This is a genomic window from Pseudomaricurvus alcaniphilus, from assembly GCF_011440395.1.
In the GTDB taxonomy this organism is placed as follows: domain Bacteria; phylum Pseudomonadota; class Gammaproteobacteria; order Pseudomonadales; family Cellvibrionaceae; genus Pseudomaricurvus; species Pseudomaricurvus alcaniphilus.
The window spans coordinates 1-56814 of record NZ_JAAOIX010000005.1 but is presented as its reverse complement, the minus strand read 5'-3'; the positions used below and the strand labels follow the sequence as shown (position 1 = coordinate 56814).

The following is a 56814-nucleotide window of genomic DNA, read 5'->3' as shown; positions in this document are numbered from 1 at the left end:
GCAGGCGCAACAGGAAAAGCCCTCCCAGGTGGCCATGGCCGACCGCCTGGCGAGCCGCTTTGTCGGCCTGGTGTTGCTGGTTGCCCTGCTGGTGGCGGTCAGCTGGTGGTTTATCGACCCGGCGCGGGCCTTCTGGATAACCCTTTCGGTGCTGGTGGTGACCTGTCCCTGTGCCCTGTCGCTGGCGTCCCCCACAGCCTTGACGGTGGCCATTGCCTGGTTGCGCCAGCAGGGCTTGCTGGTGACCCGGGGGCACGTGTTGGAGGGGCTGAACGCCATCGACCGGGTTGTGTTTGATAAAACCGGCACCCTGACCGAGGGCAGTCCGCAGGTGGAAGACGTGCTCGACGGCAATGGCCAACCGCTGCCCGCGGCTCACCGGGTAGCGGTGTTACAGATCTGTGCCGCTTTGGAGGCGGGTTCATCCCACCCCTTGGCGCGGGCCTTTAGCGGCTTTGAAGGCGCCCGGCAGGCGCTTAACCTGAAGCAGGTTACCGGCCAGGGGGTACAGGGGGAAATTGTTGCGCAGGGGGCTGGCGACGGCAGCCATGGCGGCGTCTACCGGTTGGGCAAGCCGGGTTTCGTGGGGCTGGCGGCGACGCCGCCGGTGGGCAGTGGCCAGTGGTTGCTGTTGGGCTGTGCCGGCTCTGCGGCAGAAGGTGAGGCTGCGAGTGGAGGCGAGAGCCGCGGAAAGAGTAGAATAGTGGCCTGGATTCGTCTCCGGGACAGCCTCCGGCCCAGCGCCCGGGCGCTGATCGCCGACCTCCAGGCCCGCGGCCTGCAGACGGAGTTGTTGAGTGGTGATGATGAACCGGAAGTGCAGCGAATCGCCCGGCTGCTGGGCTTTCAACGCTGGCAGTCCAACCGCAGTCCGCAGCAGAAACTGGCCTATGTGCAGGAAGTACAGCAGCGCGGCGAGCGGGTCCTGATGGTCGGCGATGGCATCAATGACGTGCCGGTGCTGAGTGCCGCCTTTGTCTCGGTGGCCATGGGTGGGGCTACCGATTTGGCCCAGACTCGCGCCGACAGCGTGTTGCTGCGCAGCGACCTGGGGGTATTGAGCCGGGCACTGGATTGCGCTCACCTGACGCGGCGTATAATTCGGCAAAACCTGGCCTGGGCGCTGACCTATAACCTGCTGGCAGTGCCGCTGGCGGCGGCCGGCTGGGTGCCGCCCTGGGCGGCGGCGATCGGCATGTCCAGCAGTTCGCTGGTGGTGGTGGCCAACGCCCTGCGCATCGGCCGCCGTTAGCGCACTGGCTGCTGTGCCCGACCCGGGGTTGCGGACCAGCGACAGAGAACAAACGGCGCAGTGAGCAAAGATAGCAGTGAATAAAAGTCACTGTGAACAACAGGCGGTGAACAACAGGCGTCGGCCGGGCCGGGATTAACCCGGGCTCGACCGGCGGCCGACAGAACAGGCGGCGGTGCGACAATGCCCGTTGCCGGGAGCGGTAACTTTGGAAAGTTTGTATTTGTTGGTGCCGGTGGCGCTGGTGTTTCTTGTCATCGCCGTGCGGGTGTTGTTCTGGGCGGTCAACAGCGGCCAGTACGACGATCTCGATACCGAGGGGCAGCGCATACTGTTTGATGATGGCCCCGGCGCCAGGCGGGGGCGCAAGCGCGCGCCTGCCTCGCGCGCCGGTGAGTCGGGGGAGCGGGAGTCGGCGCCGTCCCCCAGCCCGGATTTGCCTGATTCTGCATTGCCTTCAGCAGCGGCAGCCGCCAGTGGACCCACGGACAATCAAGCTGTGCCGAAAGACGATCAAGCCGCCGCCACTGCGCCCGCTGGGCTGAAGCCCGGGTCCACCACCTCTGCCCCTGCCGGGCCCTCTGCCGGACAGGCTCGTGACCAGTAGCCTGCAACAACCCCGCGGAGGTTTGCGCCTTGCTTGACAGCGCCGCCCTGGGATTCGAATACGGGCCCTTGCTGGCGGCGTTTGCCATCGGCCTGCTCGGTGGCGCCCACTGCATCGGCATGTGCGGCGGGCTGATGGCGGCGCTCAGCTTCTCGGTACCAGACCAACAGCCGCTGCGACGTCTGCAGATTATTGTGCTCTACAATCTCGGCCGGATCGCCAGTTACACCCTGATCGGTGCCCTGGCCGGCTGGCTGGGCTACCATCTCACCGGCGCCCAGGGGGTGAGTGTGCTGCGGGTGGTGGCGGCCTTGCTGTTGCTGGCCATGGGACTCTACATCGGCGGCTGGTGGCAGGGCCTGGTCTATCTCGAACGGCTCGGGGGCGTGTTCTGGAAACCGCTGCAGCCGTTGGCAAAGCGCCTGATGCCGGTGCGCAGTGGCAGCGGGGCGCTGCTGCTGGGGGCCCTGTGGGGCTGGCTGCCCTGTGGCCTGGTGTACACGGCGCTGGCCTATGGCCTGGCCCAGGCCAGCGCGCCGGCCGCGGCCGGGGTGATGTTGGCGTTTGGTCTCGGCACCCTGCCGGTTATGCTGGCGGCCGGGGTGCTGGCCGCCCGGCTGCAGGCAGTGATGCGGCAGCGGGGCTTTCGCAGTGCGATGGCGGTCTGCATTCTGGCCTTCGGCGGCTGGACCCTGTGGGCGGCCCTGCTGCATGGCAGCCACGACAGCCACGACAGCCACGGCAGTCATGGCAGCCACGAAATCCAGGAGGCCCGGGAGGTCCATGAAGGGCCGCAGGGACACGAGTTGCATAAAATGCCAGCGGCTCACGCCGGCCACGGCGGACAACAGGCCCAGGAGTCAGAAGAAGATACCCTGCAGCCTGACAGCGATGCGGTGCCGTCCGCCGCGCCAGCGGAGCACAGCCATCATCATTAACCCGGGCCAGCCAAAGCCTCGCCGGCGACTGGGGGCGAGGCGTTAAAAAATCTGCAAGTGACTGTTTTACAATCTGCAAATAAACACCTTATCAATCTGCAACTGACTGGAGCTAATTGTCATGCGAATACTACACACCATGCTGCGGGTAACCGACCTCGAGGCATCCATTAAATTCTATACCGAGGTGCTCGGCATGGGGCTGCTGCGGCGCAAGGATTTCCCGGAGGGGCGCTTTACCCTGGCGTTTGTCGGCTACGGGGAGGAGAGCTCCGAGGCGGTGCTGGAACTGACCCACAACTGGGATACTGATCGCTATGAGCTGGGTGATGCCTACGGTCATATTGCCATCGAGGTGGCGGATGTGTACGCCGCCTGTGAAAAAATCAAGGCCAGTGGTGGCAAGGTGGTGCGGGAGGCGGGGCCGATGAAGCACGGCTCAACCATTCTCGCGTTTGTCGAAGACCCCGATGGCTATAAAGTGGAACTGCTGGGCGCTCACTAGCGGGGGGCAGTGAGACCTGACTCAAGTGGCTGCAGCTGGCGCCCGTTGCACTGCGCGGGGCCGGCGCGGCAGTGGAATCGCTGGCGGCGGACTGTTTTTTTGCGCGCAAGTGGCGTGTAAAGATCTGTATTGTCGGGTATTCTTTATCCGGCGACACGCATTGGGACACTGCAGAGCATGACTGAACACATTCCGAGAGAACCCTTCCTCGACGTGGAAAAGGTTTTGCCCATCCTGGACAAAATCATCATCTTTGGCGGGCTGAGTGAAGCCCAGCTGTACCAGATATTCAAGCGCCTGAAGCTGGTTCACTACCAGGCGGGCGAGACCATTTTCAGTGTCGGTGACAGCGCATCCTATATCTATATCGTCGAAACCGGGCGCGTCGACCTGTTCTATGAGGTGGCGGGCAAGCCGGTGCTGAAAGCGGAGCTCCTGCCCGGCACCTGCTTTGGCGATATCTCCGTTATCGGCATCCAGCCGCACACGGCGTCCACGGTGGCGGTGGAAAAAACCGATTTGCTGGTGCTGTCCGGCGAGGCCCTGGATGATATTTTTCGCACCGACCTGGCCCTGTTCTCCATGCTGGTGCTGAATATTGCCCGGGAGGCTTGCCGGCGCCTGCACAAGACCAACCGGCAGCTGGTGAATTGCCTCGCCCAATACCCGGAAGCCATTATCGAGGACATCGAGAGTTACTAACTCAGTAGCCCTGGTCGCCTCTGCACCAAGCCTGTAATCCCGGTCGCCACTGGCAACTCCTGCTGGCTACTGTGCTGTTAGCCATTATTGGACCCGACGATGTTCAAGTTAATTACGTCTGAGCAAGCCAACGTCAAGAACGATGTGCTGTCCGGTTTTACCGTGGCACTGGCGCTGGTGCCGGAGGCGGTTGCCTTCGCCTTTGTGGCCGGGGTCGAGCCCATGGTGGGGCTGTACGCGGCCTTTATGATGGGCTTGCTGACCTCCATTTTTGGCGGTCGCCCGGGCATGATCTCGGGCGCTACCGGTGCCACGGCGGTGGTTATGGTGGCGCTGGTGGCGGGCCACGGCGTGCAGTACCTGTTTGCCACCGTGGTGCTGGCCGGGATTATCCAGATCCTGGCCGGGCTGTTGCGGCTCGGCAAGTTTATTCGCATGGTGCCTTACCCGGTGATGCTGGGCTTCGTCAACGGCCTGGCCATCGTCATCTTTCTGGCCCAACTGGGCCAATTCAAGGTGGAGCTCTACGACGGCATGATGGTGTGGATGCAGGGGGAGATGCTCTACACCATGATAATACTGATTCTGGTCACCATGCTGATTGTGCACCTGCTGCCCAAGTACAGCACCGCGGTACCCTCGGGGCTGGTGGCGCTGGTGGTGGTGACCCTGGCGGTTCTCGGCCTCGACCTGGAGGCGCGCACGGTCATTGATTTTGTTCGCGATATGCTGCCCGCCGAGCAGGCCGCCGAGGCGACGCTGAAGGGGGAATTGCCGAGCTTTGCCGTGCCCGACGTGCCCATGACCTACGCCACCCTGAAGATTATTTTGCCCTACGCGGTGATTATTGCCGCCATCGGCCTGATTGAATCGCTGCTGACCCTGACCCTGATCGACGAGCTGACCGATACGCGCGGCCGGGGCAATCGCGAGTGCATCGGCCAGGGTATCGCCAATACCACCAATGGCTTTTTCGGCGGCATGGGCGGCTGTGCCATGATTGGCCAGTCCATGATCAACATCAACTCCGGCGGTCGCGGTCGCCTGTCCGGTATCACCGCCGCCCTGGTGCTGCTGGGTTTTATCCTGTTCGGTGCCAACGTGATCGAGATGATTCCGCTGGCCGCCCTGGTGGGGATTATGTTTATGGTAGTGCTGGGGACCTTTGAGTGGTCGTCGCTGCGCATTATGGGCAAGGTGCCCGCCACCGATGCCTTTATTATCGTGCTGGTGTCGGCGGTGACGGTATTTTACGACCTCGCCATCGCGGTCACGGTCGGGGTGATGGTCTCGGCGCTGGTGTTTGCCTGGAAGCACGCCCAGCATATCCAGGCGGATACCAGTATCGATGCCAATGGCTACAAGGTCTACGCCCTGCGCGGCCCGCTTTTTTTTGGCTCGGTGGCCAACTTCCGCGAATTGTTTGACCTGGAGAATGATCCGGAACACGTGGTTATCGAGTTCAAGCGCTCCCGGGTTAGCGACCACTCCGGGATCGAGGCACTGGATGGGCTGGCGGAAAAATACAAGGCCCTGGGCAAGACCCTGCACCTGCGTCACTTGAGCCCGGAGTGCCGCCAGCTGCTAAAAAAAGCCGGAGACCTGTGCGAGGTCAATGTGCTGGAAGACCCCACCTACCACGTGGCCAGCGACGAGCTGGGATAGGGCGCTGAACCATTCAACGGAATACAATGGGGTCGCCACTGGCCCCACAGGACGGGACGACAACCATGACGACACTCTACTGGCACGACTACGAAACCTGGGGGGAAGTGCCGGCCCGGGATCGGCCCTCCCAGTTTGCGGGTGTTCGCACAGACCTGGATCTCAACCCCCTGGGCGAGCCGCTGGTCGCTTACTGCCGCCCGACTGCGGATATATTGCCCAAGCCGGAGGCCTGCCTGGTGACCGGTATCAGCCCGCAGAAGGCCCAGGCCGAAGGCCTGCCGGAGCCGGATTTTATCGCCGCGATTCACGCCGAACTGTCCCTGCCCGGCACCTGCGGGGTGGGCTATAACAGCCTGCGTTTTGACGACGAAGTCACGCGCTACACCCTCTACCGCAACTTTTACGACCCCTACGAACGCGAGTGGCGCAACGGCAACTCGCGCTGGGATATTATCGATATGGTGCGCCTGACTCGGGCCCTGCGCCCGGAGGGTATCGAGTGGCCCAACCACCCCGATGGCCGCGCCAGTTTCCGGCTCGAGGACCTGACCGCCGCCAACGGCATCAGCCATGTGGGCGCCCACGATGCGCTGGCGGATGTGCACGCCACCATTGCCCTGGCAAAACTGATCAAAACTCGCCAGCCGGCGCTGTATCAACACGTATTTGAACTGCGCCGCAAACAGAACGTGGCCGCCCTGATTGACCTCAAGCAGCGCAAGCCGCTGCTGCATGTCTCGTCGCGTTTTCCGGCGGACAATGGTTGTGTCGGCCTGGTGGCTCCATTGGCCATGCACCCGGTCAATAAAAATGCGGTGATCGTCTGCAACCTGGGGGTGGACCCGACCCCGCTGCTGAGCCTGTCGGCGGAGGCGATTCTGGCCAAACTCTACCAGCCCAGCGAGCAGCTGGCGGAGGGGGAGGAGCGGATTCCGCTGAAGCTGGTGCACCTCAACAAATGCCCGGTGCTGACCACGGTCAAATTGCTGGATGACGAGGCCGCGGCGCGCCTGCACATCGATAAGTCCGTGTGCGAGCGGCACTGGCAGCAGCTGCGCGGGGCCGACCTGAAGGACAAGCTGCAGGCGGTGTTCGCCAGCAACAGCTTTACCCTATCCCCGGATCCGGAGCAGCAGCTCTATGACGGTTTCCTGCAGGATGCGGACAAGCGCCTCTGTGAGCGGGTGCGGCGCGCCACGCCGGAGCAGCTGCAGGCCCAGGCCTTTGACTTTAAAGACGCGCGCCTGCAGCCGCTGCTGTTTCGCTACCGGGCCCGTCACTACCCGCACACCCTCAGCGCCGCCGAGCAGCAGCAGTGGCAGGCCTGGCGGCGCGAGCGCCTCACCAATCCCGCCGCCGGCGGCAGCCTCACGGTGACGGAGCTGGAGGAGCGCATTGCCAGCATCCGGGCCGAACGCGAATTGACCCCGCCGCAGTTGCAGTTGCTCGATGCCTTGCAGGAGTACGCGGCGCAACTGCTCGACTGACCCGGCGCCGGCCCCCGGCCCTCGGCGGCTGCGGCAGTGGCACTAATCCGCTTGCCGGGCAGCGTCGTATTAATAGCCTGCCGTGGCCCGAGCGCCGCCCCGTGGCCAAAACGGACAGCTCAGGGCAGCTGCCAGCGTGGAGCTTCTGTTGTCTTACGCTATTGAATGGATATAATTAATTAATTTTAATTATCGGTGTCGGTGCGTGATAATGCTCAGCACAAGCCCAGTGCAAGGCAGCGGCAAGGTTGGCAGCTTTGGTTGCCAGGAGGCAATTCAGCGCCGCTTAGCGCTGGTAAATATTCATGCAGAGACGAGGAGAACGACTATGACCACAATTGATATTGGTATTAAACAGGAGCATCGCCTGGCCATCGCCGAGGGCCTGAAGCGCCTGCTGGCGGATTCCTACACCCTGTACCTGCAGACCCATAACTTTCACTGGAATGTCACCGGGCCGCTGTTTCGCGAACTGCACCTGATGTTTGAGGAGCACTACACCGAGCTGGCGGTGGCGGTGGACGATATCGCCGAGCGTATCCGCACCCTGGATGTGGTGGCTCCCGGCACTTACAAGGCTTTTGCCGAGCTCAGCTCCATCCGCGAAGTGGACGATGTGCCCAGCGGCGAGCAGATGGTGGACTACCTGACCAAGGGGCACGAGCAGGTGGTCAAGACCGCGCGTGAAGTGTTGCGCCTGGCCCAGGAAGGTGGTGACGAGTCGACTGCGGCGCTGGTGTCGGACCGGATGCGAATCCACGAGAAAACCGCGTGGATGTTGCGGGCAACGCGCAAATAGCAGCGCCAGTAATTCCCGCAGTTAACCGACATTACTGTCGGCAATCTAGCCCACAACAGGCTGGCCCCAGGGTCAGCCTGTTGTCGTTTCAGGGCCGCGGCCGGAGTGGCCACGCTTACCTGGCCAGCTCTGGCGGCAACCGCCCGTTCAGGGTAAATCAGGGAAATCTGTAGCGCAGTTTATTTTTCGAGCCGGGGAGGTAAAGCGGAGGTTTGTTTCCGGGCAGACACTGGTTACAATGCGCGGGGCCTGGCAAGGTTAGCAGCGGGCGTAATGATCTGTGCTTAGAGGTGGGAACAATCCATGCAATTTACCGGTGCTCATATCCTGTCGATCGAGCAGTTTGAGCGGTCTGATATCGAACGGGTTTTTCAGGTGGCCGACTCCATGGAGCCCTATGCCCAGCGGCGCAAGGTGACCCGTGTGCTGGAGGGAGCAATCCTCGGCAATATGTTTTTCGAACCCAGTACCCGGACTCGGGTCAGTTTTGGCGCCGCGTTCAATCTGCTTGGCGGCGAAGTGCGGGAGACCACCGGTTTTCAAAGTACCGCCATCGCCAAGGGCGAGTCCCTCTATGATACTGCCCGGGTATTGTCCGGTTACAGCGATGTCATCTGTATGCGCCATCCCCAGTCCGGTTCGGTGGCGGAATTTGCCGCCGCCAGCCGGGTTCCGGTTATCAACGGTGGCGACGGTTCCAACGAGCACCCGAGCCAGGCACTGCTGGATTTGTACACCATCCGCAAGGAATTGATCGCCAGCGGTCGCGGTGTCGATGGCCTGCGCATCGCCATGATCGGCGATTTGAAGTTTGGTCGCACCGTGCACTCGCTGTGCAAGTTGCTGTGCCTGTACCGGGATATCCAGGTTACCCTGGTGTCGCCCACGGAGCTGGCAATGCCGGAACAGCTGGTGGAGGAACTGCGCGCTGCCGGTCACCAGGTGTTGGTCTCCGAAGACCTGGCGGGGGGAATTGGCCATGTGGATATTGCCTACTCCACCCGGATCCAGGAGGAGCGTTTCACCTCACGGGAAGAGGCCAACCTCTATCGCGGTCGTTTTCGCTTGAACCAGGCGATTTACACCCAGTACTGCGAGCCCAATACGGTGATTATGCACCCCCTGCCGCGCGATTCCCGCGAAGATGCCAACGAGCTGGACAATGACCTCAATCTCAACCCCAACCTGGCTATTTTCCGCCAGGCGGATAACGGGGTGCTGGTGCGGATGGCACTGTTCGCCCTGATCCTGGATGTGGTGGAGCAGGTCGATCGCTTCGCCCGCCCGGTAAATTGGTACAGTGGCCGCGAGTAGGGCCCGGTTCGAGGGCTGCCGTCCGTAGCTCTCGACAGCAGTGGTATTGCACACTTAAATTGGGTATTTTTTGCGGCTATTTTTGGCCTGCCCGCCAACGGTTACGTGACCGACACAGGTGCTTTGCAGCATGACAGAATTTGATGATATCCGCCCTTACAACGACGCCGAAGTGACGGAGGTGCTGGCGCGCCTGCTGCGCTCACCGGAGCTGGTGCGGGCAATCGTACGCTTGCGCTTTCCCCGCCTGGGTGAGCGCTGGATTCGCCTGCTGTGCCCGCTGGCCAGCTGGGTGCTGCGCTGGCGTTTGCGCGGGGTGCACACGGTCCGGCAGGTGCAAGAGGTGGTGGCGGAGCTGATGCAGAATATGATCAGCCAGCGGGTCAATGAGTTGACCGTGTCCGGCCTGGAAAAACTGGACCCTGGCAAGGCCTATCTGTTTATCAGTAACCACCGCGATATCGCCATGGATCCGGCCTTTGTCAATTACACCTTGAATGAGCATGGCTTCGACACGGTGCGCATTGCCATTGGCGACAACCTGTTGACCAAACCCTACGTGTCGGACCTGATGCGCCTCAACAAGAGTTTTATCGTCAATCGCTCGGCGGCCAGCCCGCGGGAAAAGTTCAAGGCGGCCAAACACCTGTCCAGCTACATTCGCCACTCCATAGTGGAGGATCGCAGCAATATCTGGATCGCCCAGCGCGAGGGGCGGGCCAAGGATGGCAGGGATTTCACCAACGCCGCGGTCATCAGTATGCTGGCCCTGTGCAAGAGCAAAGCCCAGTCCTACGCCGACTACATCAATGACCTGCATATTGTGCCGGTATCCATTTCCTACCAGTGGGATCCCTGCGATGCACTGAAAACCAACGAGCTTTTTTCCGTGCGCCAGCACGGCAAATACCAAAAGGCCGAGCACGAGGATGTGGGCAGCATCGCCCTGGGCATCGCCGGCACCAAAGGTTCGGTGCACCTGGCGTTTGGCGACGTATTGCACGGTGACTTCAAGGATGCCGAGGACGTCGCCGCGGCCATTGACCAGCAGGTCTGGGACAACTATGTGCTGCACCCCAGCAATCACCTGGCCTATGAAATGCTGCGCGGCGAGCCGGCCCCCTATCCGGTCGGCGCCCGGGCCGGTCAATTCGATGCCGCCGAGCACACGGGCTGCCAGCAGGAGTTGCAGCGCCGCTTGCAGGCAATTCCCGAAGCCCAGCGGGACATCTTGCTGGCCATGTACGCCAACCCGGTGTTTAGCAAGCAGCGAACGGCGGGCCAGGGCAGCAGCCTGAACAAATAGACTAGGAGCCTGTCGGACTTAGGTGCCCGTAGCGAGAGAAAGTCCGATTTGAGTCAGTTTTTAACCATTTTTGAGGCGAATAGTGGTTCTATTTAACGAGAAAATGGTTAAAAAATGGCCAAACTCGGCTTTTTCGCAGCAGGGCAACCCTAAGTCCGACAGGCTCCTAGCCTTCGATCAGTCTGTTGATATCGTCCAGCCAGTCATCTATTTCGGTCAGCGCATGTCGCAATTGCTTGTCGGACAGGGTGCTGTTGAGGCTGGCGAGCAGGTCGGCAAAAACCTGGCGGTTATGGGACTGCGCCGCCAGGTAGGTGGCACTCTTGAATGCATCCGGGTCTAACAGCAGGCGCTCTAGTTTATGGGTGAAGTCGGGGTCGTTGTGACGGGCAAGCAAGATTTTCCTGGCACTGGCCTGAAGCGCGCGGCGATAGCTGATCCACTCGTCAAAGGTTGACTGCAGGGCGTGCACCCTGTCGCTAACGATGTTGGTCTGGCGGGGCGACAGGCGCCCAATAAACTGTTTGATTTGTTTGCGGATGCTTTTCTCATAACCCTGCCAGCGTTCTTCCGGCGTTTTTTTATCCCGTTCGCGCACGGCCTTGTCGTTGTCCTCTGCCAGCTTGCGAAACAGGTCCGCGACCTGGTCATCGCGCAGATGCAGTGCCAGGGTTGCCAGTTCCGGGCTTATCTCGTCGCGCAGGCGTTGCCAGTGGCGCTGCGCGGTATCCAGCTCTCGCAGCCATTGCTGCTGGCTCAACGGGCCCTGTTGCAGAGTTGTCTTGAGGGCGAGCAACTGCTGCCGGTAGGCAATTAATTCCTGTTGTCGATGCCAGCGCTGCCATTTTTCAAGGTGCCCATTGAGAATGGCCTTCTGCTCTCTATCGAGCTCGATATAGTCGTCCAGGTGCCAGTGCAGGAACCAGTCAATATTGTTGTAGACAAACCTCGTCGAGCAGCCGCTCACGCAGAGGCAGGCCACAAGCGTACAGACCAGTAACAAGCGGCTGTTCATATACTTACCTGATTATTCCTAGGAATAAGTCAGCTCTCGGCGTTATTAGACGTATAACTCGTAGACCTTGGGATATCAGCTTTTCTCCCGGCCTGGCTCCAGGAGCCAGACCTACCATAGTACCAGCTGGCAGAGTGCGGTAGTGGTGATTCAGGCTACTTGCTTGCAGTATTTACCCGCTGTGTGTTCTTTGAAAATGGAGCAGCACCTTGGCGAACAGAAAGGCGTCGTGTTCATCGAACAGTTCTTCGTTGGGGAACAGCGGTGCGTCGCGATCGCTGCGGATAAAGTAATGGCGGGCATCGTTGGCCGGTGACATCTGTACTTCCAGGTAGCACAGGACGCGATAAATCACGGTTTGCCAGTCATCGTCCTCGAGCAGCTGCAGGGGGCAGTTGAACACCAGGTGTTCGATCATGGCGCCGGTAGGTTTGGCCAGGCGCGGATTGTGCTTGTGCAACTGGTCACGCAGTTGCACCAGCCGCTGACAGAGTTGGCTGTACTTGAGGTTGGCGGAATAGGTGGCAGCGCCCGCCTTGGCTCGCAACGGGGTGGGCTTATCGTGGTTCTGCAATGCTGGGCTTCTCCCTGGTGCTGTGCCCGCTGGAGCGATAGGTCGTTGTTTGGATTTTGCTCGCTCCTTATAACCGGGATAACCAGGTAAATGTTAACCAGGTAGATGTGCCCATGGAGTGACAGCTAAAAAAGGGGCTGTCGCTGCGCTGCTGCGGCCCGCTACGAGCCGCCACAAGTACGGTGCATATGGGCTCTTGGTATATTGGTATGCCGGTATGGTTTGGGGCCAGTTATTGAACAAGGCCCCAGGCGCCATACAGTGTGGTCTATATTCAATCCCAGCTCAAGGCACCGCCGGTCTGGTATTCGATCACACGGGTCTCGAAGAAGTTTTTCTCCTTGCGCAGGTCCATGATTTCACTCATCCAGGGGAACGGGTTCTGCACGCCGGGAAACTGCTCCGCCAGGCCCACTTGCGCCAGCCTGCGGTTGGCGATGAACTGCAGGTATTCAGCCATCATGGCGGCGTTCATACCCAGCACACCCCGGGGCATGGTGTCGCGAGCGTAGGCGATTTCCAGCTCGGTGCCCTCAAGAATCATCTGGGTGACTTCCTGCTTGAACTCGGGGGTCCACAGGTGAGGGTTTTCCAGCTTGATCTGGTTGATGACATCGATGCCGAAGTTCAGGTGCATGGACTCATCCCGCAGAATGTACTGGAACTGCTCGGCCACGCCGGTCATCTTGTTGCGTCGACCCATGGACAAAATCTGGGTAAAGCCGCAGTAGAAGAAGATGCCTTCGGTGACGCAGTAGAAACCGACCAGGTTGCGCAACAACTCCTGGTCCGCCTCCGGCGTGCCAGTCTTGAACGTCGGGTCGGAGATGCCCTGGGTGTGGTTGATGCTCCAGGCGGCTTTTTTGGCCACCGAGGGGATCTCCCGGTACATATTGAAGATCTGGCCCTCGTCCATGCCCAGGGACTCGACGCAGTACTGGTAGGCGTGGGTGTGGATGGCCTCTTCAAAGGCCTGGCGCAACAGGTACTGGCGCGCCTCCGGGTTGGTGATGTGGCGGTAGATGGCGAGAATCAGGTTGTTGGCCACCAGGCTGTCGGCGGTGGAGAAGTAACCCAGCGAGCGGGTCACGATGCGACGCTCGTCGTCACTCAGGCCCTCGGGGTTTTTCCACAGGGCGATGTCGGCGTTCATGTTCACTTCCTGGGGCATCCAGTGGTTAGCACAGCCGTCCAGGTATTTTTGCCAGGCCCAGTCGTACTTGAAGGGTACCAGCTGGTTGACGTCGGCGCGGCAGTTGATCATGCGCTTCTCATCCACCTGGATGCGGGCGGCGCCCATCTCCAGCTCTTCCAGTCCGGGGGTGGCATCCAGTGCGGCCACGGCCTGTTTGGCGCGGGCCACCGGGTCAGTGATCTGTTGTGCGGCAGCGGCAGGAGCGCTCGTGACAGTCTCCGGGGCCGCCGCTTTTGCCGCTGTTTCATTCGCTGCTGCCGTGTTTGCAGCGCCAGCGTTTGGATCTACAGCGGGAACGGCTGCTGGTGCAACTGGCTCTGGAGCGGCCGTGGCCGCCGGCTCAGCAGCGGGAGCCGCTGTGGCGCCGTCGCTGTCGGCACCGTTATCGCTGTCTGCCAAATCGTCGTAGGGCCGGTAAGCGGCCGGGCTTTCTGCCAGCGCCGGTGCAATCCGGGTTTTGGCGATGGGGGCTTCGTCCTGGTAATCATCCCAGCTAAGCATTGTGTCTATCCTTCTCTGTGCAGTCGAGCGTCAGCGAGCAGCTGCCAGTACGCTCGAAAATCTGTGTTTGGCGCCGCTGGCAGGCGGCGCTGTTAGAGGCCCGTTCATTGCCGGTCCGCGGCACTGGCTGCGGGTCGACCGGGCGCCTGTCTTACTGACAGGCCTCGCAATCCGGGTCGTCCAGTGAGCAGGCCAGCGGTACTGGCGCTGCGCTGGCGGCGGGGGCCGCCTCGGCGGACGAAGACACCTTGTTGAGGGTGCCGGACTCGATGGTCGACTTCTCGGTGCTGGTGGCCGCCAGTGCACGCAGGTAATACGTGGTCTTGAGACCGTAGTACCAGGCGGTGCGGTAGGTGGTATCGAGCTTTTTACCATTGGCGCCGGCGATGTAGAGGTTCAGGCTCTGGGCCTGGTCGATCCACTTCTGGCGGCGGCTGGCGGCGGCGATAATCCACTCCGGGTCCACTTCGAAGGCGGTGGCGTAGCGGGCTTTCAGGTCGGCCGGAATGCGGTCGATTTTCTGCACCGAACCCTCGTAGTACTTGAGGTCGTTGACCATCACCGAATCCCACAGGTCCAGTTCTTTCAGCTCGTGCACCAGGTAGGGGTTGACCACCGTGAATTCACCGGACAGGTTCGATTTCACGTACAGGTTCTGGTAGGTGGGCTCGATCGACTGAGACACACCGGTAATGTTGGCGATGGTGGCGGTGGGGGCGATGGCCATCACATTGGAGTTGCGCATGCCCTGGCTTTTCACCTTCTCGCGCAGGCTGTCCCAGTCCAGCACCTGGCTGCGGTCGATTTTCAGGTACTGCTCGCCGCGGCTCTCGGCCAGCAGTTCGATGGAGTCGATGGGCAGGATGCCCTTGCTCCAGAGCGAGCCCTCAAAGCTGGAGTAGCGGCCGCGCTCGCGGGCCAGTTCGCTGGAGGCGTCAATGGCAAAGTAGCTGATGGCCTCCATGGAGCGATCGGCAAATTCCACGGCATCGTCGGAAGCGTAGGCAAAGCCCATTTTGTAGAGCGCATCCTGGAAGCCCATCAGGCCCAGCCCCACCGGGCGGTGGCGCATATTCGACGTGCGCGCGGCTTCCACTGAGTAGTAGTTGATGTCGATGACGTTATCGAGCATGCGCACCGCGGTGCGCACGGTTTTCTGCAGCTTGCCGGCGTTCAGCTTGCCGTTGACCACGTGCTGTGCCAGGTTGACCGAGCCCAGGTTACAGACCGCGATTTCGTCGCCGGCGCTGGTGTTGAGGGTAATCTCGGTGCACAGGTTGGAGGAGTGCACCACGCCCACGTGCTGCTGTGGGCTGCGCAGGTTGCAGACGTCCTTGAAGGTGATCCAGGGGTGGCCGGTTTCAAACAGCATGCCCAGCATCTTGCGCCACAGGTCTATGGCCTTTACGGTCTTCGACAGGCGCAGCTCACCGGTGGCCGCCTTGCGCTCATATTCCTGGTACTTTTCCTCGAAGGCGAGGCCGCACAGGTCGTGCAATTCGGGCACATCGTTGGGGGAGAACAGGGTCCAGTTGGCGTTTTCGAAGACCCGCTTCATAAACAGGTCCGGCACCCAGTTGGCGGTGTTCATATCGTGGGTGCGGCGGCGGTCGTCGCCGGTGTTCTTGCGCAGCTCGAGGAACTCTTCGATGTCGAGGTGCCAGGTTTCCAGGTAGGCGCAGACCGCGCCCTTGCGCTTGCCGCCCTGGTTGACCGCCACGGCGGTGTCGTTGGCCACCTTGAGGAAGGGCACAACCCCCTGGGATTTGCCGTTGGTGCCCTTGATGTAGGCGCCCAGTGAGCGCACCGGGGTCCAGTCATTGCCGAGGCCGCCGGCCCACTTGGAGAGCATGGCGTTGTCCTGGATGGCACCGTAGATGCCGTGCAGGTGATCCGGCACCGTGGTCAGGTAACAGGAGGACAGCTGCGGGCGCAGGGTGCCGGCATTGAACAGGGTCGGGGTCGAACTCATGTAATCAAAGGAGCTGAGCAGCTTGTAAAACTCGATGGCCTGCTCTTCGCGGTTTTCTTCCCGGTGGGCCAGGCCCATGGCGACGCGCATAAAGAAGATTTGCGGCAGCTCGAAGCGCACGCCTTCCTGGGTGTGGATAAAATAGCGGTCGTAGAGGGTCTGCAGGCCCAGGTAGGAGAACTGCAGGTCGCGGGAGGCATCCAGTGCGGCCCCCAGTTTTACCATGTCATAGTCCAGCAGTTCCGGTGCCAGCAGCTCCAGTTCGACGCCGCGCTGGATGTAGGCGGGCAGGGCGCGGGCGTAATAGCTTTCCATATCGGTCTGGGTGGCCACCTCGGCGATACCCATAAAGCCCAGCGCTTCGCTGCGCAGCTTGTCCAGCAGCAGGCGGGCGGTGGCAAAGGAGTAGTTGGGCTCTTTTTCCACCAGGGTGCGGGCGGTGATCACCAGCGAGGTGTTGACGTCGTTGAACGAGACCCCGTCGTAGAGGTTGCGCATGGCCTCGTCGAGAATGGTCTTGGGATTGACTTCCTTGAGACCGGCGCAGGCCTCTTCCACCACGGTCCGGACCCGGGCGATATCCAGCGGCTGGGTTTCGCCGCTGGGCATGATCACCTGCACCGACTTGTATTCGCTGTCTTGCACCAGCTGCCGGGTTTGGGCCCGCACCCGGGCGCGCTCTTCGCGGTAGAGCACGTAGTCGCGGGCAATTTTTTGCTCGCCGGAACGCATCAGGGTCAGCTCAACCTGGTCCTGGATGTCTTCGATATGCACCGTGCCGCCGGACGGCATACGGCGCTTGAAAGTGGCTGTAATCTGCCCACTCAAGGCCTCTACCGATTCGTGCACACGTCGGGACGCAGCCGCGGTGCCGCCCTCTACCGCCAGAAAGGCCTTGGTCATGGCGACCGCTATTTTGCCTTCGTCGTAGGGTACCACCGTGCCGTTGCGCTTGATGACGCGCAGTTGGCCGGGGCTGGTTGCCGCTACCGTGGTGTTGCCGGTTGGTGGCTGGGGTTTGGGGGCTGAGGATGGGGTGAGTTCAGACTCAGTGTGCATGTAGGTCTCCGCGAAGTGGGCGTCGGTTTCTGTTGTTTGGGTCAGTTGTGTATATGTTTGGCTGTTAATAGGGTTGTTAAATAAACCTGGAGGTTGTTCTCGTCTCGTTTTTTATGCCGGTTTTCCGGTGTTGCTTTAGCGGGGCGCGATCCATGTGCGGTGCAACGAAACCTGTATTGGGCCAGTGCCAGCTCTGCCCTGGTGGTTCAGGGGCTGGCGTTATTCAGGCTCTGGTGTTTTCAGGCCCTGGCGTCATTCAGGTTTTGGCGTCGATCAGGTTCCGGTGTCGTTCAGTTTCTGGCGTTGCTCGGGCTCAGGCTGAAATGTGCTCAAGCCCTGTCAAATTCCCGGCTGGTCACCGCTGGTGCCAACCCGGTGAGATACCCTATATATGGGGTGTTCTTGCTGGGTGGCTACAAGATAATGCGGTATAGACGTTAATGCAAGGCCTGAAACAGGTTGATTAGCTGTGGATAAATTGTGGGTAATCGCACAGGTCAGTGGCTGCTAATCTGGCGCGTCCGATGAGCTCTTGGCTGGGCTGGTTAGTGGCGGGTAAAAACAGGGGATAGAATTTTTTTTTCTAATAGTGGATTTATTAATTGCTGGTTATATTGTGGCCAGTTGTGCGAGCGGCTACCATATCTTGTGTGGCAGAACCAGTGTGGCGTTCGCACCTTTGTGGGGCGGCCGCGCCCGCCGGCGGCGCCGATGGGGTGCTAAAATACAGGTGGGTGGCTGCCAGTTGCAGGCGCCTGCCATTATCGTGGCCAACCAGGATTCCGTGGCTAACCAGGGTTCCGCTTTGAGGGGTGAGGCAAGATGGGAGATGTGATCAAATTCAAGCGCCCGAGCGCGGCGCAAAAACACAAGGGTAAAAGCCTGTGCCGCTCCGGTTTTCACAAGTGGCAGGTGGTGCAGGAGAAGCAGTTCGATGTCAAGGCGGGCAAACTGGTTACCATCCACCAGTGCAGTCGCTGTGGTGAGCGCAAGGTGACCAGCCAGTAGGTGGTCAAGCGATGCTCACGCTGATCCGAGTCCCGTCGCTGCAGCGATCAGGCAGGACCCGCATATTCCTGTGATGGATTAACGCTGGGGGCCGGGCCCGGAGTGCGAGTTGTTGCTATACCTTTCCCCCGGGCTCTGTATTATGATTCAGGTAATTCACCGCTAACCCAGGCGCTTGCAGTTGCCGTTACTATCGAGACGACGGCTGTTCGAAACGGTTACAGCCGAAAATTCATTCGTGAAAAAACACTTTCGTTAACAGCACTGTCGGCAAAAATACTGCGGTTCAAGCGGCGGCAATGATTCCGGCAGAGGTGAACCAGGCTGCTTAAGCAAGTCACCGCTGAGTTCCAGGGCGCGCGGTGTTGGCCTGAAGCGGCGCGGGCAACCCGTGCGGCACCTGCTCAATACGGCGCTGGCCTGTTGCCGCTAGCGCCAGACACGGACAGTGCATTCACAGCCATTGCTTTTGTGGGCGGTGCCTTAACGGACAGTGCCTTCGAAGCCCAACAGTAAACCCGGACAAAAGACGCACCCACATGAATCAGGAAGATGCTTTAAATTCAGAACGCATTGCTGCACTTCGATCCACCAAGGCCGATATGCGCCTCGGTGGCGGTGAAAAGCGACTCGAGGCCCAGCGCGCCAAGGGCAAGCTGACCGTTTGGGAGCGCATCGACTATTTCTTCGACGCCGATACCTTCGAGGAGGTGGGCGGCTTTATCCAGCATCGCAGCACCAATTTTGGCCTCGAGAAAAACCGTCCCCCCGGCGATGGTGTGGTTACCGGGTTTGGGCTGGTCAACGGTCGCCTGGTCTATATCGCCGCCCAGGACTTTACCGTTTCGGGCGGATCCCTCGGCGAAATGCACGGCCGCAAAATTGCCAAGATCATGGATATGGCCATCGATAACGGCGCGCCGATGGTGACCCTCAATGACTCCGGCGGGGCGCGCATCCAGGAGGGCATCGGCTCGCTCTGCGGCTACGGCGAGATCTTCTTTCGCAACACCAAGGCCTCGGGGGTCATTCCCCAGATCAGTGTGATTATGGGGCCCTGTGCGGGCGGGGCGGTGTATTCCCCCGGTATCACGGATTTCGTGGCGATGGTGGCCGATACCTCGTACATGTTTATCACCGGGCCCGAGGTCATCAAGACCGTCACCGGCGAGGAGGTGACCAAGGACACCCTCGGCGGCGGCGATGTCCACCTCAAGCGCTCCGGGGTCGCCACCTATGTTGGCGAAGATGACGAAACCACGCTGGCCTGGGTGAAGTTGCTGCTGTCCTACCTGCCGTCCAACAACGAGGAGGCGCCGGACCGGTTTGGCGCCCGGGAGCCGCGGGTCGATAAAGCCGAACTGGACCATGTGGTGCCCTCCAACCCCAACAAGGGCTACGACGTTCACGAAGTGATCGAGCGGTTGGTGGATGCCGGCACCTACTTCGAACTGCAGGACAAGTTTGCCCCCAATATCACCATCGGCTTCGCGCGCCTGGACGGTATTTCCATCGGTGTGGTGGGCAACAACCCCCGGCACCTGGCGGGCTGCCTGGACGTGGATGCCTCCGCCAAAGCGGCGCGTTTTGTGCGCTTCTGCGACGCCTTCAATATTCCGCTACTGACCCTGGTGGACGTGCCCGGTTTTCTGCCCGGTACCGACCAGGAGTACAACGGCATTATCCGGCACGGTGCAAAACTGCTGTACGCCTACGCCGAGGCCACCGTGCCCAAGCTGACGGTGGTCATGCGCAAATCCTACGGTGGCGCCTACATCTGTATGTGCTCCAAACACCTGGGAGCCGATATGGTGGTGGCCTGGCCGGGTTCGGAGATCGCGGTGATGGGGCCCAAGGGCGCGGTCAATATCATTTTTCGCAAGGAGATTATGGCGGCGGAAGACCAGGACGGCAGGGCCAAAGAGCTCGAGTGCGAGTACACCGACAAATTTGCCAACCCGCAGCTGGCCGCGTCCATGGGCTATATCGACAATGTGATCGAGCCCAGTGAAACCCGGGCGGTGGTGATCAAATACCTGAAGTCCCATATCAACAAGCGGCAGATCACGCCGCGACGCAAGCACGGCAATATCCCGCTGTAAATACCAGTCAACCAATCCCAGGGCCAGCCATGTTTTCCAGAGTACTGATAGCCAATCGCGGCCTGATCCAGGCCAACTGTGTGCGGGCGGTAAAAGAATTGGGGTGCCGTGCCATTACGGTTTACGACCCCGGCGACCGGCAAAATACCGGGGTGCGCAATGCCGATGAGTCCCACGAGCTCAAGGTCGGCAACTCCCGAATCCCCTATGAAGATATCGATCAAATTGTCGCGCTGGCGGAACAGCTGCAGGTGGATGCGGTTCACCCTGGCTACGGCTTCCTGGCCCAGAACGCCGTGTTTCGCCAGCGGCTGCAAGCCAAGGGAATCCAGCTGATTGCCCCCGGGCACGCGGCCGATGTGCAGCTGGAAGACAAGCCGCAGCTGCGCCGCCTGGCCCGCAGCCTTGGGCTGCCCGTTTTGCCAGGCAGTGATACCCTCACCGAGGTCGCCGAGCTCAAGGCGGCGGCCGAGAAAATCGGCTACCCGCTGATGATGAAAGCCAGCCAGGGTTACGGCGGGATTGGGATTCGGGTTATCGAGCGGGAGGCGGACATCGAACCGAACTATCGCCAGATCAAGGGCCAGGCCGATCGCTATTTGTCCCGCGCCGAGGATGTCTACCTGGAAAAATACCTGCCCGGTGCGCGCCACATTGAGTTTCCACTGGCGCGCGACCAGTTTGGCAACCTGGTTATTTTTCCGGAGCGCGAGTGCACTATCCAGCGCCGCTTTCGCAAAGTAGTCACCGAAACTCCCAGCAGTTGTATCTCCAGCGTTATGCGCGGCCGGTTGAAAACCGCGGTAGAGATTCTTATGAATCGGCTCAAGATCAGCGGTTTTGTCTCGGTGGAGTTCCTCTACGACAGCGCCAGCGACCAGGCTTACTTCCTCGAGATCAATGACTATATCCAGCCATCCCACTCGGTATCGGCGCTTCATACCGGGGTCGATATTTTGCGCGAACAGGTCAGTATTGCAGCCAGGCAGCGGCTCACCATTACCCAGAAGGATGTGGAGCCCCGCGGTGTGGCCATGGGGGTGTTTATTGCTGCGGAAGATCCGGAGCATGGCTTTGTGCCCTCGCCGGGAGTGATCGAGCGCTTGCACCTGCCCTACGGCGATGGAGTCTACAGCCAGACCAATGTCTGCTCTGGCGACTCGGTGGGCACCTTCTACGACCCCATTATCGCGCTGGTCATGGCGGTCGAGAGCAGTCGCGAGCGGGCGCTGGCGAAAATGACCACCGCCCTGGACGGCATGCATATCGATGGTATCCGCTCCAATATCCCGCTGATGCGGGCATTGATGCGCTACCCGGATTTCGTTCGCAGCCAGTACGATGCCCGGCTGATCAGCGACGGGGAAAGTCGCGAGCGGATTTACGAAAACTTTCGCACCCGCGAGCAGTCGGAAATCGCCGCGCTGATCGCCGCACTTTCGATTCAGCGCGACGCCAATAACCAGAACCTGCTCGACCAGGCGCGGCGGGACTCGCGCTCGAAAATCTGGGATATGGCCAGCGATTTGTTCAGCCGCCAGAAATAGCCCCGGAATAGTCTGGAGATAGCAAACTGCAACGGATGTTAGCAACGCCATGAAATATCAAATCAAGCGCGCGGACATGCGCCACAATGTCGACATCGATGGCAAGTACGACTTTATCGACGAGTCGCCGGTGACTGTCGACAAGAATAGCTACCAGGTGCGGGTGCTCGAAACCGACGTCAACGGCGCACTGAAAGTGGTGATGATTAATCGCAAGATCTACCATGTCAGTGTGCGGGCCCGGGCCGACGGCTTTCCCGAGGAGGTGGTGCTGAAAGGCGTGCCCTACCGGCTGGAGGTGGAAAAGATTGAGTCCACCCGCTATCGCCCGCCACCACCGCCGAAATCCATTCCCGGCGATATGCTGGCAAGCATGCCCGGCCAGGTGGTGACCCTGTTGGCCCAGGAAGGCGAGCAGGTGGAGGAGGGCCAGTCGGTACTGGTGCTGGAGGCGATGAAAATGGAGAATGAAATTCTCGCCCCCAAGAGCGGCAAGCTGGTCCGGGTCGCGGTTAAGGAGGGCGAGCTGGTGATGAAAGGCGACCCGCTGTTTGAAGTTGAGTGAAGCTCAGTGAAGCCTCGCGCCAGAGTGCAGTAGAGTCTGCAACTGGGTCCGGGCGTGGGGCGGGGGGAGCGCCCGCGGCATGAGCTGCAGTGTGCCGTTATTGCACACCGCTTTTGCTCCCAATCATTACTCACAGCCATTGCTCACAGTTATTGCTTGTAATAATGGCCGCCAAAACGGCGTCGCTGATCAGCGCGCACCTTTGACGGTGGTGCCGTTGACCACCGCCGAGTCGAGGTTGATTTCGTAGTCCTGGCCGTCCTCTTCCACCTGTTGAATCCGCACCAGCAGGTAATCCCAGTCCCTGGCGAACCACAGTACGGTGCTGCGCTCGCTGTCCTCCCGCACCCGTTCCAGCACGATGGTATCGAGCGGGCCGGCGGCGGTGTCGAGTCGCTCCTCGCCAGTGACGGCGAAGGTGTAAGTCTTGAGGCGGCTGCCGTCCACCACCTGGTACTCGAAAGCGGACTTGCGGTTGATCAGGTCCTGGCGCAACTGCAGCTGGTAGCTGAGTTTATCAAACACGCTGTCGCTGAGCGGAATTTGCCGGGATTTGTCCTTGCTGACGCTGGTTGCGACCTTGTTTTGCCAGTCAAATGTCAACTCGAGGTCGCGGTTGCGGCCCAGCACCCGGCGTTGATAGGTGTACTGCCGGGGGATCAGCAGGCCGTCTGTGCCCCAGCGGAACAGGCTGCGCTCGTTGATCTCGGCCAGCCAGGATTTGGCGTCGAAGCGGTATTCCCAGCTGCCGTCGGCCCGTCGTTGCAGCGAACGCTCGGCGCTAACCCCCATACCTGAATAGGTGGCCTTGTACCTGGCCTTGAAGGGAACGGGCCTGGTGCTGGCGGCCTGTGCCGGATTGCTCGCCGTACTGGTGGCTGGCGCTGGCGCAGTGGGATCGATAGTAGCGGTAATTGCCGTCGCGGGTTCGATGGTCGCGGCAGCCGGGGCGCTGGCGCTGGCCGGGGCGATTAGCCACAGGGCCAGCGCCAGGCCGGTAAGCGCTGGGCGAAGAGTGATCATGGTCGTGTCCGATACACCTCGTTGCTAAGGGTTTATCAGCGCCGCGAGTCAATGATATAACCGCTGGCCGGCAGCGGCTGGCCGTCCAGCAGGCAGCGATTGTCATCCATCTGCAGCCGCCCCTCGGCAAACCAGCTCACCGCCAGCGGGTAGATAACGTGCTCCTGGGCCAGTACCCGCCGCGCCAGTGCCGCGGCGTCGTCGGCGGGCAGCACCGGTACAATCGCCTGCACCACATTGGGACCGCCATCCAGTTCCGGGGTGACGAAGTGCACGGTCACCCCGTGGCTCGCGTCGCCGGCATCCAGCGCCCGCTGGTGGGTGTTGAGTCCCGGGTACTTGGGCAGCAGCGACGGGTGAATGTTCAACATCCGGCCCAGATAGTGACGGGTAAACGCCGGGGTGAGGATACGCATAAAGCCGGCCAGCACCACCAGGTCGGGTTGGTAGTGATCGATTTGCTGCTGCAGTTGGCAGTCGAACTCCTCCCGCGAGCCATATTCGGTGTGGTCGATGCAGTGGGCGGCCACCCCGGCCTGGCGCGCCCGCTCCAGCCCAAAGGCGTTGGGCCGGTTACTGATGACAGCGGCGATGCGGGCGTCAATCGTGCCCGCCGCGCAGGCGTCGATCAGGGCCTGCAGGTTGCTGCCGCTGCCGGAAATCAATACGACAAGATTAATCATGGCGGAGTCTGTTTGTTGGGTCGGATTGCATTGTTTGGAATGGCGTGGTTTGGGATTGCGTACAGCTGAGGATATCGGGACGCGGCCCGGCCCTTAAAGGCCGAGCAGCTCCACCCGCTCTTCGTCGCCGCTGGCTTTGGCCACCGAGCCCACCACAAACGCGGTCTCGCCGGCCTCGGCCAGCAGGCGCAGGGCGCTGTCCCGTTCGCTGGCGGGCACCGCGATGATCATGCCGACACCACAGTTAAAGGTGCGATACATTTCATAGGGCTCGACGTTGCCCTGCTGCTGCAGCCACTGGAACACCGGTGGCAGGCTCCAGGCTGTGGTGTCGATCACCGCCTTGCAGTCCTCCGGCAGCACCCGGGGAATATTTTCCTGCAGGCCGCCGCCGGTGATGTGGGACATGGCGTGCACCCGGGACTCCTTGATCAGGCGCAGCAGGGATTTGACGTAGATGCGGGTGGGCTCCAGCAGCGCCTGGCCCAGGGGGCGGTCACCGACGGTTTGGTTAAGGTCGGCGCCGCTCACCTCGATGATTTTGCGAATCAGGGAGTAGCCATTGGAGTGCGGGCCGCTGGAGGCGACGCCCAGCAGGACATCGCCGGCGCTCACCTTGCTGCCGTCGATCAGCTCGGATTTCTCCGCGATGCCGACGCAGAAGCCGGCCAGGTCGTAGTCTTCGCCCTCGTACATGCCCGGCATTTCCGCGGTCTCGCCGCCCACCAGGGCGCAGCCGGCCTGCTCACAGCCGGCGCCGATACCGGTCACCACGGCGGTGGCGATATCCACATTGAGCTTGCCGGTGGCATAGTAGTCGAGGAAAAACAGCGGCTCGGCACCGGCCACCACCAGGTCGTTGACACACATGGCCACCAGGTCGATGCCGATGGTGTCGTGCAGGCCCAGGTCCATGGCCAGGCGCAGCTTGGTGCCGACGCCGTCGGTGCCGGAGACCAGCACCGGCTCGCGGTAGCCGCTGGGCAGTTCAAACAGGGCGCCAAAGCCGCCGAGGCCGGCCAGCACGCCCGGGCGCCGGGTGCGCTGGGCGACACTCTTGATGCGTTCGACAAGGGCATTGCCGGCGTCGATGTCGACCCCGGCGTCCTTGTAACTCAGGGATTGGGTCTGCTTGTCGCTGTGGGACTGGTTGTCGCTCATGGTTTGGTCATCATTCCTGGACTGCTCATCACTTATCGCTCCCCGGCCGGGTGGTCATCGCTGGCGGATCGGCGTATTGGGCGTTTGAAATAGCAGCGCTCGTCAGTTAGGGGTGAAGGAAACGGCGCGTATTCTAGCAGTTAATACCGGCCGCTGTTAGTGCCTTTGTCGGCCCAGGCTACGGCGTTGTGGCCGCGGTTGCCAATACTGCCGCTGGTGGTCAGCGCTGGCCACGGGCATAATACGCGGCCTGAGTATCGAGCTGTTGCAGTGCCGCAGTCGGCCTGTAAAAGGAGTAAGCACTTGAACACATTGCCGAAGCTGGCGAGTTTACTGCTGCTGTGGTGGTTGCCGCTGGCCAGCTTGTGGTCGCCCGGCGCCAGCGCCGAGCTGGTCGCAAATCTTTACCAGCAGGAAGAACTGGTGCTGGACCAGGGCAGCCGCGAGCGCCGTCGGGCGGTGGAACAGGCCCTCAACCAGGTACTGGTGCGGGTCACCGGTAACTCCCGGGCGCCGAACCTGCTGGCGCTGCGCAACGCCATTGCCGATCCGGCCCAGCTGGTGGACGCCTATCGCTACGAGTCGAGCGCTGAAACCCTGCTGCGCGACGGCGAGCAGTTGCCCGCCAGCCGCTTGATCATCAGTTTTTCAAGGTCGGGCATCGAGCGCCTGCTGAGCGCCGCCGGGCTGCCCTTGTGGTCGGCCAATCGGCCGTCGGTATTGGTCTGGCTGGTGCGCGATGATTTCGATCGCGGCCGCCAGCTGGTGTCGCTGCAGGACAGCAGCGAGGTCGCCGCCACGGTGCAGAATATCGCCCGTGAGCGCGGCTTGCCGCTGGTGACCCCGCTGCTGGATCTGGAAGACCGGCTGATGATCAATGCCGAGAAGATCTGGCAGCTGGACAGCGAGGCAATTCGCGAGGCCTCGAGTCGCTACCAGGCGGATGCCATTGTGGTGGGGCGCTATAGCCAGACTTCTTCAGGCCTGTGGCTGGCGGCCTGGTCGCTGATCCACCGGGATCGGCAAGATGTCTTTGACCTGGAAAACCAGCAGGAAACCGCGCTGGTGGCCGAAGGACTGGCCATCGTTGCCGAGCAGCTGGCGGCCATGTACGCCATAGTGCTCAGCAATGGCGGCGGTGCCGAGGTGACCCTGGAATTGCATGAGGTCAACAGTTTCCCCGCTTACGTGGCGGCCATAAACTATGTGGCGGGGCTGGATGTGGTGCGCCAGTTGCGATTGCTGGGGGTGGAAGACAACCGCCTGCAGCTGCGCTTGCAAATGCAGGGCGATGTCGACTCCCTGACCAACGCCCTGCAACTGGACCGCAAGTTAATACCACTGGATGCGATTACCCGCGGCCCGGGCCAGGGTGTCACACTGCCGCCCTATAACGGCGGCGGCAGTGCCCCGCAACCGCTGCGTTTCCGCTGGCCGGGTTAAGTGACTTGCGCGCCCGGCCGTCTATGCTTTGTAGTTACCAGACTCCCTGACAAGTTGCCTGCACATGGTTGATTCCACCCAATCGGGGCGCTCCCCTCGCCAGTTGTCGCTCGGCATTCAGCTGGATGACGATGCCACCTTTGAAAATTTCTTTATTGCACCGGACCGGGCCAATGCCCAGGTGATCGAGGTGCTGACCCGGCAACTGTCGGCCGCGGGTGAGCAGACGGTGTTCCTGTGGGGTGGCGTCGGGGTGGGCATCTCGCATCTGCTGCAGGCTGCCTGTCACCACGCCGAGGTGCAAGGGGGGAGCGCCCAGTATCTGCCCCTGGCGGAGTTACAGGCGGCAGAGCCGGCGGCATTGCTGGAGGGGCTGGAGAGCCTGGACCTGGTGTGTCTTGATGATCTGCAAGAAGTGTTGGGGCGGGCCGACTGGGAGCGGGCGCTGTTTCATTTTTTCAACCTGATGCGCGACAGCGGCCGGCGGGTGCTGATGGGTGCCCGCAATAGCCCGCGGCAGTTGCCGGTGGCGCTGGCGGATTTGCAATCGCGCCTCAACTGGGGGCTGGTGTATCAGGTACAGCCGCTGGATGATGACAGCAAGTGCGCAGCGCTGCAGGCTCGGGCCAGCGACCTGGGGTTGGAGCTGAGCCCCGAGGTGGCGCGTTTTATTCTGTCGCGCTCCGCCCGCGACAGCCAAAAGCTGTTTGCCGCCCTGCGCCTGCTGGACCGGGTTTCGCTGGAGGAGCAGCGGCGCTTGACCATTCCCTTTGTCAAGCGCGTGCTGGGGTTCTAGGAGCCTGTCGGACTTAGGTGCCCGTAGCGAGAGAAAGTCCGATTTGAGTCAGTTTTTAACCATTTTTGAGGCGAATAGTGGTTCTATTTAACGAAAAAATGGTTAAAAAATGGCCAAATTCGGCTTTTTCGCAGCAGGGCAACCCTAAGTCCGACAGGCTCCTAGGCTCGTTTTTCAGGCACAGGGGTTGACAGGTTCAGGGGGTGACGCAATCCAGGCAGTGGGCGTAAACACTGCGCGGGTCATTGCTGTTGAGCAGTTGCAGCAGCGGCTGCAACTGCTGGCTGGCCAGCCCCAGCAGCAACTCCAGTTGCGAGCCGGGTGCCGCCAGGTGAGTGCGCACCTGCAGCAGTTTACCGGACAGGCGCTTTATGATCTGCTCGGCCGGGGTCAGCGGCTTGTGCACTTCTACCACCTCGTAACTGTCCAGGCCGGCCCGGTCGGCCGCCGCGGCAATCACATCTTCCAGTTGCCCCAGCTCATCCACCAAGCCCAACTGTTTGGCGCTGCTGCCGGTCCAGACCCGGCCCTGGCCGATGCGGTCGATTTGTTCCGGGGTGCTGTCGCGCGCTTGCGCCACCAGGTTGAGAAAACGCTGGTAGATGCTGTCGACGCTCTGCTGCAGCAAATTGGCGACCAGCGGTGACAGGGGCCGATCAATGCGCAGGGCGCCGGCCAGTTCAGTGGTACCAACCCCGTCACTGTGGATGCCCAGTTTGTCGAGGCTGGTGTCGAGGGTCGGGAAGGCGCTGAAGACGCCAATGGAGCCGGTGATGGTGCTGGGGGTGGCCCAGACTTCGTCGGCGCCCATGGCAATCCAGTAGCCACCGGAAGCGGCGACACTGCCCATGGATACCAGGATCGGCTTGCCGCTGGCGCGGGTGGCCGCCAGCTCCTGGCGAATGACCTCGGAGGCAAAGGCGCTGCCACCGCCGCTGTCGATGCGCACTACCACGGCCTTGATGGCGTCGTCATCGCGGGCTTCGCGAATGAGCTGCGCCAGGGTTTCACTGCCGATGCTGCCCTGGGGCTGCTCGCCATCGAGGATCATGCCGCGGGCCACCAGCAGGCCGATCTGGTCCGGCACCGGGTTGAGCAGTTTGTCGCGCTGCACAAAGGCCAGGTAGTGGCGGTAATCCAGCGCCCGGTAGCCGTCGTGTTTTTTGTCCCGACCCAGGCGCGTGACCAGCAGTTGCTGCTGTTGCGGGTGGGTGGCCAGGGTGTCGACGATGCCGGCGGCCTGTGCCGCGGCAGCGCTGTCGCCCTGGTGTGCGGCCAGGTGAGTATCCATACGATTGATGTAGTCGTCGATGCTGCCGGCTTCCAGCGAGCGCTGTTGCTCGATATTGGCAGTGTAGGAACTCCACAGCTCGCCCAGCCAGCGACTGTTGTGCTCGCGCGAAGCCTCGGACATGGTGTTGCGCAGGTAGGGCTCTACCGCATCCTTGTATTCGCCGGCGCGAAACACGTGCATATTGAGGGCGAGTTTGTCCAGCGCCTGCTTGTAGTAGTGGCGATAGCTGCCGTAGCCGGTGAGGATCATGGCACCCATGGGATGCATAATGATTTCATCGGCAAAGCTGGCCAGGTAGTACTGGTCCTGGGTGTAGCTGTCGCTGAGCGCGTAGACCGGTTTGCCGCTGCGCTTGAAGGCGGCCAGCGCCGTGCCGACCTCCTGCAGTTTGCTCAGGCCACCGCCATACAGCTCGCCCAGCTCCAGTACCAGCGCGGTGATGCGCTGGTCACTGGCGGCGCTATTGATGGCCTCCACCAGGTCGCGCACCCGGGTCTCAACCTGTTGGTCTTCGGCCGGGCGCATAATCTGGGTGAGCGGGTCGATGTAGCTGTACTGGTCCACCAGGAAACCGCTGGGCGCTACGCGCAGGGCGATGCTGGTGGGCATCTGGCGCTCTTCCTCGGGGTACAGGGCGGCAATCACAATGATGATAAGCAGGATAAAAATAAGGTTCGCCAGGCCCACGCGAAGCCAGGTGATCAAGCGCCAGAACAGGGAAAATATACGGCGGATAAAGCTCATGCTGGAAACCTTTTAGTGAGTGAGGGCTAAGGGCTGGAGTGGTCGAGGCCGTGGGCGTGGGCTGCCTGCCAGCGCTTGAGCCAGCGGCTGGTCATCATGGCACCGACAAATACCAGCACGCTCAGCAGGGTTTGCACATAGTCGTGCCAGGCCGACGAGGGTGACATGGAGTTGGTCACGCCGACAGTAAAATGCAACAGGATCACAAAGCACAGCCAGTCAAAGTTGCGTGCCTGGTGGAGCAGGATGCCGGGCACGAAGATCAACAAGGTCAGGCAGGGTACCACCAGTGTGGTCCAGTTGACCGGTGCTGCCAGCAGGCCGGTGGCGGTGTAGAGCACCACCAGCGAGAGCAGTGAATAAAGGGTCAGCTTTTTACTGAAGCGCAGCCGTGCGGGCAATTTGGCGGAGTTGTTCATGGATTTTTTCCCAGGGCTTTGGCCAGGCTGGCAACGCGCTTGCCGAGCGCCTGGCAGAGTCTTTTTTCTTCGGCGCTAACGGGCAGCTTGTTGTCACTGCCCGCCAGGTGCGAGGCGCCGTAGGGAGTGCCGCCGCTGCGGGTTTGCATCAGGTCGGCTTCGCTGTAGGGAATGCCGGCGATGACCATGCCCTGGTGCAACAGCGGCAACAGCATGCTGATCAGGGTGGTTTCCTGGCCGCCGTGGAGGCTGCCGGTGGAGGTAAAGGCGGCGGCGGGTTTGTCAATCAGGCTGCCGTTGAGCCAGAGGTCACCGCTGTTGTCGATAAAGTGTTTCAGCGGCGCGGCCATATTGCCAAACCGGGTCGGGCTGCCAAGGATCAGGCCGCTGCAGTGTTTCAGGTCGGCCTGGCTGCAGTATACCGCGCCCTCGGCGGGGATAGCCGGTTGGGACGCTGCGGTGTCAACCGAGACCGGCGGCACGGTGCGCAAGCGCGCCTCGATGCCCGCCACCTGTTCGACGCCGCGGGCGATCTCCAGCGCCATGGCGGCGGTGGCGCCGTTGCGGGAGTAATAGAGAACCAGAACGTAGGGATTGCTCACACCAGCTCCAGCACGTTTTCTGGTGGTCGGCCCAGCACGGCTTTGTTGCCCTTGACCACAATCGGCCGCTCGATCAGCTTGGGGTTGGCGACCATCGCCGCAATCAGTTGCGCCTCGCTGAGCTCGGCATTGCCCAGCTCATTATCCTTGTAGGCCTGCTCGCCCTTGCGCAGCAACTGCCGGGCACTAATGCCGAGTTTGGCCAGTAAATCCTGCAGGGTTTTGGTGTCGGGCGGGGTTTCCAGGTAGAGCACGATGTTCGGTTCGATGCCATTCTCCTGCAGCAGGTTGAGAGTCTGCCGCGATTTGGAGCAGCGCGGGTTGTGATAAATGGTGACCATAACTGGATTATCCTTGCGATTGATCTGTCATAATGCGGCTATTGTAATAGCTCCCGGGCTGCAACTCTACGCGGCTGGCCGGGATAAGAACATTTATCCGCACAGCGGCGGTTGCGTCGGGGTAGCGGGCTAAAATCGCAGCTACAAGTGTCTACGCGCGGACCGCGCAGAGGGGTTCATTTGGCTATGATCGGCAAACTCAATGTCAACGCGGCAACGGTGGGCGAGTTTATGGTCTACCTGTGGCGCGAGTACACAGAAAAAGGCTGTCGCCAGCAAGCGGCAGCACTGACCTATGTGACCCTGTTCGGGGTGGTGCCCCTGCTGACACTGGTGTTCACCATGTTTTCCCTGTTTCCGGCGTTTGAGGGTATGTCGGACGTGGTGCAGGCATTCTTGTTCGAGCATTTGCTGCCGGACTCGGGGCTGGAGATCCAGCAGTACCTGGATGAATTTACCCAGCAGGCTCGGCGCCTCACCCTGGTGGGTTTGCTGATTTTGATGGTGACCGCCTTCCTGATGATCAAAAACATCGAAGTGACCTTCAATGCGATCTGGGGCACCGAGGGCAATCGCCGCGGTATTACCAGTTTCCTGATCTACTGGGCCATTCTCAGTATCGGCCCGCTGCTGCTGGGCATAGGCCTGGCGATGAGCACCTATGTGCTGAGCCTGAAACTGTTTGTGCGCGAGTACGACAGTCTCGGCCTGATACCGGCGCTGTTCAGTTTTTTCCCCTGGATCCTCACCTCAGTGGCCTTTACCCTGCTGTTCGCCGCGGTGCCCAATTGCAAGGTGCCGTTCCGCCACGCGCTGGCCGGTGGCGCCCTGACCGCGGTGTGTTTCGAGTTCTGCAAGGACCTGTTTGCCTGGATTGTGGCGCACACCAGTTTTACCGCCGTCTACGGCGCCTTTGCCATGGTGCCACTGCTGCTGATGTGGATTTACCTGTTGTGGATGATTGTGCTGGTGGGGGCGCTCTTTGTCAGGACCCTGTCGACCTTCAGAAAACAGGGGGTGCAGCCGCACTATCCGGATTTACTGGCGGCGCTGATTGCGCTCTGGGTATTGCGGCAAAATCACCAGAGCGGGCTGGCCCTGCAAGACGAGCAACTGCTGGCAGAAAATATCGAGGCGGAGCAGTGGCAGCACATTCGCGATGCCTTGCACGAGGAGCGGGTGATCACCTTGACCGCCGATGGCGACTATATATTATGTCGCGACCTCAACAGCTTTACCCTGCGGCAACTGGCGCGCGCGGTGGGGCTGGAATCGCCGCTGGCCGACGCCGGCGGCGAACTGCAAAACTACCCCTGGTTCGCCGCGGTCGGCACTCGCTTGCGGGCCCTGGAAGAGAGTATGGAGCATGAATTCAATGTGTCGATCGGAGCGATCTTTGCCCAGCAGAGCGGAGCGGAAAACGGTGCTGCAATGGCCCCGGAGACGGCATCAAAGCCGTCCCGGTGCGGTGCGGAGGCGGTCGGTGAATAGAGGTGTGGCGGGTTTTTTGCTGCTGCTGATGGCGCTTGTGCTGAGTGGCTGCGAGCGCCAACCCGGTCTCGCTATTCACAGTGTCGGCGAGAGTGAGTGGGACAGTTACCGCGGCAAATGGGTGTTTATCAATTACTGGGCCGAGTGGTGCTTGCCCTGTCGCAAGGAAATGCCGGAGCTGAATGAATTCGCCCGCCAGTACGCCGCCGAGGCAGTGGTGTTAGGGGTCAATTTTGACAACCCCGAGAGTGCCGAATTGGCTCGCCAGATTGCGGCGTTGGGGGTCGAGTTTCCGGTGTTGAGCGAGGATCCGGCGCCCATGCTGGCCTACCAGCGCCCCTCGGTGCTGCCCACGACCCTGGTTTACAATCCGCGCGGTGAATTGCAGAGCACACTGGTGGGGCCGCAGACACTGGAGTCCCTGCGCATGTGGCTCGACACCGGGCGCAGCGAATAAAGGTATGCTGTAGACGCTGGCCCGTGAGCCGTGCACTGCTCAGCGCCAGTTGTCCTGCCAGGCGTTCATCACCCGGCGCGGATACCAGTACTGGCCGTAGCTGCCGTTGTAGCGGGCGAGAGCGTCCATCAGGCGGCCGTTGGCCTTGTTGAGGTAATGTTTGAGAATGGCGCAGCCGTAGCGCAAGTTGGTGTCGATATCGGTGAGGTTGTCGTCCGGATGCCCGATTTCATTTTTCCAGAACGGCATCACTTGCATCATGCCCTGGGCGCCGGCACTGGACACAGCAAAACGATCAAAGCGACTCTCCACCTCGATCACCGCCAGCACCACCTCCGGTTGCAGGCCGGCACTGCTGGCGGCGCGGTGGATACGCCGCAACATATCCATGCGCTGCTGCGGGTCGTCGAAAAAGCGGCCCATGGGTTCCTGTTTCGACAGCAGCCAGACCTCGGCATCGAAGCGGTCAACAAAGCTGTCGCTGGTTTCGATGGCGGTCTTCAGGTAGTGCCGCAGTTCCTCATCCACCGGCGCCGCAGGTTGGTTGCCGAGGGCGCAAGCGGCCGCGAAAAACAGCAGCCCGGCAACCAGGCCGGCGAGGCGCTGTGTTGATTCGGTGCGGCGCGCTGGCGGCATGGCTATCACTCGTTTGGCCAGGTTAAATCATCCGGCCAGGGTCGAGGCCAGGAAGTCGAGCAAATTATCCAGCGCGATGTCCTGCTTGTCGGCGTCGCGCCGGCCCTTGTATTCGGCCACGCCCGCTTCCAGCCCGCGATCGCCGATGACGATGCGGTGGGGAATGCCCATCAGGTCGGTGTTGGCCAGCATTACTCCCAGGCGGGCCTTGTCTTCGTCCATAAACAATACGTCGACGCCGCGTTCGCGCAGGGTTTGGTAGAGCTGCTCGCAGTAGTTTTTCACCGCCTCGGACTTCTGCAGGTTGATGGGGATCAGGGCCAGCTGGAAGGGGGCGATCGCGTCTGGCCAGATAATGCCGTTGGCGTCGTAGTTTTGCTCGATGGCGGCGGCAACTACCCGGCTGACACCGATGCCGTAGCAGCCCATGGTCATCACCTGCTCCTTGCCGTTCTCGTCCAGTACCGTGGCGCGCATGGCTTCACTGTACTTGGTGCCGAGCTGGAAGATGTGGCCGACCTCGATGCCGCGCTTGATCTCCAGGGTGCCCTGGCCGCAGGGGCTGGGGTCACCGGCGACCACATTGCGCAGGTCGACGACGTTGCCCTCGGGCAGGTCACGACCCCAGTTGACACCGGTGAGGTGATAACCGTCGCGGTTGGCGCCACAGGCAAAATCGGCCTCGGCGGCGGCGCTGCGATCGACCAACAGTGGAATCTTCAGCCCTACCGGACCCAGTGAGCCGGGACTGCAGTTCAGGGTCTGTTTGATCAGCGCCTCCGGGGCAAAGGTCAGCGGCGCGGCTACGCCGGGCTGCTTTTCGGCCTTGACGGTGTTCAGTTCGTGATCGCCGCGCAACACCAGCGCCACCAGGCCCTGCTTGCCGTCGGCGTCGGCTTGCGCCATAACGATCAGGGTCTTCAAGACGTTGGCCGGGCTCAGCTGCAAGCATTTGGATACGTCTTCAATGGTGTGCTGACCGGGGGTGGCGACTTCGCTCAGCTCCTGGCTCGGCGCCGGCCGCGGCCTGGCCGGGGCGATGGCCTCCGCCAGTTCGATGTTGGCGGCGTAATCGCTGCCGCTGCTGAAGGCGATATCGTCCTCGCCGCTGTCGGCCAGCACGTGAAATTCATGGGAGCTGGAGCCGCCGATGGAGCCGGTGTCTGCCAATACGGGGCGGAAATCCAGGCCGATGCGATTGAAGATATTGCAGTAGGCCGTGTGCATGCGCTCGTAGGTTTGCTGCAGGCAGGGCTGCCCCAGATGGAAGGAGTAGGCGTCCTTCATGGTGAATTCCCGGGCGCGCATAATGCCAAAGCGCGGCCGCACTTCATCGCGGAATTTGGTCTGGATCTGGTAGAAGTTGGCCGGCAGCTGTTTGTAGCTGCGCAGCTCGTTGCGAATCAGGTCGGTGATGACCTCCTCGTGGGTCGGCCCCAGGCAGAAGCTGTTGTCATGGCGATCGCTGATGCGCAACAGCTCCGGGCCGTACTGCTCCCAGCGACCGGACTCCTGCCACAGTTCGGCCGGTTGCACCACCGGCATCAGTACTTCCTGGGCGCCGGCGGCGTCCATCTCCTCGCGCACGATGGCCTCGACCTTGCGAAATACCCGCAGGCCCATGGGCAGCCAGGTGTACAGGCCGGAGGCGAGCTGGCGAATCATGCCGGAGCGCAGCATCAATTGATGGCTGATGGCGACGGCGTCGGAGGGGTTTTGTTTGAGGGTGGCGATCAGAAAGCGGCTGGCACGCATGAAGTATTCGGTTCCCGACTAGGTTAATTTTTACAAGAGGGGTATTCTACGGTGGATGTTAAGCGGGGGAAAGGAGCAAACTTTAATGTCTGAACTCGATGTCGAGAAGAAATTCGAACTCAATCCTGTATTGGCCGAGGACAGCGTGGTGCTGGGGGAGTTTCCGTTGTCGCTGGTACTGCTCAGCCGGGATGCCAATTATCCCTGGTGCATCCTGGTACCGAAACGCAGTGGCAAGCGCGAGATTCACCACCTGGCCGAGGTCGACCGGCAGCAGTTGATGGCGGAGTCCTGCCACCTGGCCGAGGTGATGGCCGATTTGTTTGTGCCAGATAAAATGAATGTGGCGGCGCTGGGCAACCTGGTGCCGCAATTGCATTTACATCATGTGGCGCGCTTCAAGAGCGACAAGGCCTGGCCCGGCTCTATATGGGGCGTGCACCCGCCGGCCAAATATACCGATAAGGAATTGAAGACACTGGTGTCGCGGCTGTGCAGTGCGCTGGCAGGCGACGATTTCAAGCAGCTGGCTGGCACCGGGGGGAAACGCTGAAGCGTAGCTCAGGCATCGCACCGCGCGCTCGCGCGCGGTGACGCTGATCGCCTGGCCCTGTGAGGGTCAGTTGGCTGTTTAAACTGCCATATCTTTCAGTTTTTTCAGCGGTCGGATTTTAACTTGCACGCTGGCGGGCTTGGCCGCTACATCCATGGTTTCGCCGGGCTTGAACGGGTTGGGAACGTTCTTGCGGGCTTTGCGGGCCGGTTTTTTCACTGCGCTGACTTTTAACAGGCCGGGCAACACAAACTCACCCACGGCGCGTTTTTTGATGTGCCCTTCAATGATATCGCTCAGTTCATCCAGCACACTCTGTACCTGCTTTCTGCTGAGTTCGGTATTTTCAGCGATTTGGGTCAGGATTTGGGTTTTGGTGTAGCGTTCCTGCAGGGCTTTGACTTTTTTCGCAGTCGCTGCAGCTTTTTTGGCAGGTGCTTTTTTAGCGGGTGTTTTTTTGGCGGGAGCTTTGCGGGCAGCCATAGTATTTTTCCTTTTCGATGGAATTATTTTTTACTGTGAGTTGTTGTCTTGTGTTAACCAGGAGCACACAACTTCGGTTGTACAACCAGAGCCTTTTAATAAACCTTAAAAACGCCTGATTTTAAAGGCTCTAACACGAGATGCCTTGTGTTGGCCCTATGTATATAGCATATTTTCCTGACAGGCAATAAAAAAGCTGCGTCGAGGGTGCTTTGGGGCTGTATTTTCAGTGTTTTTTTTAATGTTTTTTGATTTGTGTCGTTTTTTGCAGGCGGTTATTGCCGTCCACAGGTTGGGCCGCGGAGCGGCTAGGGCATTTGCTGGCCGGTGGTGAACTGCTGCTTTATGACCTGGTTAAAAGCGGCCACCCAATACTCATCGAACTCGATGGCACAGAGTCGATTGACTTCGGAAATGGCGCGCAGCAGTGGGCGTTTTTGTTCGCTGCGGTAGGCCCGGCTGTAGCGGCAGGCATCGAAGGTATCGGTGATGGCGAGAATTTTTGCCCCGTCGCAGATCTGGTCGCCGCGCAAGCCCTCCGGGTAGCCGGAGCCATCACAGCGCTCGTGGTGTTGAATGATCATGGTGATCGCCTCATCCCAACCGTGCATATTGCTCAGCAAGTGACAGCTGTTGTAGACATGCTCCTCCATGGCGCGCCGCTCGTCGTAATTCAGGCGGCCGCTTTTGTGGAGTATTTCCAGCGGCAGGAAGGACATGCCGAGGTCGTGAAACAGCACCGCCATCAGCAACTGTTCCGGGGTGACCCGCCGGTTGCCGCAAGCGTTGATGCGCAGCGCCAGCAGGGCGGAGCGGTGGGTCTTGCCCTGCCAAAAGCCGGAGCGCAGTTCCAGCGCCGGCACCAGGTTATCGATAAAGCGAATGTCATCGCACACCTGTACGCCCATGCGGGCGACGGTTTCCAGGAAGCTGCCCGGCTGTTCCGGCGCCAGGGCCAGGTTATCCTGCGGGCTCAGCAGGCGCAGGGCCCGGTTCACAGCAGCCGGGCGCTGCTCGTCCGCCGTACTGGCAATACGCTGCAGCGCCTGGCAGAGCTGGGCGAAGTCGGTGGCGCTGCTGGCGGCCGCCAGCGGGTTGTCTCCGGCCAGGGCCTCATCGACCAGTTGCCGGGTTTTATCCATCGCCAGCAGGATGACATCGCTGAGGCTGTTATCGTAGTGAAAGCGCAGCTGGCGGATCTGCTCGAGGATGTCCTCGATGCCCTGCAACAGGGGTGACAGCTGGTGCAGGCCGATATAGAGCAGGTTGCCCTTGATGGTGTGGACTGAACGAAACAGGGCGTTGACCCTGGCACTGTCCTGTGGCTCTTGCTCCAGCTCGATCAGGGCTGTCTCGCAGTTCTGGTAGTGATCGTTGAAATCCTGGTAAAAATCTTCCAGCAGGTCAGGGGTTATGGTGTTGGGATCCAGGTTGTGCATGGCCGCAATCGTCGCTCTGGAGTGGCAGGTATTTACAAGCATAGTTCATAGTTACTTAACCGTCGGATTTTGCTGGGGTATAATGTCCCGCTTTTTTACGGGGGCCTCTGGACGATGTACTGACAAATGGATGATGTACTGACAAACCAGGAAGAAATCCATCAGAGGTCTGCCCGGTTTTGCAGTTGTTTTCCATAGTTTCAGTAGTTTTCGATAGTTTCAGTAGTTTTCGATAGAGAGGTACCCTATATGCCGATTTATGAGTATGCATGTCGCGAGTGTGGCCACGAGCTTGAGGCCCTGCAAAAAATGAGCGATCCGGCGTTGACGGATTGTCCGGAGTGTGGCAAGCCCGGCCTGAATAAGAAGGTATCTGCCGCGGGCTTTCGCCTGGCGGGCAGCGGTTGGTATGAAACGGATTTCAAAACCGGGGCCAAAAAGAAAAATCTCCACAGCAGCAGTGATACGGCCGGAACGGCCAAATCCAGCGACAGTGGCAGCCCTGCGGCCAAACCTGCCGCGGCGCCGGCCGCCAAACCCGCCGCCAAGGAATAGCGGCCTGGGGCTTATGGCCTCGGCCTTAAGGGCTGAGGCATAGTCTCAGGGGGAGAAACCGCGGGGCCAGGGCGACCGGCCAAGGCGGCGACCCAAACCAAGAACTCACCAGACCTAACAGGAAGAAATTTATGCGCACCCAGTATTGTGGCGCTCTCAATACCTCTTTTATCGATCAGCAAGTCACGCTCTGTGGCTGGGTTGATCGTCGCCGTGATCACGGTGGCGTTATTTTTATCGACTTGCGGGACCGTGATGGCGTGGTGCAGGTGGTGTTTGACCCGGACGCCGCCGAGAATTTTAAAATTGCCGACAAGGTGCGCAGCGAGTACGTGCTGCGGGTGCAGGGCCGGGTGCGGGCCCGCTCGGAAGCCACCATCAACCCCAATATGGCCACCGGTGAAGTGGAGGTCTACGGGCTTGAGGTAGAAATTCTCAACAGCGCCGAGACCCCGCCGTTTCCCCTGCACGACACTACCGTGGGCGAGGATGTGCGCCTCAGGTATCGCTATGTGGATCTGCGTCGCCAGGACATGCAGGAGCGCCTGCGCTTCCGCTCCAGGGTGACCACCGCGATTCGCAACTACCTGGACGACAACGGCTTCCTCGATATCGAAACCCCGATTCTCACCCGCGCTACCCCCGAGGGCGCACGCGACTACCTGGTGCCGTCGCGCACCCATGAGGGCAAGTTCTTCGCCCTGCCGCAGTCGCCGCAACTGTTCAAGCAGCTGCTGATGGTGTCGGGCTTTGATCGCTATTACCAGATCGCCAAATGTTTTCGCGATGAAGACCTGCGCGCCGACCGGCAGCCGGAATTTACCCAGATCGATATCGAAACCTCCTTTATGGATGAAGAGCAGATCATGGCGGTGACCGAGGGCATGATTCGCCAGTTGTTCAGCCGCCTGAAGGGCGTCGAGCTGGGAGAGTTTCCCCGTATGCCCTACGCCGAAGCCATGCAGACCTATGGTTCCGACAAGCCTGACTTGCGCATCCCGCTGCAGCTGACCGAAATCAAGGATCTGCTCAAGGACATCGACTTCAAGGTCTTTGCCGGCCCCGCCAATGACCCCAAGTGCCGGGTCACCGCACTCAAAGTCAGTGGCGGCGCCAGCATCTCGCGCAAACAGATCGATGAGTACACCAAGTTTGTCGGCATCTACGGCGCCAGGGGCCTGGCCTGGATCAAGGTCAATGAGCTGGAAAAGGGCGTCGAGGGCCTGCAGTCGCCCATCATCAAGTTTCTCGGTGACGAGGTGACCCTGCAGATCATGGAGCGCACCGGTGCCGCCAACGGCGATATCGTCTTCTTCGGGGCCGACAAGAGCAAGGTGGTCACCGAGGCGTTGGGGGCGTTGCGCTGCAAACTGGGCGAAGACCTGGATCTCTATACCTGCGACTGGGCGCCCCTGTGGGTGGTGGACTTCCCGATGTTCGAAGAGACCGACGACGGCAGCCTGACCTCCCTGCATCACCCGTTTACCGCGCCCTCCTGTGCGGCGGATGAGTTGCGGGCCAATCCGGCCGCGGCGTTGTCACGGGCCTACGACATGGTGCTGAACGGTTGTGAGTTGGGCGGTGGTTCGATTCGTATCCACCAGAAGCCCATGCAGCAGGCGGTGTTCGAGGTGCTGGGCATTGACACTGCCGAGCAGCGGGAGAAGTTCGGCTTTTTGCTGGACGCCCTGCAGTACGGTGCACCGCCCCACGGCGGCCTGGCGTTTGGCCTCGATCGCCTGATTATGTTGATGACCGGCGCCCACTCCATCCGTGATGTGATCGCCTTCCCGAAAACCCAGAGCGCCGCCTGTGTCATGACCGACGCCCCGGGGGCGGTGGCCACGGAGCAGTTGCGGGAGCTGAACATTCGGCTGAAGAAAAAGGAGCCGGTAGCCTGAGTCGATTGGGCTGGGCAAAAAAAGGCCGGGACGGGGATGCCTCCGTTCCGGCCTTTTTTTTAATCTTCAACTCCGGTCAAGGCCAATACCGAGTGCAGCAACACGTTGCACCCTTTCTCCACGTCGGGCCAGTGGGTCCACTCGTCCGGGGCGTGGCTGACACCGTTGACGCTGGGGATAAAGATCATCCCGGCCGGGGTGATGTCGGCAAAAAACTGGGCGTCGTGGCCGGCGCCGCTGGGCATCAACTGGTAGCTGTAACCCAGCTTTTTGGTCTGCTCCTCGACAACAGCCATAATCTCGTTGGACATGGCCTTCGGCGCCAGCCAGCTCATCTGTTCGTACTCGAACATCAGGCCGTGGGAGCGGGCGATGGCGGACAGGGCCTTGCGGCTGCTGTCGGCCAGGTCCTTCATCACCTCTTCACTCATGTCACGGCCGACGATGGTGAACTCCACTTCGCCGGGCACGGTGTGGGCGTAACCGGGCTTTAACTTGACGTAACCGATGGTCAGGCGGGTTTTGTCGGTGCCGTTTTCGGCGATCAGGCGTTTGATCTCGTGGGCAAAGTCGGCGAGACCCATAAAGGCATCGCTGCGCAGGTCCATGGGTGCGGTGCCGGCGTGGTCGGCCTTGCCTTTCAGTTTTACCAGCCACTTGTAGACTCCGGAGATGCCCTCCACCACACCGATGCATTTATCCACCGCTTCCAGTACCGGGCCCTGCTCGATGTGCAGCTCGATAAAGGCCTTGACCGAGTCCGGCGCGCGAAACACCGTCAGCGCGTCGTGGTAATTGAGGTCGCACTTGGCCATGGCCTCGGTCAGTCGCTCGCCCTTGGGGTCGCGGGCCTGCTCCAGCCAGTCGAGGGTCAGCTTGCCGGTCAGCGCCTGGGCGCCGAGCATGCCGCCAAAGCGGCCCTCTTCCTCACTGGTGGCGATCAGCTCGATGGGAGCGTTGAGCTTGAGGCCGGCCTCCTTGATGACGCGGATGCATTCGAGGCCGGCGACGATGCCGAGGGTGCCGTCGAAAATCCCCCCGGCGGGCACACTGTCGAGGTGCGAGGCAATAATCACCGCCGGCTGGTCGGCCGGGCCGTAGCGACCACAGACGTTGCCGGCGCCGTCGATGTGGGCGTCGAGACCGTGTTCCTTGAAATAGCCCAGCAACCACTGGCGCGCCTGCCAGTCAGCCTCGGTAAAGCCCTGGCGGTAGACACCGCGCTCACCTTCCACGGCGCCGAATTCGGCAATTTTGTAGATATCGCTCTCCACGCGTTTGACATCTATACCTGGTATATCGGGCATGGCGGTTACTCCTGTTATTGGTTTAATGAGAGAAGCCCTGTCTGCTGCGCGATTGCCGCAGACAGAGCTTTCAGGCCGGGCTGCTTTGCCGGACGGACTGCTTTCCCGAGCGGGGCTATTTCCCCAAGCTGGGCTATTTCCAAAGCCGGGTTGGGCAGGTCAGGCGTGCCAGCCCAGCTCCTCGGCTTTGCGTGCGGCCAGGGCCGGAATATCCTGGGCGACAAAGTGGTGGTGCAGCATTTGCACACCGAGGGTGTGATTGAGCACCGCGTCCAGCTGTACCTTTTCGCTCTGCTCCATCTTCGGGTCGTCGTGACTGTTAATCAAGTGCTGGATAGCGTCGTAGTCGAGCAGGCCGGCGGCTTCGACCTGGTCACGGAAGGCGAACTTGTTAAACAGCGCCAAAAACATTTCCCATTTCTTGCGGTCGGTGTAGGCCGGCGGTGCCATAAAGGCAAACTTCTGGCGCTTGTAGAGGGTCTCGGGCAACAGCCCTTTCATGGCCTCGCGCAGGACGTATTTCTCGGTCACACCCTTGATGCGCATTTGCGGTGGCACGGTGGTGGCAAACTTGGCCAGGTGGTGATCCAGGAACGCCGGTCGCGCTTCCATGGAATTGGCCATGTCCACCCGATCGCCACCCCAGGTCAGGATCTGGCCTTCGAGCATGGTCTTGATCCACACGTACTGGGCCTTGTCCAGCGGGTGGCGCCCCTCCAGCTGGCTGCGGTCGAAGGTGTTGGCGATGGCGGCGCCGGCGTCGTAGTCGGCCAGCTCGGAGCGCCACTGGGGCTGCAGCAGCGGCAGGGCGAAGTCGTGACAGTGGAGCCAGTTTTGCAGGCAGGTGGGGGTGAAGCCCACTGTGCTGTTCATGGCGGCGGAGGAGAATTCTTCCCGCGGCAGCATGGCGCCTTTAAACAGGCTGTTGTTGGCTTCCAGGCTGGCCTGCCACTCCTTGCGCAGGGTGGCCGGCAGGTCGTTCAAGCCGTACAGGAACATGTCGTTGCGAAAGGCGGGGTAGCCGGCAAACAGTTCGTCCGAGCCCTCGCCGGTGAGCACCACCTTGTAGCCATTGGCGTGCACGGTCTGGCTCATCAACAGTTTGGCCACCGCCAGGGTGTTATAGATGGTGCGCTCGGTGTGCCAGATGGTGCGGGAGAAGTTGTCGTACAGGTCTTCCGCGGTCAGGTTCAGCACCAGTTGGTCGGCGCCGGTCATGGTGGCCATCTCGGTGGCGATGGGGGTCTCGTCGTAGTCGCTGCTGTCAAAGCCGATGGTGAAGGCCTTGACCGGATCCTGGCGAATGGACGCCGACAGCCCGAGGATGGCGCAGGAGTCAATGCCGCCGGACAAATAGCAGCCCACCGGTACGTCCGCCTGCAAGCGGTGCTGGACCGCCTCGCGCAACTGTTCCCGCACACCGTCGATATAGTGCTGTTCGTTGTGATGGTTGACGTGCTCGCCGGCCACCGGGAAATTGATGTCCCAGTATTTGTGGTTGTTGACCAGCAGCTCGCCGCGGCGGCGCTGGATCTTGACCACGTGGCCGGGCAGGACCTGGTGAATACCCTCGAAAGCAGTGCTGCCCGGTACCATTACCTGGATCAGCTGGTGGTAGGTGCTCTGGGCCGACAGCTTGCGTTTGACCGCGGGATGGGCAAACAGCACTTTCAGCTCTGAGCCGTAGACTATGCCGTCCTCGGTCTCGGTCCAGTAGAGGGGTTTGACCCCAAAGCGGTCGCGCACCAGGAACAGGGCGTCCTCGGTTTTATCGTAGAGGGCGAAGGCAAATTCACCGCGCAGGAAGTCGAGGGTCTTTTCCAGGCCGTAGCGCGGGTACAGGTGGAGAATGATTTCCGAGTCGCTTTTGGTGGTAAAGCGCTCCCCGGTGGCGGTGAGGTCGGCGCGAATTTTTTGAAAGTCGTAGAACTCGCCATTGTGCACCAGGGCGTAGTCGCTATCCGCGGACACCAGCGGCTGGCGGCCGCGCTCTTCGTTGAGGTCGATAATAGAAAGACGTGCGTGGCACATGCCCATGCCCAGCCCGGGCGGGTTGTGGTAGCCGAAGTTATCGGGGCCGCGGTGATACTGAATCGCCGCCATATTGACCAGGGTCTGGCTGTCGATGGGATGTTGTTGGTTGCGGTGAAAAATACCGCCAATGCCGCACATAATGTACTCCAGTGTTAATGTGTGTGATTGAGTGGGGGGAGGGGCGCTGCCGATCAGACCACGTCCATCACCCGCTCGGCTCTCTGGGAGAGGCAGGTGAGCAGTGCCATGCGCATAAATACCGCGCCGCGGGCCTGGGAGAAGTACCAGTTGTGGAGCGTGCCGTCGAGCTCTGGGCTGAGCTCGTCGCCGCGGGCCAGGGGATGCAGGATGATGGCATCCTTTTTCAGTGGTGAGTCGGCGGTCAGCGCAAATTTCTGGCCGTAGGATTCATAGGTGTCACCGACCCAGGCTATGGCGTTGATATAAATGACGTCGAGCTCCGGCAGGCGCTCGTCCAGCGAGGTGCTGGTGCTGATCTTCAAACCCTGTTGTTCCAGCCGTTGGCGCTGGTCGGGGGAGAAGCAATCTTCTTCGGAGCTGTCGTGAATCACCACTACCTCGGCAAAGGCCTCGGGGAAGATCGCCAGGGTTTTCAACAGGCTGCGCACGGTGCGCATCTTGTTGGGGCGGCCGATAATCCCGATACGGATAGGGGCGTGCTCCCCGGTTATCAGCCCCGGGCACCATTTGAAAATCGCGTACAGGTCTGACAGGGCCTGGGTGGGGTGCTCATCGATACCGTTGCCGGCATTGATGATGGGGATGCGCAGGGACCTGATCATCTCGTGCACCGACTCCTGGCGCACGTCCCGCAGCACCACACAGTCACCGTAGTTGTTGAACATCTCGGCGACGTCCTGCAGGCGCTCGCCCTTGGCGATACCGGTGGTGGAGCGGTCGGTGATCGACATGATGTCGCCACCGAGGCGGTGCCAGGCGCTTTCAAATGACAGCCGGGTGCGGGTGCTGGGCTCGTAAAAGGCACTGATCAGGACCTTGCCCTGCAGCGGCGAGCTGAACCTCTCCGGGTTGCTCTCATATTTGGCCGCCAGCCGAAACAGCTGCAGTACCTTGTTGCGATCGAACTGGTCGCAGGAGACCACGTGCTGGGAGGCCAGTGGCTTCAGGTAGTCGCCATCTTCCTGGATGACTTTCAGTAACGCTTTCGGGTGGGCATCGCCGTAGGTGTCGGGCTTTTTCCGATCAAAAACCAGGGTTCCCCGAGTTTCTTCGTTCACCACAATTTTCCTTTTAGGTAGTCGTTGATTAACAGCCCCACGAGAACACAGGGCGAGGTACAGGTGATCAACACGGCGGCGTAAACCAGCCATTCAAATGCCTGCGGATTAATGTTCATTGCTCGGCTCCAAGTGGCCTGGCTGGGTATTGTCGCGTTCCATGTCGGTTAACAGGCGCCACTCGAAGCGGGCGTCGCTGCGCCACAGGCCGATGCCACACACCAGGAATGAGGTCAGGCAGGAGAACAGGGCGGCGACGTAAAAACCGATCTGGAAGTAGGCCAGCAGGCCGCACAGGGTGCCGAGGGCCATGGCCAGGGCGGCAGTGGTGCCATTGAGGCGGGTGTGAAAGAGGCCAAAGGTAATGGGCCAGATGGTGCTGGCGACAAAGGCGCCGGTAAAATTCAGCAGCGCCCCGAGCGTGGTCATGCGCGGCAGGCACAGCAACCAGGTGGCCACGCCCAGCAGCAGCACGGTGCGCCGGCTGATGATCAACAGTTTCTGTTTGCTGACCCCGGGGTTGATCAGGCCTTTATAGATGTCTTCGGTGAGCAGGTCGCTGCTGGCCGCGAGCAGCGAATCCAGGCTGGAGGCCAGGGCGGCAAAGACCACGATAAAGACCACTACCGCGCCGATATCACCGAGCAATTGCGCCGCCACCAGCGGCCCCACCATATCCGGGCTGGGGGGAAAGACACCCAGTGCCGGCGCCGCCAGGGCGATAAAACCGGTGACAATGGGAATGGGCAGCCACAGCAGACCGGCAATCAGGTAGGCGCGTTTGCCGATACCCGCGCGAAAGGCGAAGGCCCGGGACCACCAGACATTGGAGTGGAAAATTTCGCCGATGCCAAAAAAGATATTGTTGAACAGGAACATAATGGCAGCCGGGAACAGCAGGTTGAGCAGCTGCGGTTGCTGTACCGACACCGATTGGTAGATGGTGTCGAGGCCCACGTCGCGCAGGCAGACAAAGGCGATCACCAGCACGCCCACGAGGATAATCAGGGTCTGGATAAAATCGGTAGCGATTACCGCGCGCAGGCCGCCGAACAGGGTGTAAGCCACGCACACCGCGAGGATGGTGGTCATGCCGACGATGTAGTTGAGGCCACTGAGAGCCTGCAGCAGAATGCCGCCGGCCATGCCGAGGCTGACCAGCCAGCCGATGGCGTAGAAAAACGACACCACCAGGAATACATACCAGGCGGGGCGGCCGAAGCGGATGCGAATAAAATCCCCACAGGTATAGCCCTGCGGCATCAGCTGCTTGATACGCTGGGCCATGGGCGCAAACAGGATCAGGCCCAGCGCCGCCATGGAATAACCGATCATACCCCAGATGCCGAATTGATAGGTGAGCTGGGGAGCCACCAGGGTGGTGTTGCTGGTGATCCAGGTGGCCATGGCGGTGGCAGATGCCATCGCCAGGCCGACGTTGCGACCGGCCAGCATAAAGTCGTCGGCGGTGCGGTTGCTGCGCCCCAGCCACCAGCCAAAGCTGACCCAGAGGATTCCGAACAGGGCCAGAATCCCGAGGGCTACGGGGGTATCAATTTGGGTCACGTAACTTTCCGTTGTTATTCAAATATCCGTTTTGGCGAGCGCGTTTTTGCAGACTCACGAGGATGCCGAGCAAGAGACTGAACAGGGCTGCGCCCAGTGCAAACAGCAGCCAGGCGGCCCCCAGGTCACGGTGCTGGACGCGGAAGCTGGCGATGTTGGAGACGGGCGTTTGGGCGTGGTCGAGCAGGCGGGCGAAATAGTCGCCATCGGCCAGGCCGCTGAGGCTCACCTGTTGCTGCTGCACCAGGTTGTAGCTGGCAAAAACGCTTTTAAAATCCGGGGTGGTTGCGACTTGCAGAGAGATATGGCGGTCATCGGCGGCGCCGCTGGTGGGCTGCCAGGAGAGGCCCAAAAAGCCTTCTGTGGCCAGCTCGGTAGATGTTTGGAGCTCGAAGGGATAGGCGGTGAGGCCCCAGCTTGCCTCCGCTAAAAAAAACAGTGCCACCGATGTCAGCAACCAGGTTGCTCGGAGGGGCATGGACAGCCTCAAGCTCAAAAATTGAGGGGCCACTATACAAATTGTGCAGCCACATTTCAAATTGACTGCGGAGCGGAATGGGCACTGGTCGCTTAAAAAACCGGTGTTTTTCGCTCGAGTGTGGGTTGGCTGTGTTTTTTGGCGCCAGCGACAAGTCGTCGGGGCCACAGATTTTCTTCCGCGCCGGCTTGACCTGGTTCGGCTATACTGGGACACTTACTACTGGATAGAAAAACAGTATTGAGCTGGGCGCAGTAGATGCAGAGTGATGGCTAAGTGACGTTGATTTTGGGGGTGGACCCGGGGTCCTTGAAAACCGGCTTTGGTATCATCGATTGCCAGGGGTCAAGCAATAGCTACGTCGCCAGCGGTGTGATTCGCATTCCCGCGCTGGGTTTGCCGGAGCGGCTGAAAGTAATTTTTGATTCCATCAACGAAATCATCGCCGAGTACTCGCCTGAGGAAATGGCCATCGAGCAGGTGTTTATGGCGAAAAGTGCCGCCTCGGCGCTGAAACTCGGCCAGGCGCGGGGGGCGGCCATTGTCGCGGCGGTAAATCAGTCCCTGCCGGTGGCCGAGTACGAGGCGCGCAAGGTAAAACAATCGGTGGTGGGCAACGGCGCGGCGGACAAACATCAAATGCAGCACATGATCAAAACCCTGCTGCGCCTGCCGGCGCCACCCCAGGAAGACGCCGCCGATGCCCTCGGTGTGGCAATCTGCCACGCCAATACCCGGCAGCATATGATCCGCATTGCCTCGGCCTCCAGCTTTCGGCGCGGCCGCATGGTCTGACCCGGACGCCAGCCCACTCACTTGAACCCAAAGATTTACACAGGACGCAAAAGCCATGATCGGTCGATTGCAAGGCGTATTACTGGAAGTGCAGGCCCCGGAGATCCTGGTGGATGTGCAGGGGGTCGGCTACGAAGTGTTTGTGCCCATGACCACCCTCTATCAATTGCCGCAACCGGGCAGTTCGATCACCCTGTTGACTCATTTTGCGGTCAGCGAAAATGGCCAGAGCCTCTACGGCTTTTACGCCCGCAGGGATCGCGACCTGTTTCGGACCCTGATCAAGGTGAACGGCGTCGGGCCGAGACTGGCACTGGCTATACTCTCCGGCCTGGAAGCCACCCAGCTGGTCAGCTGCGTGCGGGAAAACAATCTGGCGGCACTGGTGAAAGTGCCGGGCGTGGGCAAGAAAACCGCCGAGCGGCTGGTAATCGAATTGCGCGACAAACTCAAGGATTGGGAGGGCAGTCCGAGCCCGCAGGCCGGCACGGCGAGCAACAGTACTGGCAGCAGCGTGGCGGCCAATGCCATAATTGCCGACGCAGAAAGCGCGCTGGTGGCTCTCGGTTACAAACCGGTGGAGGCCTCCAAGGTGATCGCCGCGGTGACCCGCGAGCACGACGTGGCGCGCAGTGAAGATTTGATCCGGCTGGCCCTGAAAAGCCTGGTGCCGGCCTAGGAGCCTGTCGGACTTAGGTGCCCGTAGCGAGAGAAAGTCCGATTTGAGTCAGTTTTTAACCATTTTTGAGGCGAATAGTGGTTCTATTTAACGAGAAAATGGTTGAAAAATGGCCAAACTCGGCTTTTTCGCAGCAGGGCAACCCTAAGTCCGACAGGCTCCTAGTACCTGGCCCTTTAGCCGTTCGCTGTATACGCCATCTATACAGGACACTACTATTCAGGGCACTGCACTGGTGTCCGCTGCCGCAACCGGGGCACAGCCTGTTGAGAATGTTCGATGATTGAAAAAGACCAGTTTGCCGCCAGCGAGCGCCTGCTTGACGCCGAGGTTCGGGTCACCGAGGACGTGCAGGATCGGGCCGTGCGACCGCGGGCGTTGGCCGATTACGTCGGCCAGCCGGCAGTCAGGGAGCAGATGGAAATCTTTATCCAGGCGGCCCGGGCCCGGGGCGAAGCGCTGGACCATACCCTGATATTCGGGCCCCCGGGCCTGGGCAAGACCACGCTGGCGAATATCGTCGCCTGGGAAATGGGGGTGTCGCTGAAAACGACCTCCGGACCGGTGCTGGAAAAAGCCGGTGACCTGGCGGCGCTGATGACCAACCTGGAGCCTGGGGATGTGCTGTTTATCGATGAAATTCATCGCCTCAGCCCCAACGTCGAAGAAATTCTCTACCCGGCCATGGAAGACTACCAGCTGGATATTATGATCGGCGAGGGGCCGGCGGCGCGCTCGATCAAGCTGGATTTACCGCCCTTTACCCTGGTGGGAGCCACCACCCGGGCCGGCCTGTTGACTTCCCCCCTGCGCGACCGCTTCGGCATAGTGCAGCGGCTGGAGTTCTACAACGTTGAGGATCTCACCCATATCGTCACCCGCTCGGCCCGCTTGATGGGTATTCCCATGGACCCGGAGGGCGCCTTTGAAGTGGCGCGGCGCTCCCGCGGGACACCGCGTATCGCCAACCGACTGCTGCGTCGGGTGCGGGATTTTGCCGAGGTAAAAGGTGACGGCAGGGTCAACCGGGATATGGCGGACCTGGCCCTGAATATGCTCAATGTCGACAAGGTGGGTTTTGACCATATGGACCGCCGTTTGCTGCTGGCGGTTATCGAACGTTTTGCCGGCGGGCCGGTGGGGGTCGAGAGCCTGGCTGCCGCCATCAGTGAAGAGCGGGATACCATCGAAGACGTGCTGGAGCCCTACCTGATCCAGCAGGGCTATATGGCCCGCACCCAGCGCGGCCGGGTGGTGACGGCGCTGGCCTACCGGCATCTGGGGCTGGACTTGCCCAAACAATTGCAACCTGACTCCTGAGGCTGGTGCAGCGTCATATATAAGGCACTGCACTAGCGATTGCCTGCCGTATCCCTGTAGTATATAAGCCGCGGTCCAGGCCGCGCTCGCAGTTGTTGCCCAATGCCTGGCGGCACCGGGTAACTTTCTTCCCCGCAGAGTGTACCCCGGCCGCTAACACAGAGTTCTCGAGGCTTGTGCATGTCCTGCTTTCAAATGCCCCTGCGGGTGTATATCGAAGACACCGACGCCGGCGGTATTGTCTACTACGTCAATTATCTCAAATTTATGGAGCGCGCCCGCACCGAATGCCTGCGCACCCTTGGCTTCGACAAGCCGGCCATGGTGGCGGACGACCGGCTGTTTGTGGTGCATTCGGCAGAAATAGCCTATTTGCGACCGGCTTTGCTCGATGACCAGTTGACGGTTACCGCAACTATCAGTAAGTTGGCGCGCAGTTACATGAGCTTCAGCCAATCTATTTTGCGCAACGGGGAACCCATTTGCCGGGCCGATATCAAAGTCGCCTGTGTGCAGCGGGAGACCATGAAGCCTGTGGCCATGCCGGAAGAGGTCTGGCGGGCGGTAAAGGCCTATCAGTGAATGCTTAAAACCCCAGGCTGTCTTCCCGGATTGGTGGGAAAAATTTTTCGAAGGAATTGTGGGCTATGGCCGAAGTTGAGTCACTCTCCATTGTCAGTTTGATTGTCAATGCCAGTCTGCTGGTGCAGCTGGTCATGCTGATTCTATTTGTTGCGTCCATCATTTCCTGGGTCATGATCATCCAGCGCGGTCGCTACCAGTACCAGGCCCGGAATTTGTTTGCCGAGTTTGAGGATACTTTCTGGTCCGGGATAGACCTCAACCAACTCTACCGCCAGGGCAACCAGGCGGGCAAGGTGGTCGACGGTGTGGAAAATATTTTTCGCGCCGGTTTTAAGGAGTTCAGTCGCCTGCGCCAGCAGGGTGGGCTCGATCCGGACACGATCATGGAGGGCACCCAGCGAGCGATGCGTGTGGCCCTGTCCCGGGAGGAGGGCAAGTTGGAGGCAAACCTGTCGTTTCTGGCCAGCGTCGCCTCGGTTAGCCCCTATATTGGTTTGTTCGGTACCGTGTGGGGCATCATGAATTCTTTTCGCGGGCTGGCCAATGTGCACCAGGCAACCCTGGCCACGGTGGCGCCCGGCATCTCGGAAGCCCTGGTGGCCACGGCCATGGGGCTGTTTGCTGCGATTCCCGCGGTGCTTGCCTACAACCGTTTTTCGGCTACCGCTGAAACCCTGATCAACAACTACGATACCTTTGCGGAAGAGTTCAGCGCGATTCTGCACCGCCAGGCGCACAGTAAATAAGCAGCAACCCCTAACCCAGTCAGTTTCGAGCCGATATGTTTCGTCGCAAGATCAGAAAAAAGCCCATGGCGGAAATCAATGTAGTGCCCTACATCGATGTCATGCTGGTGTTGTTGGTGGTGTTTATGGTGACCGCGCCACTGCTGATGCAAGGGGTGAAGGTGGAGTTGCCGGCGGCGGCATCGGCGCCGCTGGATGACAAGCAGGATGAGCCGCTGATCGTGTCAGTGGATGCAGCGGGGCAGTACTATTTGAATTTGGGCAAAGACGAAAAGGTGGCCAAGCCGTTGGCACAGATAACCGATACCGTGGGCAAAGTACTGCGGCAAAAGCCCAATACCGCAGTGCTGGTCTGGGGTGATACCGCCGTCGATTACGGCCTGGTGGTGGCGCTGATGACGGCTCTGCAGGGCGCCGGGGCGGAATCCGTGGGCCTGGTCACTGAGCCTCCCAGGTAGCTATGGCGCCCACACACCAGGTAAAAGCGAACGACTACCTGCTGCCGACGGTGGTGAGTGTGGGGTTGCACGGACTGTTGGTGCTGGCAGTGGTCTGGGGCTGGGAAGCGGCCTCGGAGCCGAAGCAGAAGGTGGCACCGCGCTATGTGGAGGCGCGGCTGGTAGCGCTGAAACCCGAGTCGGAAAAGCCGAAACAGACTGCCGCGCCGAAACCCAAGGTCGTGGATGTCAGCGCCCAGCAGCGCCAGCGGGAAGTCGAGGCAGCAGAAAAAAAACGCCTGGCCACGGAGAAGGCCGAGCGCGAACGCTTGCGCAAATTGGCAGAAGAGAAGAAAAAGCAGCAGGCGGAGCAGGAAAAATTACGCCAGCAAAAGCTGGAGCGGGAACGACAGGAAAAAGAGCGGCTGGAAAAAGAACGCCTGGAACAGCAACGACGCCAGCGCGAGCTGGAGCGCCAGCGCTCCCAGGAGGCGGCCTTCGCCGATGCCCTGGCGGAAGAGAAAGAGATGTTGATGGCGCAGGAAAGCGAGGCAACGGCGCAGAGTTACGTGGCAGCCATGGCCGACAAGATTGAGCGCAGCTGGAGTCGCCCGCCGTCGGCGCGGCGGGGCATGAAATGCGAGCTGCGCATTCAGCTGGTGCCCACTGGTGACGTTATCCACGTCGCCGTGATCAAGAGCAGTGGCAACAGTGCCTTCGACCGCTCCGCGGAGCAGGCCGTCAACAAGGTGGGGCGGTTTGAAGTTTTAAAAGACATGCCACCGGATATGTTCGAACGTTATTTTCGCCAGTTAACCCTGGTCTTTGATCCGCAGGATTTGCGCCAGTAGCCGGTCCTGCAGCAGTTTGGAGTGATACAGCTTGGTTTCGATAAGTAGGCAGGTTAAAAGTGTGTTGGCGGGGGTGTTGGTGTTGCTGGTATGGAGCAGCGCCCGGGCCGAGTTGACCATCGAGATTACCCAGGGGCTCGACAATCCCACGCCCATCGCCATTGTCCCCTTTGGTTGGGGCGGCGCGCCGCTGGCGGAAGATGTCAGCGCCATAGTGGAGGCCGACTTGCGCCGCAGCGGCCAGTTCCGGCCGCTGCCAACCAGCGATATGCTGTCCCTGCCGCGCTCCTCTGGTGAGGTGTTTTATCGCGACTGGAGCATTCTCGGCACCGAGTATTTGCTGATTGGCAATATGACCGCCGCTCCGGCGGGAGCCTTGAAGCTGGAGTTCGAGCTGTACGATATTCCCTCGCGCAAACCGGTGTTCAAGCGCGAGGTCACCGGCAACGCCAGCCAATTGCGGGACATGGCGCACCTGGTCAGCGACGCCGTGTATGAAGCGATCACCAATATTCGCGGTGCGTTTTCCACCAAGATCATCTATGTCGAGGCCTTTGGCACCGAGCGCTTTCGCCTGATGCTGGCGGATGCAGACGGGGCGCGGGAGAGGGTGTTGTTGACCTCCAAGCAACCGATTATGTCGCCGGCCTGGTCGCCGGACGGCAAGGAAGTTGCCTATGTCTCCTTTGAAACCACCCGGCCGGCGATTTTTCGGCAGGTGATTGCCACCGCGGAGCGGCAGCAACTGACCAATTTCCAGGGCTTGAACGGCGCGCCCGCCTGGTCGCCGGACGGCAAGAAGCTGGCCATGGTGCTGTCCAAGGATGGCAACCCGGAAATCTACGTGCTGGAGATTGCCACCGGCGTCTTCACCCGCATCACCCGCCACTTCGCCATTGATACCGAGCCCAACTGGACCAGCGACGGCAAGAGCCTGGTGTTTACCTCGGACCGGGGCGGCAAGCCGCAGATCTATCAGGTTGCACTCGCCAGTGGCCGGGTCGAGCGCCTCACCTTCGAGGGCGACTACAACGCCAGGGCGCGCTTGTCGCCGGACGGCAAAACCCTGGTGATGGTGCACCGCCATCGAGGTGTGTTTCATATCGCCACCCAGGACCTGGTGCGGGGCGATATTCGGGTCTTGACCCAGACTACCCTGGATGAATCACCCAGCATCGCGCCGAACGGTGCCATGCTGCTGTACGCTACCAAGTACGGCGATAAAGGTATCCTGGCGGCGGTGTCACTGGATGCCGGCGTCAAGTTCAGGTTGCCCTCCCGCCAGGGCGATGTGCGCGAACCCAGTTGGTCGCCGTATTTTTAGTGGCGGAGCGACCACAAGCGTATTACAGTAGCGGTTTTAAGCGCGGCCTTGACGCCGCTTGACGAGCCTGCGTTGTGCGGCCGGCGGCGGCGATCGACGGGCTCGGCTGAAACAGAAAATATTATCAGTGAATGCCCTTGTATTGGGTTGTGTCCGGCACAATATCGGCCGCCGATAGGCAACCCCCACACACGATTATTAACGTTTTTAACCATCTCACCCAGGAGTGAAAATATGCTCTCATCAGCATTAAAGCAAAGTATGGCCCTGGCCGTCGTTATGGCGGTTTTGGCAGGTTGTTCCAGCACATCCACCACGGATAGTGGCGGCATGGCCGATACCGGTCCGGTCAGCACCGGCACGGCGTCCGGGGTGGATCTGTCCTCTACCCAGGTAGTGGAAGAGCCGATGCCAGAGTTGAACACAGTTTTTTACTTCGACTTTGACAAGTCGGTACTGAAAGCCGAGACGCGGGCCGAGTTGACCGCTCACGCTGGCTATCTGCGCACCGACCCGCGGCCGATTCGTCTCGAAGGCCATGGCGACGAGCGCGGCACCAGGGAGTACAATATGGCCCTGGGCGAGCGCCGGGCCAAGTCGGTGCGTGATTTCCTGGTACTGCAGGGAGTCGATGCCTCTTTAATCGAGGTAGTGAGCTATGGTGAAGAGTACCCGGCGGTTATGGGTACCACCGAAGCTGCCTACAGCATGAACCGTCGTGTTGAATTGAAGTAATTATCGAGCTGATGAAAATCACAAGGTCAATGACCGCAGCCTTGCTGGCTGCGGCTTGTGTCGCTGCCAGCGGCACCTCGCAGGCCCAGGTGCCAGTGGTCGAGTCGAATAATCGGCTGGCCGCTGCGCCGCCGCGGGCGTCGTCTTCGCAGTCCATGGACAGCCGGTCGGAGATGTTCTACCAGATGCAGCTGTTGCAGCAGGAAGTCCTCGAGCTGCGTGGCCTGCTGGAGGAGCAATCCTACGAGCTGAAACGCCTGAAGCAGCAGCGCCTCGACGATTACGTCAATCTTGATCGCCGTATCAGTGCCCTGGCCGGTGGCGGGGCAGCCGCGCCCAGTAGTGACAGCACTGCAGATGCAGCAGCTCCACCGGCCGCCAGCCCGCGCCAGCCTGAACAGTCAGTGCAGACCGCAGAGGACATCGTCGGCGAGCAGGCGGATGAGGTGCAGCGCTATCGCACCGCCATCGACCTGGTGCTGCGCAAAAAGGACTACGCCGCTGCTATTGTCAGTTTCAAACAGTACCTGAGCGAGTATCCCAAGGGGCGGTACGCACCTAACAGCCAGTACTGGCTGGGGGAGATCTACCTGTTACAGGGAGACCTGGAGCAGGCGCGGCAGTGGTTTGCCCGCTTGCTGAGTGAGCATGCGGGCCACGCCAAGGCGCCGGATGCAACTTACAAGCTGGGCACGGTCTATCACAAGCTGGGTGACAACGCCAAGGCACGGCAGTTGCTGCAGGAAGTGGCGCAGGGTAGCACCAACGCCGCCAGGTTGGCCGCCTCCTACCTGGCCGATATGAATCGCTGACTGGTTGCATAACGCCCAGTTGGTGCGCTGTTTGAACATCCGGCTCGCTTGTGGGGCCGGCTTTCGGTAGAATCCCGCCTTTTTGCTTTACAGGCACCAGGGCATGCTCGACGCAACACTGCGAATTTCAGAAATCTTCTTCTCTCTCCAGGGGGAGGGCCGTTTTACGGGCCTGCCGACGGTGTTCGTGCGCCTGACCGGCTGCCCCCTGCGCTGCACTTACTGCGATTCTGAATACGCTTTCTTTGGCGGCAAGCGCCAGTCGCTGCAAGAAATCCTCGCGACTGTGGCTGAATTCAAGCCGGCCTATGTCTGTGTGACCGGCGGCGAGCCGCTGGCCCAGCCCGATTGCCTGCCGCTGTTGACGGCGCTGTGTGAGCGCGGCTACCAGGTGTCGCTGGAAACCAGTGGCGCCCTGCCAGTGGCCGAGGTGGATACGCGGGTGTGCAAGGTACTGGACCTGAAGACCCCGGCGTCCGGCGAGGTGGCAAAAAATTTGTACGCCAATATCGACCACTTGACCCGTCTCGACCAGGTCAAGTTCGTCATCTGCGATCGCCAGGATTACGAGTGGGCGCGGATGCAACTGGACCAGTACCAGCTGGCCAGCCGTGCCGGTGACGTGCTGTTTTCACCCAGCTACGGCCAGGTGGATGAAAAACAACTGGCGGAATGGATTCTGGCGGATAACCTGCCGGTGCGCTTCCAGCTGCAGATGCACAAGCTGCTCTGGAACGATGCCCCGGGTCACTGACAAGCCACTGAAATTCAGGTTAAAAGTCAGAGTGCCCGGTTAGGGAGGGGCGACTATTTTTTTGTGGCTCGATTCCGATTCGCTACCTTCCATTGGCTAATGTCCAGCAACCATTTTCTAGTAACTAATTAAGTAGATACAGCGAGCAATAATGTCCTCAGCAGCCAAGACACCAGCTACCGATGCAGTCGCCGCCACGGCGAAGACAGATGCCTCCGGACCGCAACCCCAGCCCGGCGTTGGCAAGGCAGTAGTGCTGGTGTCCGGTGGATTGGATTCCACCACTGTACTGGCCATGGCCCGACAGCAGGGCTATGAATGCTATACCCTGAGTTTCGATTACGGCCAGCGCCACCGCGCCGAACTGGCCGCAGCGGAACGTACCTCGCTGGCCATGGGGGCCGCTGCGCACAAAGTGGTGGCGCTGGACCTGGCCAGTATAGGCGGCTCCGCCCTGACCGATATGTCGATCGCCGTGCCGGAGGAGGAGACTAGCGGGATACCCGTCACCTATGTGCCGGCGCGCAACACCGTGTTTTTATCCATCGCCCTCGGCTGGGCGGAAGTGCTGCAGGCGCAAAAGATCTTCGTCGGGGTCAATGCAGTGGATTACTCCGGCTACCCGGACTGCCGGCCGGAGTACATCGCTGCCTTTGAGACCATGGCCAACCTCGCCACCAAGGCCGGGGTAGAAGGGCAGCGACTGACCATCGAGGCCCCGCTGATCCATATGACCAAGGCCGAGATAGTGCAGGCCGGGGTGGCGCTGGGAGTGGATTACGCTCTCACCGTATCCTGCTACCAGGCTGACGCCGAGGGCCGTGCCTGTGGCAAGTGTGACAGCTGTCGCTTGAGGCGCCAGGGCTTCCAGCAGGCGGGCTTGACAGACCCGACCCTTTATGTCTGCCAGGCCGCTATTTAAGTAAGTTAAGCCATTGTTTTTATAGAAGATAATTAAAAATAAAAAGTTTAAAAAAGGCTTGTCTTTTAATCTGAAATCATTATTATATGCGCCTCTTCGGGTCGTTAGCTCAGTTGGTAGAGCAGTTGGCTTTTAACCAATTGGTCGCTGGTTCGAATCCAGCACGACCCACCAAACAAACAAAAAAGGCTCACCCATCGGGTGGGCCTTTTTTGTTTGTCCGGTGGGTCGGGCCGGGTTGTTGCTTCGAAGCGCCCTGGTTCGACCAATTCCGCCCCGGGCGGAATTGGGACGAGGAGCGCAGCGACGAAGCCCGCG

The 56814-nt window shown here is 60.6% G+C and carries 54 protein-coding genes and 1 tRNA gene (1 of these 55 only partly in view); 34 read left to right on the top strand and 21 right to left on the bottom strand.

The window, feature by feature from the left end; all coding sequences use genetic code 11:
- The 10 genes from G8764_RS11700 to G8764_RS11655 all read left to right on the top strand — a co-directional run.
- On the top strand, positions 1 to 1252 hold the 3' portion of the coding sequence (locus G8764_RS11700; RefSeq protein WP_166164830.1) for a heavy metal translocating P-type ATPase. Its footprint begins 1220 nt before the window's first position; 1252 of the gene's 2472 nt are visible here — the last part of the coding sequence; its start codon lies off the left edge, out of view; it ends in the stop codon at positions 1250 to 1252.
- Between the two features lie 208 nt (positions 1253 to 1460).
- A complete protein-coding gene (gene ccoS / locus G8764_RS22950; RefSeq protein WP_166164829.1) occupies positions 1461 to 1859 on the top strand; it encodes a cbb3-type cytochrome oxidase assembly protein CcoS in 399 nt (132 codons plus the stop codon).
- Between the two features lie 29 nt (positions 1860 to 1888).
- Positions 1889 to 2797, top strand: coding sequence for an urease accessory protein UreH domain-containing protein (locus G8764_RS11690; RefSeq protein ID WP_243748759.1), 909 nt, complete (start codon positions 1889 to 1891; stop codon positions 2795 to 2797).
- Positions 2798 to 2918: 121 nt separating this feature from the next.
- Complete coding sequence (gloA, locus tag G8764_RS11685) at positions 2919 to 3302, top strand: lactoylglutathione lyase (protein WP_166164828.1); 384 nt, start codon at positions 2919 to 2921, stop codon at positions 3300 to 3302.
- Positions 3303 to 3479: 177 nt separating this feature from the next.
- Positions 3480 to 4004 carry a Crp/Fnr family transcriptional regulator gene (locus G8764_RS11680; protein ID WP_166164827.1) on the top strand — a complete coding sequence of 175 codons (525 nt, stop codon included), beginning with the start codon at positions 3480 to 3482 and terminating at the stop codon, positions 4002 to 4004.
- A gap of 99 nt (positions 4005 to 4103) precedes the next feature.
- Entirely contained in the window at positions 4104 to 5669 is a 1566-nt protein-coding gene (locus G8764_RS11675; RefSeq protein WP_166164826.1) for a SulP family inorganic anion transporter, read from the top strand.
- Between the two features lie 65 nt (positions 5670 to 5734).
- Positions 5735 to 7159: an exodeoxyribonuclease I gene (sbcB, locus tag G8764_RS11670; RefSeq protein WP_166164825.1), complete on the top strand. Its 1425-nt coding sequence runs from the start codon at positions 5735 to 5737 to the stop codon at positions 7157 to 7159.
- 328 nt (positions 7160 to 7487) lie between these two features.
- The gene (locus tag G8764_RS11665; RefSeq protein ID WP_166164824.1) at positions 7488 to 7958 is read left to right on the top strand and encodes a Dps family protein; all 471 of its coding nucleotides are present in this window, start codon (positions 7488 to 7490) and stop codon (positions 7956 to 7958) included.
- A gap of 303 nt (positions 7959 to 8261) precedes the next feature.
- A complete protein-coding gene (locus G8764_RS11660; protein ID WP_166164823.1) occupies positions 8262 to 9272 on the top strand; it encodes an aspartate carbamoyltransferase in 1011 nt (336 codons plus the stop codon).
- Positions 9273 to 9402: 130 nt separating this feature from the next.
- Positions 9403 to 10578, top strand: coding sequence for a 1-acyl-sn-glycerol-3-phosphate acyltransferase (locus tag G8764_RS11655; RefSeq protein ID WP_166164822.1), 1176 nt, complete (start codon positions 9403 to 9405; stop codon positions 10576 to 10578).
- Between the two features lie 166 nt (positions 10579 to 10744).
- Here G8764_RS11655 and G8764_RS11650 read toward each other — a convergent pair whose 3' ends face one another.
- From G8764_RS11650 to G8764_RS11635, 4 genes are all read right to left on the bottom strand, one after another.
- Entirely contained in the window at positions 10745 to 11593 is an 849-nt protein-coding gene (locus G8764_RS11650; RefSeq protein ID WP_166164821.1) for a DUF6279 family lipoprotein, read from the bottom strand.
- A 172-nt stretch (positions 11594 to 11765) separates the two neighbouring features.
- Positions 11766 to 12167, bottom strand: coding sequence for a hypothetical protein (locus G8764_RS11645; protein WP_166164820.1), 402 nt, complete (start codon positions 12165 to 12167; stop codon positions 11766 to 11768).
- 274 nt (positions 12168 to 12441) lie between these two features.
- Positions 12442 to 13863: a ribonucleotide-diphosphate reductase subunit beta gene (locus tag G8764_RS11640; RefSeq protein WP_166164819.1), complete on the bottom strand. Its 1422-nt coding sequence runs from the start codon at positions 13861 to 13863 to the stop codon at positions 12442 to 12444.
- Between the two features lie 151 nt (positions 13864 to 14014).
- On the bottom strand, positions 14015 to 16894 hold the full coding sequence (locus G8764_RS11635; protein WP_166164818.1) for a ribonucleoside-diphosphate reductase subunit alpha: 2880 nt from the start codon (positions 16892 to 16894) through the stop codon (positions 14015 to 14017).
- 822 nt (positions 16895 to 17716) lie between these two features.
- On the opposite strand from G8764_RS11635, the gene G8764_RS11630 reads away from it, so the two are divergent.
- The 4 genes from G8764_RS11630 (at position 17717) to G8764_RS11615 (ending at position 22116) form a co-directional block, all read left to right on the top strand.
- Positions 17717 to 17902 (top strand): hypothetical protein, encoded by a 186-nt coding sequence (locus G8764_RS11630; RefSeq protein WP_166164817.1) that lies wholly within the window; start codon positions 17717 to 17719, stop codon positions 17900 to 17902.
- Positions 17903 to 18441: 539 nt separating this feature from the next.
- A complete protein-coding gene (locus G8764_RS11625) occupies positions 18442 to 20004 on the top strand; it encodes an acyl-CoA carboxylase subunit beta (RefSeq protein WP_243748758.1) in 1563 nt (520 codons plus the stop codon).
- Positions 20005 to 20033: 29 nt separating this feature from the next.
- Entirely contained in the window at positions 20034 to 21551 is a 1518-nt protein-coding gene (locus tag G8764_RS11620; protein ID WP_166164816.1) for an ATP-binding protein, read from the top strand.
- A gap of 49 nt (positions 21552 to 21600) precedes the next feature.
- Complete coding sequence (locus tag G8764_RS11615) at positions 21601 to 22116, top strand: biotin/lipoyl-containing protein (protein WP_166164815.1); 516 nt, start codon at positions 21601 to 21603, stop codon at positions 22114 to 22116.
- Between the two features lie 189 nt (positions 22117 to 22305).
- On the opposite strand, the gene G8764_RS11610 is transcribed toward G8764_RS11615, so the two are convergent.
- The 3 genes from G8764_RS11610 to purM form a co-directional block, all read right to left on the bottom strand.
- Positions 22306 to 23139 (bottom strand): DUF3108 domain-containing protein, encoded by an 834-nt coding sequence (locus tag G8764_RS11610; RefSeq protein ID WP_166164814.1) that lies wholly within the window; start codon positions 23137 to 23139, stop codon positions 22306 to 22308.
- A gap of 35 nt (positions 23140 to 23174) precedes the next feature.
- Positions 23175 to 23822: a phosphoribosylglycinamide formyltransferase gene (gene purN, locus G8764_RS11605; RefSeq protein ID WP_166164813.1), complete on the bottom strand. Its 648-nt coding sequence runs from the start codon at positions 23820 to 23822 to the stop codon at positions 23175 to 23177.
- Between the two features lie 93 nt (positions 23823 to 23915).
- Positions 23916 to 24983, bottom strand: a complete 1068-nt coding sequence (gene purM, locus G8764_RS11600) for a phosphoribosylformylglycinamidine cyclo-ligase (RefSeq protein WP_166164812.1) — start codon at positions 24981 to 24983, stop codon at positions 23916 to 23918.
- A 303-nt stretch (positions 24984 to 25286) separates the two neighbouring features.
- Here purM and G8764_RS11595 point away from each other — a divergent pair, with 303 nt between their 5' ends.
- Entirely contained in the window at positions 25287 to 26426 is a 1140-nt protein-coding gene (locus G8764_RS11595; RefSeq protein ID WP_166164811.1) for a DUF2066 domain-containing protein, read from the top strand.
- 64 nt (positions 26427 to 26490) lie between these two features.
- On the top strand, positions 26491 to 27222 hold the full coding sequence (gene hda, locus G8764_RS11590; RefSeq protein WP_166164810.1) for a DnaA regulatory inactivator Hda: 732 nt from the start codon (positions 26491 to 26493) through the stop codon (positions 27220 to 27222).
- A gap of 196 nt (positions 27223 to 27418) precedes the next feature.
- On the opposite strand, the gene sppA is transcribed toward hda, so the two are convergent.
- The 4 genes from sppA to arsC are packed head-to-tail and all read right to left on the bottom strand — an operon-like array spanning position 27419 to position 30622.
- Positions 27419 to 29260 (bottom strand): signal peptide peptidase SppA, encoded by a 1842-nt coding sequence (sppA, locus tag G8764_RS11585; protein WP_166164809.1) that lies wholly within the window; start codon positions 29258 to 29260, stop codon positions 27419 to 27421.
- Between the two features lie 26 nt (positions 29261 to 29286).
- A complete protein-coding gene (locus tag G8764_RS11580; protein ID WP_166164808.1) occupies positions 29287 to 29679 on the bottom strand; it encodes a DUF2069 domain-containing protein in 393 nt (130 codons plus the stop codon).
- Complete coding sequence (gene wrbA, locus G8764_RS11575) at positions 29676 to 30281, bottom strand: NAD(P)H:quinone oxidoreductase (protein WP_166164807.1); 606 nt, start codon at positions 30279 to 30281, stop codon at positions 29676 to 29678. Before wrbA ends, G8764_RS11580 begins: the two co-directional genes overlap by 4 nt.
- Positions 30278 to 30622, bottom strand: a complete 345-nt coding sequence (arsC, locus tag G8764_RS11570) for an arsenate reductase (glutaredoxin) (protein WP_166164806.1) — start codon at positions 30620 to 30622, stop codon at positions 30278 to 30280. Before arsC ends, wrbA begins: the two co-directional genes overlap by 4 nt.
- 186 nt (positions 30623 to 30808) lie before the next feature.
- On the opposite strand from arsC, the gene G8764_RS11565 reads away from it, so the two are divergent.
- A complete protein-coding gene (locus G8764_RS11565) occupies positions 30809 to 32113 on the top strand; it encodes a YihY family inner membrane protein (RefSeq protein ID WP_166164805.1) in 1305 nt (434 codons plus the stop codon).
- Positions 32106 to 32570: a redoxin domain-containing protein gene (locus tag G8764_RS11560; protein WP_166164804.1), complete on the top strand. Its 465-nt coding sequence runs from the start codon at positions 32106 to 32108 to the stop codon at positions 32568 to 32570. Before G8764_RS11565 ends, G8764_RS11560 begins: the two co-directional genes overlap by 8 nt.
- 39 nt (positions 32571 to 32609) lie before the next feature.
- Here the strand turns inward: G8764_RS11560 and G8764_RS11555 are convergent, their stop codons facing one another.
- Both G8764_RS11555 and G8764_RS11550 read right to left on the bottom strand, forming a co-directional pair.
- Positions 32610 to 33206 (bottom strand): lytic transglycosylase domain-containing protein, encoded by a 597-nt coding sequence (locus tag G8764_RS11555; protein WP_166164803.1) that lies wholly within the window; start codon positions 33204 to 33206, stop codon positions 32610 to 32612.
- A 27-nt stretch (positions 33207 to 33233) separates the two neighbouring features.
- A complete protein-coding gene (locus G8764_RS11550; RefSeq protein WP_166164802.1) occupies positions 33234 to 34961 on the bottom strand; it encodes a proline--tRNA ligase in 1728 nt (575 codons plus the stop codon).
- Between the two features lie 85 nt (positions 34962 to 35046).
- Here G8764_RS11550 and G8764_RS11545 point away from each other — a divergent pair, with 85 nt between their 5' ends.
- Entirely contained in the window at positions 35047 to 35514 is a 468-nt protein-coding gene (locus G8764_RS11545) for an HIT domain-containing protein (protein WP_166164801.1), read from the top strand.
- Positions 35515 to 35592: 78 nt separating this feature from the next.
- On the opposite strand, the gene G8764_RS11540 is transcribed toward G8764_RS11545, so the two are convergent.
- Both G8764_RS11540 and G8764_RS11535 read right to left on the bottom strand, forming a co-directional pair.
- Positions 35593 to 35997: an HU family DNA-binding protein gene (locus G8764_RS11540; RefSeq protein ID WP_166164800.1), complete on the bottom strand. Its 405-nt coding sequence runs from the start codon at positions 35995 to 35997 to the stop codon at positions 35593 to 35595.
- Between the two features lie 308 nt (positions 35998 to 36305).
- Entirely contained in the window at positions 36306 to 37478 is a 1173-nt protein-coding gene (locus G8764_RS11535) for an HD domain-containing phosphohydrolase (protein WP_166164799.1), read from the bottom strand.
- A 207-nt stretch (positions 37479 to 37685) separates the two neighbouring features.
- Between G8764_RS11535 and G8764_RS11530 the strand changes: the two genes are divergently transcribed.
- Both G8764_RS11530 and aspS read left to right on the top strand, forming a co-directional pair.
- Positions 37686 to 37991 (top strand): FmdB family zinc ribbon protein, encoded by a 306-nt coding sequence (locus G8764_RS11530; protein WP_166164798.1) that lies wholly within the window; start codon positions 37686 to 37688, stop codon positions 37989 to 37991.
- A gap of 131 nt (positions 37992 to 38122) precedes the next feature.
- On the top strand, positions 38123 to 39892 hold the full coding sequence (gene aspS / locus G8764_RS11525) for an aspartate--tRNA ligase (RefSeq protein ID WP_166164797.1): 1770 nt from the start codon (positions 38123 to 38125) through the stop codon (positions 39890 to 39892).
- A 59-nt stretch (positions 39893 to 39951) separates the two neighbouring features.
- Here the strand turns inward: aspS and G8764_RS11520 are convergent, their stop codons facing one another.
- The 6 genes from G8764_RS11520 to G8764_RS11500 all read right to left on the bottom strand — a co-directional run bounded on the left by G8764_RS11520 (position 39952) and on the right by G8764_RS11500 (position 46536).
- Positions 39952 to 41199 (bottom strand): Zn-dependent hydrolase, encoded by a 1248-nt coding sequence (locus G8764_RS11520; protein WP_207951841.1) that lies wholly within the window; start codon positions 41197 to 41199, stop codon positions 39952 to 39954.
- Positions 41200 to 41358: 159 nt separating this feature from the next.
- Entirely contained in the window at positions 41359 to 43371 is a 2013-nt protein-coding gene (gene asnB, locus G8764_RS11515; protein ID WP_166164796.1) for an asparagine synthase (glutamine-hydrolyzing), read from the bottom strand.
- A 53-nt stretch (positions 43372 to 43424) separates the two neighbouring features.
- Positions 43425 to 44492, bottom strand: a complete 1068-nt coding sequence (locus G8764_RS11510) for an aspartate carbamoyltransferase (RefSeq protein WP_207951840.1) — start codon at positions 44490 to 44492, stop codon at positions 43425 to 43427.
- Positions 44489 to 44611: a hypothetical protein gene (locus G8764_RS22790; RefSeq protein WP_279538446.1), complete on the bottom strand. Its 123-nt coding sequence runs from the start codon at positions 44609 to 44611 to the stop codon at positions 44489 to 44491. Before G8764_RS22790 ends, G8764_RS11510 begins: the two co-directional genes overlap by 4 nt.
- A complete protein-coding gene (locus G8764_RS11505) occupies positions 44601 to 46058 on the bottom strand; it encodes a sodium:solute symporter family transporter (RefSeq protein ID WP_166164794.1) in 1458 nt (485 codons plus the stop codon). The genes G8764_RS22790 and G8764_RS11505 overlap by 11 nt, the downstream gene beginning before the upstream one ends.
- A complete protein-coding gene (locus G8764_RS11500) occupies positions 46045 to 46536 on the bottom strand; it encodes a hypothetical protein (RefSeq protein WP_166164793.1) in 492 nt (163 codons plus the stop codon). Before G8764_RS11500 ends, G8764_RS11505 begins: the two co-directional genes overlap by 14 nt.
- A gap of 276 nt (positions 46537 to 46812) precedes the next feature.
- Between G8764_RS11500 and ruvC the strand changes: the two genes are divergently transcribed.
- The 13 genes from ruvC to G8764_RS11435 all read left to right on the top strand — a co-directional run bounded on the left by ruvC (position 46813) and on the right by G8764_RS11435 (position 56670).
- Positions 46813 to 47331 carry a crossover junction endodeoxyribonuclease RuvC gene (gene ruvC / locus G8764_RS11495; RefSeq protein ID WP_166164792.1) on the top strand — a complete coding sequence of 173 codons (519 nt, stop codon included), beginning with the start codon at positions 46813 to 46815 and terminating at the stop codon, positions 47329 to 47331.
- Between the two features lie 55 nt (positions 47332 to 47386).
- Entirely contained in the window at positions 47387 to 48010 is a 624-nt protein-coding gene (ruvA, locus tag G8764_RS11490) for a Holliday junction branch migration protein RuvA (protein WP_166164791.1), read from the top strand.
- 279 nt (positions 48011 to 48289) lie between these two features.
- Complete coding sequence (gene ruvB, locus G8764_RS11485) at positions 48290 to 49330, top strand: Holliday junction branch migration DNA helicase RuvB (protein ID WP_166164790.1); 1041 nt, start codon at positions 48290 to 48292, stop codon at positions 49328 to 49330.
- A 180-nt stretch (positions 49331 to 49510) separates the two neighbouring features.
- A complete protein-coding gene (ybgC, locus tag G8764_RS11480; protein ID WP_166164789.1) occupies positions 49511 to 49912 on the top strand; it encodes a tol-pal system-associated acyl-CoA thioesterase in 402 nt (133 codons plus the stop codon).
- 65 nt (positions 49913 to 49977) lie between these two features.
- Positions 49978 to 50661 carry a protein TolQ gene (gene tolQ, locus G8764_RS11475; protein WP_166164788.1) on the top strand — a complete coding sequence of 228 codons (684 nt, stop codon included), beginning with the start codon at positions 49978 to 49980 and terminating at the stop codon, positions 50659 to 50661.
- A 35-nt stretch (positions 50662 to 50696) separates the two neighbouring features.
- Complete coding sequence (gene tolR, locus G8764_RS11470; RefSeq protein ID WP_166164787.1) at positions 50697 to 51119, top strand: protein TolR; 423 nt, start codon at positions 50697 to 50699, stop codon at positions 51117 to 51119.
- A gap of 2 nt (positions 51120 to 51121) precedes the next feature.
- Positions 51122 to 51949: a cell envelope integrity protein TolA gene (gene tolA, locus G8764_RS11465; protein ID WP_166164786.1), complete on the top strand. Its 828-nt coding sequence runs from the start codon at positions 51122 to 51124 to the stop codon at positions 51947 to 51949.
- A 40-nt stretch (positions 51950 to 51989) separates the two neighbouring features.
- Positions 51990 to 53273 (top strand): Tol-Pal system beta propeller repeat protein TolB, encoded by a 1284-nt coding sequence (gene tolB, locus G8764_RS11460; protein ID WP_341806390.1) that lies wholly within the window; start codon positions 51990 to 51992, stop codon positions 53271 to 53273.
- A 234-nt stretch (positions 53274 to 53507) separates the two neighbouring features.
- Positions 53508 to 54008, top strand: a complete 501-nt coding sequence (locus G8764_RS11455) for a peptidoglycan-associated lipoprotein (protein ID WP_166164785.1) — start codon at positions 53508 to 53510, stop codon at positions 54006 to 54008.
- Between the two features lie 11 nt (positions 54009 to 54019).
- The gene (ybgF, locus tag G8764_RS11450; protein WP_243748757.1) at positions 54020 to 54820 is read left to right on the top strand and encodes a tol-pal system protein YbgF; all 801 of its coding nucleotides are present in this window, start codon (positions 54020 to 54022) and stop codon (positions 54818 to 54820) included.
- 103 nt (positions 54821 to 54923) lie between these two features.
- Positions 54924 to 55574, top strand: coding sequence for a 7-carboxy-7-deazaguanine synthase QueE (queE, locus tag G8764_RS11445; RefSeq protein ID WP_166164784.1), 651 nt, complete (start codon positions 54924 to 54926; stop codon positions 55572 to 55574).
- Positions 55575 to 55725: 151 nt separating this feature from the next.
- The gene (gene queC, locus G8764_RS11440; protein ID WP_166164783.1) at positions 55726 to 56496 is read left to right on the top strand and encodes a 7-cyano-7-deazaguanine synthase QueC; all 771 of its coding nucleotides are present in this window, start codon (positions 55726 to 55728) and stop codon (positions 56494 to 56496) included.
- Positions 56497 to 56594: 98 nt separating this feature from the next.
- Positions 56595 to 56670: transfer RNA gene (locus G8764_RS11435), tRNA-Lys, on the top strand.
- The last annotated feature ends 144 nt before the right edge of the window (positions 56671 to 56814 follow it).

Coding starts and splice junctions, on each gene's coding strand:
- G8764_RS11620 (WP_166164816.1), top strand. CDS start 20,034: ATGTTTTCCAGAGTACTGATAGCCAATCGCGGCCTGATCCAGGCCAAC.
- sppA (WP_166164809.1), bottom strand. CDS start 29,260: ATGAGCTTTATCCGCCGTATATTTTCCCTGTTCTGGCGCTTGATCACC.
- G8764_RS11500 (WP_166164793.1), bottom strand. CDS start 46,536: ATGCCCCTCCGAGCAACCTGGTTGCTGACATCGGTGGCACTGTTTTTT.
- G8764_RS11655 (WP_166164822.1), top strand. CDS start 9,403: ATGACAGAATTTGATGATATCCGCCCTTACAACGACGCCGAAGTGACG.
- ruvA (WP_166164791.1), top strand. CDS start 47,387: ATGATCGGTCGATTGCAAGGCGTATTACTGGAAGTGCAGGCCCCGGAG.
- G8764_RS11535 (WP_166164799.1), bottom strand. CDS start 37,478: ATGCTTGTAAATACCTGCCACTCCAGAGCGACGATTGCGGCCATGCAC.
- G8764_RS11545 (WP_166164801.1), top strand. CDS start 35,047: ATGTCTGAACTCGATGTCGAGAAGAAATTCGAACTCAATCCTGTATTG.
- G8764_RS11640 (WP_166164819.1), bottom strand. CDS start 13,863: ATGCTTAGCTGGGATGATTACCAGGACGAAGCCCCCATCGCCAAAACC.
- ruvB (WP_166164790.1), top strand. CDS start 48,290: ATGATTGAAAAAGACCAGTTTGCCGCCAGCGAGCGCCTGCTTGACGCC.
- tolA (WP_166164786.1), top strand. CDS start 51,122: ATGGCGCCCACACACCAGGTAAAAGCGAACGACTACCTGCTGCCGACG.
- G8764_RS11530 (WP_166164798.1), top strand. CDS start 37,686: ATGCCGATTTATGAGTATGCATGTCGCGAGTGTGGCCACGAGCTTGAG.
- G8764_RS11625 (WP_243748758.1), top strand. CDS start 18,442: ATGAATCAGGAAGATGCTTTAAATTCAGAACGCATTGCTGCACTTCGA.
- gloA (WP_166164828.1), top strand. CDS start 2,919: ATGCGAATACTACACACCATGCTGCGGGTAACCGACCTCGAGGCATCC.
- G8764_RS11635 (WP_166164818.1), bottom strand. CDS start 16,894: ATGCACACTGAGTCTGAACTCACCCCATCCTCAGCCCCCAAACCCCAG.
- G8764_RS11455 (WP_166164785.1), top strand. CDS start 53,508: ATGCTCTCATCAGCATTAAAGCAAAGTATGGCCCTGGCCGTCGTTATG.
- tolQ (WP_166164788.1), top strand. CDS start 49,978: ATGGCCGAAGTTGAGTCACTCTCCATTGTCAGTTTGATTGTCAATGCC.
- arsC (WP_166164806.1), bottom strand. CDS start 30,622: ATGGTCACCATTTATCACAACCCGCGCTGCTCCAAATCGCGGCAGACT.
- G8764_RS11580 (WP_166164808.1), bottom strand. CDS start 29,679: ATGAACAACTCCGCCAAATTGCCCGCACGGCTGCGCTTCAGTAAAAAG.
- G8764_RS11615 (WP_166164815.1), top strand. CDS start 21,601: ATGAAATATCAAATCAAGCGCGCGGACATGCGCCACAATGTCGACATC.
- G8764_RS22790 (WP_279538446.1), bottom strand. CDS start 44,611: ATGAACATTAATCCGCAGGCATTTGAATGGCTGGTTTACGCCGCCGTG.
- aspS (WP_166164797.1), top strand. CDS start 38,123: ATGCGCACCCAGTATTGTGGCGCTCTCAATACCTCTTTTATCGATCAG.
- G8764_RS11550 (WP_166164802.1), bottom strand. CDS start 34,961: ATGCGTGCCAGCCGCTTTCTGATCGCCACCCTCAAACAAAACCCCTCC.
- G8764_RS11650 (WP_166164821.1), bottom strand. CDS start 11,593: ATGAACAGCCGCTTGTTACTGGTCTGTACGCTTGTGGCCTGCCTCTGC.
- ybgF (WP_243748757.1), top strand. CDS start 54,020: ATGAAAATCACAAGGTCAATGACCGCAGCCTTGCTGGCTGCGGCTTGT.
- G8764_RS11660 (WP_166164823.1), top strand. CDS start 8,262: ATGCAATTTACCGGTGCTCATATCCTGTCGATCGAGCAGTTTGAGCGG.
- G8764_RS11540 (WP_166164800.1), bottom strand. CDS start 35,997: ATGGCTGCCCGCAAAGCTCCCGCCAAAAAAACACCCGCTAAAAAAGCA.
- queC (WP_166164783.1), top strand. CDS start 55,726: ATGTCCTCAGCAGCCAAGACACCAGCTACCGATGCAGTCGCCGCCACG.
- G8764_RS11555 (WP_166164803.1), bottom strand. CDS start 33,206: ATGCCGCCAGCGCGCCGCACCGAATCAACACAGCGCCTCGCCGGCCTG.
- ybgC (WP_166164789.1), top strand. CDS start 49,511: ATGTCCTGCTTTCAAATGCCCCTGCGGGTGTATATCGAAGACACCGAC.
- G8764_RS11630 (WP_166164817.1), top strand. CDS start 17,717: ATGGGAGATGTGATCAAATTCAAGCGCCCGAGCGCGGCGCAAAAACAC.
- purM (WP_166164812.1), bottom strand. CDS start 24,983: ATGAGCGACAACCAGTCCCACAGCGACAAGCAGACCCAATCCCTGAGT.
- G8764_RS11680 (WP_166164827.1), top strand. CDS start 3,480: ATGACTGAACACATTCCGAGAGAACCCTTCCTCGACGTGGAAAAGGTT.
- G8764_RS11675 (WP_166164826.1), top strand. CDS start 4,104: ATGTTCAAGTTAATTACGTCTGAGCAAGCCAACGTCAAGAACGATGTG.
- G8764_RS11665 (WP_166164824.1), top strand. CDS start 7,488: ATGACCACAATTGATATTGGTATTAAACAGGAGCATCGCCTGGCCATC.
- G8764_RS11520 (WP_207951841.1), bottom strand. CDS start 41,199: ATGCCCGATATACCAGGTATAGATGTCAAACGCGTGGAGAGCGATATC.
- queE (WP_166164784.1), top strand. CDS start 54,924: ATGCTCGACGCAACACTGCGAATTTCAGAAATCTTCTTCTCTCTCCAG.
- sbcB (WP_166164825.1), top strand. CDS start 5,735: ATGACGACACTCTACTGGCACGACTACGAAACCTGGGGGGAAGTGCCG.
- asnB (WP_166164796.1), bottom strand. CDS start 43,371: ATGTGCGGCATTGGCGGTATTTTTCACCGCAACCAACAACATCCCATC.
- G8764_RS11565 (WP_166164805.1), top strand. CDS start 30,809: ATGATCGGCAAACTCAATGTCAACGCGGCAACGGTGGGCGAGTTTATG.
- purN (WP_166164813.1), bottom strand. CDS start 23,822: ATGATTAATCTTGTCGTATTGATTTCCGGCAGCGGCAGCAACCTGCAG.
- G8764_RS11610 (WP_166164814.1), bottom strand. CDS start 23,139: ATGATCACTCTTCGCCCAGCGCTTACCGGCCTGGCGCTGGCCCTGTGG.
- tolR (WP_166164787.1), top strand. CDS start 50,697: ATGTTTCGTCGCAAGATCAGAAAAAAGCCCATGGCGGAAATCAATGTA.
- hda (WP_166164810.1), top strand. CDS start 26,491: ATGGTTGATTCCACCCAATCGGGGCGCTCCCCTCGCCAGTTGTCGCTC.